The 57671-nt window shown below is 72.0% G+C and carries 50 protein-coding genes and 1 tRNA gene (2 of these 51 only partly in view); 31 read left to right on the top strand and 20 right to left on the bottom strand.

What is annotated here, in order from left to right:
• From proB to ASF75_RS10945, 12 genes are all read left to right on the top strand, one after another.
• Positions 1 to 600, top strand: partial view of a glutamate 5-kinase gene (gene proB, locus ASF75_RS11000; protein WP_056071350.1) — the 3' portion only. Its footprint begins 219 nt before the window's first position; the window shows 600 of its 819 coding nt (coding positions 220–819); the start codon falls outside the window, past its left edge; it ends in the stop codon at positions 598 to 600.
• A 797-nt stretch (positions 601 to 1397) separates the two neighbouring features.
• Positions 1398 to 2663 (top strand): glutamate-5-semialdehyde dehydrogenase, encoded by a 1266-nt coding sequence (locus ASF75_RS10995; protein ID WP_056071348.1) that lies wholly within the window; start codon positions 1398 to 1400, stop codon positions 2661 to 2663.
• A 40-nt stretch (positions 2664 to 2703) separates the two neighbouring features.
• Positions 2704 to 2904 (top strand): hypothetical protein, encoded by a 201-nt coding sequence (locus ASF75_RS10990; RefSeq protein ID WP_017885971.1) that lies wholly within the window; start codon positions 2704 to 2706, stop codon positions 2902 to 2904.
• 11 nt (positions 2905 to 2915) lie between these two features.
• Positions 2916 to 3515, top strand: a complete 600-nt coding sequence (gene nadD, locus ASF75_RS10985; protein WP_082046874.1) for a nicotinate-nucleotide adenylyltransferase — start codon at positions 2916 to 2918, stop codon at positions 3513 to 3515.
• Positions 3512 to 5044, top strand: a complete 1533-nt coding sequence (locus ASF75_RS10980) for a hypothetical protein (protein WP_056071345.1) — start codon at positions 3512 to 3514, stop codon at positions 5042 to 5044. The genes nadD and ASF75_RS10980 overlap by 4 nt, the downstream gene beginning before the upstream one ends.
• Positions 5045 to 5176: 132 nt before the next feature.
• Positions 5177 to 5551: a ribosome silencing factor gene (rsfS, locus tag ASF75_RS10975; RefSeq protein WP_017885969.1), complete on the top strand. Its 375-nt coding sequence runs from the start codon at positions 5177 to 5179 to the stop codon at positions 5549 to 5551.
• 108 nt (positions 5552 to 5659) lie between these two features.
• Positions 5660 to 5732, top strand: a tRNA-Ala gene (locus ASF75_RS10970).
• Positions 5733 to 5814: 82 nt separating this feature from the next.
• Positions 5815 to 6738 (top strand): aldose 1-epimerase family protein, encoded by a 924-nt coding sequence (locus tag ASF75_RS10965; protein ID WP_056071341.1) that lies wholly within the window; start codon positions 5815 to 5817, stop codon positions 6736 to 6738.
• Entirely contained in the window at positions 6717 to 8240 is a 1524-nt protein-coding gene (locus ASF75_RS10960) for an anthranilate synthase component I family protein (protein WP_056071338.1), read from the top strand. The genes ASF75_RS10965 and ASF75_RS10960 overlap by 22 nt, the downstream gene beginning before the upstream one ends.
• 43 nt (positions 8241 to 8283) lie before the next feature.
• On the top strand, positions 8284 to 9153 hold the full coding sequence (locus ASF75_RS10955) for a hypothetical protein (protein ID WP_235517631.1): 870 nt from the start codon (positions 8284 to 8286) through the stop codon (positions 9151 to 9153).
• Complete coding sequence (locus ASF75_RS10950; protein WP_082509671.1) at positions 9150 to 10778, top strand: DNA polymerase Y family protein; 1629 nt, start codon at positions 9150 to 9152, stop codon at positions 10776 to 10778. The genes ASF75_RS10955 and ASF75_RS10950 overlap by 4 nt, the downstream gene beginning before the upstream one ends.
• A gap of 37 nt (positions 10779 to 10815) precedes the next feature.
• Entirely contained in the window at positions 10816 to 14226 is a 3411-nt protein-coding gene (locus tag ASF75_RS10945; RefSeq protein ID WP_042538478.1) for an error-prone DNA polymerase, read from the top strand.
• Between the two features lie 82 nt (positions 14227 to 14308).
• Here ASF75_RS10945 and ASF75_RS10940 read toward each other — a convergent pair whose 3' ends face one another.
• The gene (locus ASF75_RS10940; RefSeq protein ID WP_017885963.1) at positions 14309 to 15820 is read right to left on the bottom strand and encodes a sensor histidine kinase; all 1512 of its coding nucleotides are present in this window, start codon (positions 15818 to 15820) and stop codon (positions 14309 to 14311) included.
• Positions 15817 to 16494, bottom strand: a complete 678-nt coding sequence (locus tag ASF75_RS10935) for a response regulator transcription factor (protein WP_017885962.1) — start codon at positions 16492 to 16494, stop codon at positions 15817 to 15819. The genes ASF75_RS10940 and ASF75_RS10935 overlap by 4 nt, the downstream gene beginning before the upstream one ends.
• Before the next feature lie 194 nt (positions 16495 to 16688).
• Here ASF75_RS10935 and ASF75_RS10930 point away from each other — a divergent pair, with 194 nt between their 5' ends.
• A complete protein-coding gene (locus tag ASF75_RS10930; protein WP_017885961.1) occupies positions 16689 to 16997 on the top strand; it encodes a hypothetical protein in 309 nt (102 codons plus the stop codon).
• 66 nt (positions 16998 to 17063) lie between these two features.
• Here the strand turns inward: ASF75_RS10930 and ASF75_RS10925 are convergent, their stop codons facing one another.
• The gene (locus ASF75_RS10925; protein ID WP_082509710.1) at positions 17064 to 18158 is read right to left on the bottom strand and encodes an FUSC family protein; all 1095 of its coding nucleotides are present in this window, start codon (positions 18156 to 18158) and stop codon (positions 17064 to 17066) included.
• 80 nt (positions 18159 to 18238) lie between these two features.
• Here ASF75_RS10925 and ASF75_RS10920 point away from each other — a divergent pair, with 80 nt between their 5' ends.
• Together ASF75_RS10920 and ASF75_RS10915 are read left to right on the top strand one after the other, a co-directional pair.
• Positions 18239 to 19483, top strand: coding sequence for a phosphotransferase enzyme family protein (locus tag ASF75_RS10920; RefSeq protein ID WP_017885959.1), 1245 nt, complete (start codon positions 18239 to 18241; stop codon positions 19481 to 19483).
• Between the two features lie 483 nt (positions 19484 to 19966).
• Positions 19967 to 22093 (top strand): DEAD/DEAH box helicase, encoded by a 2127-nt coding sequence (locus ASF75_RS10915; RefSeq protein ID WP_042538474.1) that lies wholly within the window; start codon positions 19967 to 19969, stop codon positions 22091 to 22093.
• Positions 22094 to 22194: 101 nt separating this feature from the next.
• Here ASF75_RS10915 and ASF75_RS10910 read toward each other — a convergent pair whose 3' ends face one another.
• On the bottom strand, positions 22195 to 22467 hold the full coding sequence (locus tag ASF75_RS10910; protein WP_027464730.1) for a mycoredoxin: 273 nt from the start codon (positions 22465 to 22467) through the stop codon (positions 22195 to 22197).
• A 58-nt stretch (positions 22468 to 22525) separates the two neighbouring features.
• Between ASF75_RS10910 and ASF75_RS10905 the strand changes: the two genes are divergently transcribed.
• Entirely contained in the window at positions 22526 to 24055 is a 1530-nt protein-coding gene (locus ASF75_RS10905) for a CYTH domain-containing protein (RefSeq protein WP_056071333.1), read from the top strand.
• A 105-nt stretch (positions 24056 to 24160) separates the two neighbouring features.
• Here the strand turns inward: ASF75_RS10905 and ASF75_RS10900 are convergent, their stop codons facing one another.
• Both ASF75_RS10900 and ASF75_RS10895 read right to left on the bottom strand, forming a co-directional pair.
• Complete coding sequence (locus tag ASF75_RS10900) at positions 24161 to 26332, bottom strand: S9 family peptidase (protein ID WP_056071331.1); 2172 nt, start codon at positions 26330 to 26332, stop codon at positions 24161 to 24163.
• A 29-nt stretch (positions 26333 to 26361) separates the two neighbouring features.
• A complete protein-coding gene (locus ASF75_RS10895; RefSeq protein WP_082509667.1) occupies positions 26362 to 27561 on the bottom strand; it encodes a Fic family protein in 1200 nt (399 codons plus the stop codon).
• A gap of 93 nt (positions 27562 to 27654) precedes the next feature.
• Here ASF75_RS10895 and ASF75_RS10890 point away from each other — a divergent pair, with 93 nt between their 5' ends.
• On the top strand, positions 27655 to 28854 hold the full coding sequence (locus tag ASF75_RS10890; RefSeq protein ID WP_056071325.1) for an amidohydrolase: 1200 nt from the start codon (positions 27655 to 27657) through the stop codon (positions 28852 to 28854).
• Between the two features lie 219 nt (positions 28855 to 29073).
• Here ASF75_RS10890 and ASF75_RS10885 read toward each other — a convergent pair whose 3' ends face one another.
• Positions 29074 to 29964 carry an aminodeoxychorismate lyase gene (locus tag ASF75_RS10885; RefSeq protein WP_056071322.1) on the bottom strand — a complete coding sequence of 297 codons (891 nt, stop codon included), beginning with the start codon at positions 29962 to 29964 and terminating at the stop codon, positions 29074 to 29076.
• A 19-nt stretch (positions 29965 to 29983) separates the two neighbouring features.
• Complete coding sequence (locus tag ASF75_RS10880; protein ID WP_027464736.1) at positions 29984 to 30334, bottom strand: tryptophan synthase subunit alpha; 351 nt, start codon at positions 30332 to 30334, stop codon at positions 29984 to 29986.
• Between the two features lie 64 nt (positions 30335 to 30398).
• On the opposite strand from ASF75_RS10880, the gene ASF75_RS10875 reads away from it, so the two are divergent.
• Entirely contained in the window at positions 30399 to 30923 is a 525-nt protein-coding gene (locus ASF75_RS10875; RefSeq protein ID WP_162243019.1) for an 8-oxo-dGTP diphosphatase, read from the top strand.
• Positions 30924 to 30933: 10 nt separating this feature from the next.
• Here ASF75_RS10875 and ASF75_RS10870 read toward each other — a convergent pair whose 3' ends face one another.
• The 3 genes from ASF75_RS10870 to ASF75_RS10860 are packed head-to-tail and all read right to left on the bottom strand — an operon-like array spanning position 30934 to position 34461.
• A complete protein-coding gene (locus ASF75_RS10870) occupies positions 30934 to 31221 on the bottom strand; it encodes a hypothetical protein (protein WP_017885949.1) in 288 nt (95 codons plus the stop codon).
• Between the two features lie 17 nt (positions 31222 to 31238).
• The gene (locus tag ASF75_RS10865) at positions 31239 to 32720 is read right to left on the bottom strand and encodes an ABC transporter permease (protein ID WP_056071316.1); all 1482 of its coding nucleotides are present in this window, start codon (positions 32718 to 32720) and stop codon (positions 31239 to 31241) included.
• Between the two features lie 52 nt (positions 32721 to 32772).
• Positions 32773 to 34461: a cation:proton antiporter gene (locus ASF75_RS10860; RefSeq protein WP_017885948.1), complete on the bottom strand. Its 1689-nt coding sequence runs from the start codon at positions 34459 to 34461 to the stop codon at positions 32773 to 32775.
• A gap of 115 nt (positions 34462 to 34576) precedes the next feature.
• Here ASF75_RS10860 and ASF75_RS10855 point away from each other — a divergent pair, with 115 nt between their 5' ends.
• The 3 genes from ASF75_RS10855 (at position 34577) to ASF75_RS10845 (ending at position 37970) form a co-directional block, all read left to right on the top strand.
• Positions 34577 to 35833, top strand: a complete 1257-nt coding sequence (locus ASF75_RS10855) for an inorganic phosphate transporter (protein WP_040418878.1) — start codon at positions 34577 to 34579, stop codon at positions 35831 to 35833.
• Positions 35833 to 36129, top strand: a complete 297-nt coding sequence (locus ASF75_RS10850) for a hypothetical protein (protein ID WP_017885946.1) — start codon at positions 35833 to 35835, stop codon at positions 36127 to 36129. The genes ASF75_RS10855 and ASF75_RS10850 overlap by 1 nt, the downstream gene beginning before the upstream one ends.
• Positions 36130 to 36488: 359 nt before the next feature.
• Entirely contained in the window at positions 36489 to 37970 is a 1482-nt protein-coding gene (locus ASF75_RS10845; RefSeq protein ID WP_056071313.1) for an aspartate ammonia-lyase, read from the top strand.
• Positions 37971 to 38010: 40 nt separating this feature from the next.
• Here the strand turns inward: ASF75_RS10845 and ASF75_RS10840 are convergent, their stop codons facing one another.
• Together ASF75_RS10840 and ASF75_RS10835 are read right to left on the bottom strand one after the other, a co-directional pair.
• The gene (locus ASF75_RS10840) at positions 38011 to 39096 is read right to left on the bottom strand and encodes a YihY/virulence factor BrkB family protein (RefSeq protein ID WP_056071311.1); all 1086 of its coding nucleotides are present in this window, start codon (positions 39094 to 39096) and stop codon (positions 38011 to 38013) included.
• A gap of 180 nt (positions 39097 to 39276) precedes the next feature.
• Positions 39277 to 40596, bottom strand: a complete 1320-nt coding sequence (locus ASF75_RS10835; protein ID WP_082509663.1) for an MFS transporter — start codon at positions 40594 to 40596, stop codon at positions 39277 to 39279.
• Between the two features lie 69 nt (positions 40597 to 40665).
• Here ASF75_RS10835 and ASF75_RS10830 point away from each other — a divergent pair, with 69 nt between their 5' ends.
• From ASF75_RS10830 to ASF75_RS10820, 3 genes are all read left to right on the top strand, one after another.
• Positions 40666 to 41037: an FKBP-type peptidyl-prolyl cis-trans isomerase gene (locus ASF75_RS10830; RefSeq protein ID WP_017885942.1), complete on the top strand. Its 372-nt coding sequence runs from the start codon at positions 40666 to 40668 to the stop codon at positions 41035 to 41037.
• Entirely contained in the window at positions 41037 to 41873 is an 837-nt protein-coding gene (locus ASF75_RS10825; protein ID WP_056071308.1) for an aldo/keto reductase, read from the top strand. Before ASF75_RS10830 ends, ASF75_RS10825 begins: the two co-directional genes overlap by 1 nt.
• A 155-nt stretch (positions 41874 to 42028) precedes the next feature.
• Positions 42029 to 44272 carry a HelD family protein gene (locus ASF75_RS10820; RefSeq protein WP_017885940.1) on the top strand — a complete coding sequence of 748 codons (2244 nt, stop codon included), beginning with the start codon at positions 42029 to 42031 and terminating at the stop codon, positions 44270 to 44272.
• 71 nt (positions 44273 to 44343) lie between these two features.
• On the opposite strand, the gene ASF75_RS10815 is transcribed toward ASF75_RS10820, so the two are convergent.
• From ASF75_RS10815 to ASF75_RS10805, 3 genes are read right to left on the bottom strand one after another with little or no spacing between them, the layout of a single operon-like run.
• Positions 44344 to 44613 (bottom strand): protealysin inhibitor emfourin, encoded by a 270-nt coding sequence (locus tag ASF75_RS10815; protein WP_056071306.1) that lies wholly within the window; start codon positions 44611 to 44613, stop codon positions 44344 to 44346.
• Between the two features lie 29 nt (positions 44614 to 44642).
• Positions 44643 to 45692 (bottom strand): M4 family metallopeptidase, encoded by a 1050-nt coding sequence (locus ASF75_RS10810; RefSeq protein ID WP_056071302.1) that lies wholly within the window; start codon positions 45690 to 45692, stop codon positions 44643 to 44645.
• Between the two features lie 60 nt (positions 45693 to 45752).
• Positions 45753 to 46829 (bottom strand): glycoside hydrolase family 6 protein, encoded by a 1077-nt coding sequence (locus tag ASF75_RS10805; RefSeq protein WP_056071299.1) that lies wholly within the window; start codon positions 46827 to 46829, stop codon positions 45753 to 45755.
• Positions 46830 to 47012: 183 nt separating this feature from the next.
• Between ASF75_RS10805 and ASF75_RS10800 the strand changes: the two genes are divergently transcribed.
• The 3 genes from ASF75_RS10800 to ASF75_RS10790 all read left to right on the top strand — a co-directional run bounded on the left by ASF75_RS10800 (position 47013) and on the right by ASF75_RS10790 (position 48772).
• On the top strand, positions 47013 to 47462 hold the full coding sequence (locus ASF75_RS10800; RefSeq protein WP_017885936.1) for a VanZ family protein: 450 nt from the start codon (positions 47013 to 47015) through the stop codon (positions 47460 to 47462).
• Between the two features lie 100 nt (positions 47463 to 47562).
• Entirely contained in the window at positions 47563 to 47832 is a 270-nt protein-coding gene (rpsO, locus tag ASF75_RS10795; protein ID WP_017885935.1) for a 30S ribosomal protein S15, read from the top strand.
• Between the two features lie 322 nt (positions 47833 to 48154).
• The gene (locus ASF75_RS10790; protein WP_056071296.1) at positions 48155 to 48772 is read left to right on the top strand and encodes a CE1759 family FMN reductase; all 618 of its coding nucleotides are present in this window, start codon (positions 48155 to 48157) and stop codon (positions 48770 to 48772) included.
• A gap of 160 nt (positions 48773 to 48932) precedes the next feature.
• Here the strand turns inward: ASF75_RS10790 and ASF75_RS10785 are convergent, their stop codons facing one another.
• Entirely contained in the window at positions 48933 to 50135 is a 1203-nt protein-coding gene (locus tag ASF75_RS10785) for a hypothetical protein (protein WP_031259200.1), read from the bottom strand.
• 281 nt (positions 50136 to 50416) lie between these two features.
• Here ASF75_RS10785 and ASF75_RS10780 point away from each other — a divergent pair, with 281 nt between their 5' ends.
• Entirely contained in the window at positions 50417 to 52696 is a 2280-nt protein-coding gene (locus ASF75_RS10780) for a polyribonucleotide nucleotidyltransferase (RefSeq protein ID WP_056071293.1), read from the top strand.
• Positions 52697 to 52835: 139 nt separating this feature from the next.
• Here ASF75_RS10780 and ASF75_RS10775 read toward each other — a convergent pair whose 3' ends face one another.
• A complete protein-coding gene (locus ASF75_RS10775) occupies positions 52836 to 53363 on the bottom strand; it encodes a YbhB/YbcL family Raf kinase inhibitor-like protein (RefSeq protein ID WP_056071290.1) in 528 nt (175 codons plus the stop codon).
• Between the two features lie 288 nt (positions 53364 to 53651).
• The gene (locus tag ASF75_RS10770; RefSeq protein ID WP_056071287.1) at positions 53652 to 54299 is read right to left on the bottom strand and encodes a TetR/AcrR family transcriptional regulator; all 648 of its coding nucleotides are present in this window, start codon (positions 54297 to 54299) and stop codon (positions 53652 to 53654) included.
• 251 nt (positions 54300 to 54550) lie between these two features.
• Between ASF75_RS10770 and ASF75_RS10765 the strand changes: the two genes are divergently transcribed.
• Together ASF75_RS10765 and ASF75_RS10760 are read left to right on the top strand one after the other, a co-directional pair.
• Positions 54551 to 55885, top strand: a complete 1335-nt coding sequence (locus ASF75_RS10765; protein ID WP_040418871.1) for a M16 family metallopeptidase — start codon at positions 54551 to 54553, stop codon at positions 55883 to 55885.
• An 8-nt stretch (positions 55886 to 55893) separates the two neighbouring features.
• Positions 55894 to 56496 carry a histidine phosphatase family protein gene (locus ASF75_RS10760; RefSeq protein ID WP_017885928.1) on the top strand — a complete coding sequence of 201 codons (603 nt, stop codon included), beginning with the start codon at positions 55894 to 55896 and terminating at the stop codon, positions 56494 to 56496.
• Between the two features lie 49 nt (positions 56497 to 56545).
• Here the strand turns inward: ASF75_RS10760 and ASF75_RS10755 are convergent, their stop codons facing one another.
• Entirely contained in the window at positions 56546 to 57067 is a 522-nt protein-coding gene (locus ASF75_RS10755; RefSeq protein ID WP_042538451.1) for a GNAT family N-acetyltransferase, read from the bottom strand.
• Between the two features lie 23 nt (positions 57068 to 57090).
• Between ASF75_RS10755 and ASF75_RS10750 the strand changes: the two genes are divergently transcribed.
• Positions 57091 to 57671, top strand: partial view of a 4-hydroxy-tetrahydrodipicolinate reductase gene (locus ASF75_RS10750; protein ID WP_031259197.1) — the 5' portion only. Its footprint extends 166 nt past the window's final position; only the first 581 of its 747 coding nucleotides appear in the window; its start codon is at positions 57091 to 57093; its stop codon lies off the right edge, out of view.

Here is a 57671-nt window from a genome sequence, read left to right as displayed (position 1 = left end):
CTCGGGCTCCAGGGGCGGCCGGACGACCTGGCCACGCAGCAGGCGGCGGCGGCCACCGGGCAGAACGTCCTGATGTTCCGGTACCAGAAGGAACTCGACCGGCACGGTGTCGTCGCGGCGCAGATCCTGCTCACGGCGGGCGACCTGCAGAACCCCACGCACCGGGTGAACGCCCAGCGCGCCATCGACCGGTTGCTCGCGCTGCGAGTGCTGCCGATCGTGAACGAGAACGACACCGTCGCCACCCACGAGATCCGCTTCGGCGACAACGACCGGCTCGCGGCCCTGGTGGCTCGGCTGCTCGGTGCCGATGCCCTGGTGCTGCTCTCCGACGTCGAGGCGCTCTACACGGCACCCCCGGAGCAGCCCGGTGCGACCCGCATCGACGAGGTGCCGTTCGGCGACGAGCTGGCCGGGGTCACCTTCGGGTCGATCGGCACGGCCGGCGTCGGTACCGGGGGAGCGGGGACCAAGGTCGCCGCCGCGCGACTCGCGGCCGAGGCGGGCACCGCGGTACTCGTGACCGACACGGCGCTGGTGGACCGCGCCCTGGCGGGCGAACACGTCGGCACCTGGTTCCACGCCGCGCCGCGCCGCTGAGGGCGGGCCGGTCCGCGCGACTGGCAGGGACTGGTCACGACTCCCCGTTGTGACGTCGTCGACTGGTCGGGGACCGTCGGCGCGGGCGTCGCGGAGCGACGGTCTGCGACCGCTCGGCGGGCGTGATGCGACGTGTCGTGACCGGCGGGTGCAGGCAGTCGACGGGGTGGACGCGACCGCCTGGAGGGCCGGTGCGGGTGTCGGGACCGGTGGCGGGCCTCCAGGCGGTCACGACTCTCTGTCGGGTCACCGGTGCGTGGTCGGGAATCGTCGCTTCGGTCGCCGCTGGGCGACGTTCTGTGACCACTCGGAGGGCGGGGGACGACGTGTCGTGACCGGTCGGCGGGGTGGACGCGACCGCCTGGAGGCCCGGTGCGGGTCCCGGGACCGGTGGCGGGCCTCCAGGCGGTCACGGCTCCCCGTCGGGACGGCGCTGACTGGTCGGGGACCGTCGGCGCGGGCGTCGCGGAGCGACGGTCTGCGACCGCTCGGCGGGCGTGACGCGACGTGTCGTGACCGGCGGGTCCAGGCAGTCGACGGGGTGGACGCGACCGCCTGGAGGGCCGGTGCGGGTGTCGGGACCGGTGGCGGGCCTCCGGGCGGTCACGACTCCCCGTCGGGTCACCGGCGCGTGGTCGGGAACCGTCGTTGCGGTCGCCGCTGGGCGACGGTCTGCGACCGCTCGGCGAACGGGGGACGACGTGTCGTGACCGACCGGAACGGCGGACCGGGCCTGGAGGCGCGGCGAGCATCCGGCACGCCCGTCACGACCCGGGTGGCGGACCTACAATCGGTCCATGTCGTCGATCGCGCCCGCCCCGACCCTGACCGACAAGCTCGTGGCGGCACGCGCCGCCTCGTCGGCGCTCGCGACCGCCACGACCGCGGTCAAGGACGCGGCCCTCGCGGCGATCGCCTCGGCGGTGCGTGCAGCGACGGACGAGATCGTCGCCGCCAACCACGACGACCTCGTCGCGGGTGAGGACGGCGGCCTGTCGTCGGGGCTGCTCGACCGGCTGCGGCTCGACCCGGTCCGGATCGAGACCCTGGCTGCCGCGGTCGAGCACGTCGTCGGGCTCACCGACCCCGTGGGGGAGCACGTGCGCGGGTCGCAGCTGCCGAACGGGCTCCAGCTCACCCAGGTGCGTGTGCCGTTCGGTGTCGTCGGGGCCATCTACGAGGCACGCCCGAACGTCACCGTCGACATCGCTTCGCTCGCACTCAAGTCGGGCAACGCCGTCGTGCTCCGCGGTGGATCGGCGGCCCAGCACACGAACGCCGTGCTCGTCGCCCGGATCCAGGACGCGGTCGAGTCGGTCGGACTGCCCCGCGACCTGGTGCAGACCATCGACGAGTTCGGCCGCGCCGGCGCCACCGAGCTCATGCGTGCCCGCGGGCTGGTCGACGTGCTGATCCCACGGGGGAGCGCCGCGCTCATCCAGACAGTCGTCACCGAGTCGCAGGTGCCCGTCATCGAGACCGGCGCGGGCGTCGTGCACGTGTTCCTCGACGCGTCCGCGCCGGAGCAGCGTGCGGTCGACATCGTGCTGAACAGCAAGGTGCAGCGACCGAGCGTGTGCAACGCCCTCGAGACCCTGCTGGTGCACGAGGCGGCGGCCGAGCGACTCCTGCCGGTGCTGGCGGACCGGCTGCGGGCATCCGGCGTCACGCTGCGCGGCGACGACGCCACCCGGGCGATCGTGCCCGGGGTGCTCCGAGCCACCGACGCCGACTGGGCGACCGAGTCGATGGACCTCGACTTGTCGATCCGCGTCGTGCCCGACGTCGACGCGGCGATGGCGCACATCGCCCGGTGGTCCACGCACCACACGGAGTCGATCGTCACGAACGACGTCGACACCGCCGAGCGGTTCCTGGCGAGCGTCGACTCGGCGGTGGTGATGGTGAACGCCTCGACCCGGTTCACCGACGGCGGTGCGTTCGGCTTCGGGGCCGAGGTCGGCATCTCGACGCAGAAGCTGCACGCGCGCGGTCCGATGGGGCTGCCGGAGCTCACGAGCACGAAGTGGATCGTGCGCGGCTCCGGGCAGATCCGCGGCTAGACTGAACGGCGTCTTTCCCCGACCGAACGGAGCACGAACGATGACCCTCCTCGCAGAAGCTGCTGAGCACGCCTCCGGGGCGCCCGCGTTCGTGTTCCCCATGGTCGGCGCCCTCTTCTTCATCTTCCTCGGCTTCGTGACCTGGAGCTTCCGCGACGTGGCGTACCGTCACTCCCAGAAGTTCGAGGCCACCCGCCACAACGAGTCGGGTGTCGACGAGTTCGGTCACACCAAGATCTGACCGACCACTCGATGCTCGAGACCACCGGACGGCCACGCATCGGCGTGATGGGTGGCACGTTCGACCCCATCCACCACGGGCACCTGGTCGCGGCGTCCGAGGTGGCGCGGGCGTTCGACCTCGACGAGGTCGTCTTCGTCCCCACCGGGCAGCCGTACATGAAGTCCGACGTCACCGACGCCGAGCACCGGTACCTGATGACCGTCATCGCCACCGCGTCGAACCCGATGTTCACCGTCAGCCGCGTGGACATCGACCGTCCGGGGCCGACGTACACCGTCGACACGCTGCAGGACCTGCACGAACAACGACCGGATGCCCAGCTCGTCTTCATCTCGGGCGCAGACGCCGTTCAGCAGATCGTCGACTGGAAAGACCATGATGGACTCTGGGACCTGGCACACTTCGTCGCCGTGACGCGTCCGGGACACGCCTTGAGCATCACCGGATTGCCCGAGCGGGACGTAAGCTTGCTCGAGGTCCCTGCACTGGCCATATCGTCGACGGATTGCCGTGACCGGGTTCGACGGGGTTCCCCCGTCTGGTACTTGGTTCCCGACGGTGTCGTCCAGTACATCTCCAAGCACCATCTGTATCGGAGCGTTGCATGAGTTCGTCCGACGCGCAGCCGCCCCTGTCGCGGCGCCAGGCGCGCGAGCGGGAGCGTGCCGCCGCGGCCGGTTCGCAGCCCGCGACGCCGCCCCCGACCGTCGCCACGCCCGCGGCCGAGACCCCCGAGTCCCGTCGTCGCCCCGGGTCGCACGTCGCCCCCGCACCAGGCGGCCCTGCCCAGTCGTCCACGCCGGGTTCGGCGCAGGATGCCCCGGGCTCCGCGCCGTCCGTCCCGGTGTCGGCGCCCGCGGCCGGTGTGCCGCCGTTCCCGCCGGCGTCCGCGACCGAGATCGTCCCCGGCAGCGGTGGACTCACCCGTCGGCAGATCCGGCAGCTCCGCGCCGCCGAGCGCCAGGCGGTCCTGCCGGTCCCGCTGCAGAACCCCACGCCGCAGTCCTCCGACCGCACCGTCGAGGACGTCATCGGCTCGGTCGACACGATCGACCCCGCCGCGGCGCAGCAGAGCATTCCGGATGCCGAGGCCGAGCGCGACGAGCAGTCCGCTGCGCCGACGGTCCTCGACCAGGCCGCGGTCGCGCAAGCCACCGAGGCCGACGGGTCCCCGGACGCGATCGAGGCCCTCGACGAGGCCGCTGCGCATGCCGAGGAGCCCCGCCGCCACCGCTCGACGTGGTCGCCGCCCGTCGACTCCGACTCGGACGGCACCCACTCGGACGGCACCCACTCGGACGGCACCGAATTGGACGCCACCGACTCGGACGCCACCGACCCGGACGCCACCGCACCCGAGGCGTCGGTCCTCGACGCCCCGGCGGACGACGCGACCGACGATGCCCAGGCCGACGAGACGCCCGCCGACGCTCCGGCCGGGTCGGCCGACACCGCGCCCGGGTCGCGGCCCGCCGTCACGCCCGTCCCGATCCCGACGAACGCCGCAGCAGGGACCCCCGCGGTGTTCCCGCTCTCGCTCGACGCCGAGGACGACGACACGAACGAGGTCCCGCTGCCCGGCGCCGTGACCGAGGCCCCGAAGGCCCCCGCCGCGTTCCAGCGGCCCACCGAGCCGAAGCCGGTGACCACGGCCTTCGCGCCGCCCGCCGGCCACTGGTCGCAGCAGGCGCACGACTCGAACGACTCCGAGGTGCACGATGCCGAGACCGGCACCCGCCGCGTCGCCGTGACGAACACCAACGCGATCATCCTGCCGAACTCGGCCCTGGCCGACCCGACGGGTGCCCTCAACGCGACGGGCGAGGTGATCCTCACCGGATCGATCGACCTGCCGGCGTCGCTGTCGTCGACCGGGTCGCACCGTCCGATCGACGGGGCCGAGGTCGACCGCCTGCTCGAGCAGCAGGACGAGCAGCCCGAGACCGACGCCAGTCCGGTGCGGGCGAGCCGTGCGGTGTCCAGTCACACCTCGACCCGTCAGGTCGTGCTCGCCGCCGCCAAGCCGAAGGAGTCGCGAACGCCGCTCATCCTCGGTGTCGCGCTCGGCTCGGTCGGCATCGCCGCAGCGGCGGTCATCGTCGTCGCCCTCGTCACCACCCATGCGTTCGGCGGCTGACCGCTGCCGTCCCCGACGACCGTTCTCCACCACCCCGCCGACCCCGGCCTGGCCGCTGTCGGCGGGGTGGCTTATGATCGTGACCCATCAAGCGAACCGGCTGTCCGTCGGTTCGACGACCGGAAGGAATCCGTGACCGCCTCCACTCGCGCACTGGAACTCGCGCAGGCCGCAGCACTCGCGGCTGACGCCAAGCAGGCCGAGGACCTCGTCGCTCTCGACGTGACCGGGCCGCTGCAGCTCACGGACGTGTTCCTGCTCGCAACCGGTCGGAACGAGCGCAACGTGCAGTCCATCGCCGATGCCGTCGAGGAGCGCCTCCTCGAGCTCGGTGCCAAGACGCTCCGCCGCGAAGGCCGTGCCGAGGGCCGCTGGGTCCTCATCGATTTCGGTGACGTCATCGTGCACGTCTTCCACGACGAAGACCGCCAGTACTACTCGCTCGAGCGTCTCTGGGCCGACTGCCCGACCATCCCGCTCGAGCTCCCGGTGGACCACACCGCCTGATCAGCGACGCGCCCGGGTGGCGGCTTCGATTTCGTTGCCCGGCGTTCGCATGGTGTACGCTTCTATGGTGCCTCCGGGGAACCGGTTGGTGCAGAAGCAACACGATCTGGGTCTGTGGCGCAGCTGGTAGCGCACCTGCATGGCATGCAGGGGGTCAGGGGTTCGAGTCCCCTCAGATCCACCCGAAACCCCCGTCGTTCCTCGGAACGGCGGGGGTTTTCTCGTGCGCCGATCGCCACCCGGTGGCCCGATACGCTGAGCGCATGAGCAACGACGCGCCGCTGTCCGGGTCCCCACTGACGATCGCCTCCGCCGGCTACACGGCCGACATCGCCACGGTCGGAGCGACGCTGCGGACCCTGCGGCACGAGGGTCGTGACCTGGTCGTGCCGTTCGACGCCGACCAGGTCCGTCCGGTCTTCCGCGGCGCCGTCCTGGCTCCGTGGCCGAACCGGATCGTCGACGGCGAGTACTCCTTCGGCGGCGTCGACCACGAGCTGGCCCTCACCGAGCCGGCACGGCACCACGCCCTGCACGGACTCGTCGCGTGGACCGACTTCCGGGTGCAGGAGCAGGCGGACGACCGGGTCGTGCTCGTCACGACCGTGCAGGCGCAGGAAGGCTACCCGTACCGCGTCGAGGTCACCGTGGAGTACCGGCTCGACGCCGAGGGGCTGCACACGACGATCACCGGGACGAACACCGGGGCCCAGGCCGCGCCGTGGGGCACCGGCCCGCACCCGTACCTCGTGGCGGGTGCCGGCACCGTCGACGACTGGACCCTGACGCTCCCCGCCGCCCAGGTGCTCGAGGTGACGCCGGACCGGCTCATCCCGACCGACCTGGTCCCCGTCCACGACGAGTTCGACCTGCGCACGCCCACGCTGATCGGCGACCGGTTCATCGACCACGCCTTCACCGGGTTCGACCGCGACGCCGGCGGACTCGCCACGATCGCCGTCACGGCGGCGGACGGTCACGGGGTCCGTGCGACCTTCGGGCCGGAGTGCGGATGGGCCCAGGTGCACACCGCTGACCACGTCGTGCCCGAGTACCACCGCGCGGGTCTCGCCGTCGAGCCGATGACGTGCGCGCCCGACGCCTTCAACGACGGCGAGGACCGCGGCCTCGTGGTGCTCGCCCCCGGTGCCTCGCACGCCGCCGCATGGACGATCGCCGCGGTCTGACCGACCCCGACCCCGACCCCGGCGTCCGCGTCGAGGTCCGCCGACTCGACCCCGTCCCCGACCTGGCGGCCCTGGCGGCGCGGGTCTCGGGGGACCTGGTGTGGCTCGACTCCGGGCTGCCGGACGGTGCCCCCGCCACGGCCCGGCCCCGGGCGCGCTGGTCCGTGCTGGCTTGGACGGACGGGCCGTTCGCCGCTCGGTTCCGACACCAGGACCGCCGTGCGCACCTGACGGTCGCCGCGCCGGCCGAGGGGTGGTTCGGGCGGGTTCGTTCCGAGGGCCGTCCGGCCTTCGCGGTGCTCGCGGACCTGCTCGGCCGCACGCCCCGTCTGCCCGAGCCGGTCGACGGGTGCGGGTTCGCGCTCGGGTGGGTCGGGTTCCTCGGGTACGAGCTCGGCCGCGAGTCCGACGGCCCGGACCGCACCGCCGACGGGCACGCCGACGCTGACCTGCGGTTCGTCGACCGTGCCCTCGTCGTCGACCACACCGGTGACGCGTGGGCGCTGGCGCTCGTCGCCGACGCCGAACCGGAGGCCAGTGCGCACAACCGTGCGTGGCTCGAGGACGCGACCGCCCGCATGCCGTCGGCCGACGTCGGCGACGCGGCCACGGGCCTCCCGGCCGGGGTGTCCGCGGCGACCGGACGCGTGTCGCGCGCCGCCTACGAGCAAGCGGTCGACGTGTGCCGTGCGGAGATCCGCGAGGGGAACGCGTTCCAGGTCTGCCTCACCACCGCCTTCGCGGTCGGCCAGGAGGCCCGTGGCGGCCCCGGTACGGACCCGCACCTGGACGAGTACCTGCGGATGCGGGCGTCGGACCCCGTGCCGTTCGGCGCGTACCTGCGGCTCGGCCCGCTGCGCGTGGCGAGCCGGTCGCCGGAACGGTTCCTGCGGATCGACGCGGCCGGAGCGGTGCTCGCGGAGCCGATCAAGGGCACCCGACGGCGACTCGCCGACGCGGCGGCGGACGCGGCTGCGCGGGACGACCTGGCGACGAGCCCGAAGGACCGCGCCGAGAACGTGATGATCGTCGACCTGCTGCGGAACGACCTGCTGCGGACGGCGGTGCCCGGGTCGGTGCACGTCGAGCGGTTGTGCGAGGTCGAGACGTACGCCAGCGTGCACCAGCTGGTGTCGACGATCGGGGCGGTGCTGCCGCCGGGGGCGTCACGGGCCGACGTGGTGCACGCGGCGTTCCCACCGGGGTCGATGACGGGTGCGCCGAAGCGCAGCGCCACGGCGATCGCGGACCGGCTCGAGGGGGCTCCGCGCGGGGTGTACTCCGGCGCGATCGGGTACTTCTCGGCGAGCGGGGCGGTCGACCTGTCGGTGGCGATCCGTAGCCTCGTGACCGTGCTCGACGCGTCGGGGGCGGTGTGTTCCCGGACGCTGGGAGCCGGGGGAGCGGTGACGTGGTCCTCGGTGGCAGCGGACGAGGCGGACGAGGTCGAGACGAAGACGCGGTCGGTGCTCGGTGCAGTGGGGGCGGCCGTCGGCTGGTGACCTGACGCGTTTCGAACACGTGTTCGACACGGACTGTCCACAGATGTCGGACGCGATTGACATCATCGAACACATGTTCGAATATGAGGGCATGCAGACGGCGGCGGCACTCCGGTCGCCCACCCCGGACCGGGGCGGGCGGAGCGGTGCTGCACGTGGCGGCAGCGGTGCGGCCGGTGGCGGTGTGCGTCGCGGGTCCGATCACCTGGGCGACGCGCGGGCCGCGCTCGACCGCATCACGTCCCTGCGGTCCCGGGTGGCCGACATGGAGTCCACCCGGGTCGACACCGCCGGGCTCCCCACCGCCCCGGCGCTCGAACCCCTGCTGCCCGGCGGCGCGATCCGGGTCGGTGGCACCTACGCCGTCCCCGAGTCGGTGCTGCTCGCGATCACGATGCTGCAGGCGGCCTCGGCGGCCGGCGCGTGGTGCGCGGTCGTCGGGGTGCCGTCCTTCGGGATCGAAGCCGCCGCAGCCGCGGGGATCGACCTGGAGCGGCTCGTGCTCGTCCCCGATCCGGGCGACCAGTGGCTCGCCGTGACGGCGGCGATGGCCGACGTCGCGCAGATCGTCCTCACCCGACCGCTCGGCCGGGTCGTGCCGGGCGACGTGGCACGGCTCTCGGCCCGACTGCGACAGCGTGGTGGGGCGCTCGTCGCGCTCGGGTCCTGGCCCGGAGCGGACGTCACGCTGCGGGTCACGTCGTCGACGTGGAGCGGCATCGGACAGGGCCACGGCCACCTGACGGAGCGCCGGGCCACCGTGACCGCGACCGGGCGTGCCGGTGCGGTGCGTCCGGCGACCGCAGAGCTCCTCCTGCCCGCGGCCGACGGCGCGGTCCGGGCCGCGACGCCCGTGCCGACGGTGGGCTCCGGGGACACCCGTGTGCTGCGGCCCGTGGCGGTGGCGTCGTGATCGCCCCGGGGCGCGTCCGGACCGACGCGATCACCCGTGGGGCAGCACTGCCCGAACCACCCCCGACCCGGACCATCGTGCTCTGGTGCCCGGACTGGCCGGTCATCGCGGCTGCTCGGGCCGGTGGGACCCCGCCGGAGCAGCCCCTCGCCCTGACCGCGAAGGGGCTCGTGTTCGCGAGTTCGGCGTCCGCGCGAGAACAGGGCGTCGTGCGGGGACTCCGCGTGCGGGAGGCGCAGGCGCGGTGCCCCGAGCTCCTCGTGCAGCCCTACGACGACGCCCTCGACCACCGCGCGTTCGAGCCCGTCATCCGTGCGGTCGAGGCAGCGGTCCCCGGGGTAGAGGTGCTGCGGCCGGGCACCCTCGCGCTCCGCGCCCGCGGGCCGGCCCGGTACTACGGCGGTGAGCGAGCGGCGGCGGCGACCCTGGCCGGCATCGCGGCCGACCACGGCGCCCCCGCGGTGCGGGCCGGGGTGGCCGACACCCCGTTCGCGGCGGACCAGGCAGCCCGGGCGCGCCCGGTGCGTCCCGGTGAACGCGTGCGGCTCGTGCCCGTCGGGGGATCGGCGGACTTCCTCGCGCACCTGCCGCTCGGCGTGCTCGGCGACCCCGACCTCGCGACGGTGCTCGACCGGCTCGGCATCACCACGCTCGGCGACTTCGCGGCACTCGGCGACGAGCAGGTCCGCGACCGCTTCGGTGTGGCCGGAGCGTTCCTGCACCGGTTGGCCGCGGGCCGAGACCCGCGCGAGATCGCGGCGCGGGAGATCCCACCGGAACTCCGGGTCGAGGCGTCGTTCGAACCCCCGCTGGACCGTGCCGACCAGATCGCGTTCGCGTTCCGACGCTCCGCCGACGACTTCGCCGAGCGACTCCGGGCCGCGGGGCTCGTGGCGACGACCATCCGGGTGGGGATCGTCGACGAGCGTGACATCCTGCTCGAACGGACCTGGGCACACCCGCGCTGGTTCGACGCCGCCGACGTGGTCGACCGGGTGCGGTGGCAGCTCGCCGGCGGGGTGGACCCCAGCGGGCTCGAGGCACCGGTCACCTCGGTCGTGCTCGAGCCGGTCGCCGTCGACGACATGGCGAACCACGAGCGCGGGCTGTGGGGCTCCGGCCCGGACGAGCGCGTGCACCACGGCCTCGCCCGGATCCAGGGCATGGTCGGCCACGACGGTGTGGTGAGTCCGCGCGTCGGCGGTGGCCGCACCCTGTCCGAGCGCGTGGTGCTCGTGCCGTGGGGCGACGCACCCGCGGGTGGTGAGCGCGCCCTGGCGACCGTCCGCGACCGTCCGTGGCCCGGCAAGCTCCCCGGTCCGCCGCCCGCCACCGTGCTCGAGCGCCCCCGACCGGTCGACGTGGTCGCTGCCGGTGGTGCGAGCGTCGACGTCGACGAGCGCGGCGTGCTGTCCGGCGCTCCCGAACGGTTCCGTGCCGAGGGCGACCGGGGCGGCGGCTTCTCGGCCGTGACGGCCTGGGCGGGTCCGTGGCCACTCGTCGTCCGGTGGTGGGAGTCCGGCGGCCGACGCCTGCACCGGCTGCAGCTCGTCGACGCCGAGGGGCGTGCCTGGTACCTGGTGCTCGCGGACCACCGCTGGTGGGCGGAGGCGATCGCGACGTGACCCCGACCCCCACCACCACCAACAGGAGCGTGTCCTGATGGGCTACAGCAACCCACCCGTCCCGTGGTCGCAGTTCGAGCGCGCGCTGTCCGACAAACGGAGCCCGGGCACCGCGCACGACGGCGACGGCGGCGACAGCCCGGCGTGGTCGCGGAAGCGCGAGCCGTACGTCCCGTCGCCGATCGACACCGACGGCGGCCCGGTCGTGCCGTACGCCGAACTGCACGCGCACTCGGCCTTCAGCTTCCTCGACGGCGCCAGTCAGCCCGAGCACCTGTTCGAAGAAGCCGCCCGGCTCCGGCTGCACGCCCTCGCGCTCACCGACCACGACGGCTTCTACGGGGCAGCCCGGATGGCCGAGGTCGCCGAGTCCTACCCGCAGGTGGGCACCGTCTTCGGCACCGAGCTGTCCCTGGGGCTGACCGAACCGCAGAACGGTGTGCCCGACCCCGAGGGCTCGCACCTGCTCCTGCTCGCCGACGGGCAGGACGGCTACCACCGCTTGGCCGGCGCGGTCACGAGCGCGCACCTGGCCGCCGGATCCGAGAAGGGCAGCCCGCAGTACGACCTCGACGACCTCGCCGCACGCGCGGACGGCCACTGGCGTGTCCTGACCGGGTGCCGGAAGGGCACCGTGCGGCAGGCCCTCGAGCAGGGTGGGGAATCCGCCGCCGACACCGCGCTCCGGGTGCTGCTCGACCGGTTCGGCAGCCGCAACGTCGTGGTGGAGCTGCTCGACCACGGCGACCCCCTCGACAGCGCCCGCAACGACGCCCTGGCCGCCCTGGCCACGAAGCACGCACTGCCCCTGGTCGCCACCGGCAACGTGCACTACGCCACCCCGGACCGGTTCCCGGTGGCCACCGCGCTCGCGGCGGTCCGTGCTCGCCGCAGCCTCGACGAGATCGACGGCTGGCTGCCCGCAGCCGACACCGCCCACCTGCGCTCCGGCGCCGAGATGGCCAGACGGTTCGGGCGCTACCCCGGCGCGGTCGAACGGACCGTGGAGCTCGCCGACGAACTCGGGTTCCGGCTGAAGACGGTCAAGCCCGGGCTGCCCGACCTCGACGTCCCGGACGGACACACCGCGATGTCGTGGCTGCGCGAGCTCACCTGGACCGGTGCCCGGCGGTTCTACCCGGGCAGCGCCGACGGCGTCGAGCCCCGCAAGCGGGAGCGCATCGAACGCGAGCTGTCCGTGATCGAGGAGAAGAACTTCCCCGGGTACTTCCTGATCGTGCGCGACATGGTGCAGTACGCCCGCGGCCGGGGCATCCTCTGTCAGGGGCGGGGTTCGGCGGCGAACTCGGCGGTCTGCTACCTGCTCGAGATCACCGCGGTGGACTCGATCCGCTACGGGCTGCCGTTCGAGCGGTTCCTGTCGGCGATGCGCGACGAGGAGCCCGACATCGACGTCGACTTCGACTCGGACCGCCGCGAAGAGGTGATCCAGTACGTCTACGCCAAGTACGGCCGGCACAACGCCGCCCAGGTCGCGAACGTGATCACCTACCGGCCCAAGGGCGCGGTGCGCGACATGGCGAAGGCGCTCGGCCACAGCCCCGGACAGCAGGACGCCTGGTCGAAGCAGGTCGAACGGTGGGGTTCGGTGACCGAGAGCCAGGACCACGACATCCCACCGGCGGTCGTCGGACTCGCGAGCGACGTCCTCGGGTTCCCGCGGCACCTCGGCATCCACTCCGGCGGCATGGTGCTGACCGACCGCCCGGTGGGCGAGGTCGTGCCGATCGAACACGCCCGGATGGACGGCCGCACCGTGCTCCAGTGGGACAAGGACGACTGCGCCTACATGGGACTCGTGAAGTTCGACATGCTCGGGCTCGGCATGCTCGCCGCGTTGCAGTACTCGTTCGACCTGGCGGCAGAGCACTGCGGTGAGCGCTGGGAGATGCACTCCATCCCGAAGGAGGAACAGGGTGTCTACGACCAGCTCTGCCGCGCGGACACGATCGGGGTGTTCCAGGTGGAGTCCCGCGCGCAGATGGGCACCCTGCCCCGACTGCTCCCACGGCGGTTCTACGACCTGGTGATCGAGGTCGCACTCGTCCGCCCCGGGCCGATCCAGGGCGGCGCAGTGCACCCGTACATCCGACGGCGCACCGGCGAGGAACCGATCACCTACATGCACCCGGCGCTCGAACCCGTGCTCGAACGCACCCTCGGGGTCCCGCTGTTCCAGGAACAACTCATGCAGATGGCGATCGCGGTCGGCAACTGCTCCGGGGACGACGCCGACCTGCTGCGGCGGGCGATGGGGTCGAAGCGCGGACACGAGAAGATCGACCGGCTGCGGGACAAGCTCTACGCGGGGATGGCGGACAACGGCATCCACGGCGCCGACGCCGACGCGATCTACGCGAAGATCCAGGCCTTCGCGAACTTCGGCTTCGCGGAGAGCCACTCGATCAGCTTCGCCCTCATCGTCTACGCGAGCGCGTGGATGCGGCTGCACTACCCGGGGGCGTTCCTGGCAGCGCTGCTCCGGGCGCAGCCGATGGGGTTCTACTCACCGCAGACCCTGGTCGCCGACGCCCGGCGGCACGGTGTCCGCGTGCTGCGACCGGACATCCTGCGGTCCGGGGTGGACGCCACGCTCGAACCGCTGCCGGACGGGGACGCCCCGGTCGGTGCCGACGCCTGCCTGGCCGCCGAGCAGCCCCCGGTACTGCCGTTCGACAAGGCGCTCCCCGACGACACAGCGAGCCACCGTCGCGACGGTGCCTTCGCCGTGCGGCTCGGGCTCGCCGAGGTCGCGTCGCTCAGCCGGAAGAGCGCCGAGAAGATCGTCGCCGAGCGGGACACCAACGGCCCCTTCCGCGACATGTCGGACCTGGCCCGCCGGGTCGGACTCACGACGCCGCAGCTCGAGGCCCTCGCTGCCGCCGACGCCTTCGCCCCGTTCGACATCGACCGCCGCGGTGCGATGTGGTCGGCTGCGCAGGCTGCGGCCGAGCGTCCGGACCAGCTGCCGGACACGCAGGTGTTCGTGCAGCCGCCGCTGTTCGGTCAGATGACAAGCGGGGACGTGCTCATCGCGGACATGTGGTCGACGGGCATGACGACCGACGACCACCCCGTCCGGCACGTGCGCGACCGGCTCGCAGCCCGCCGGGTGCTCAGCGTGCAGGACACCGCGACCGCCGAGACCGGACGACGGGTCGAGGTCGGCGGGATCGTGACGCACCGGCAGCGTCCGGCGACCGCGTCCGGCATCACGTTCCTGAACGTCGAGGACGAGACCGGGCTGGTCAACGTCATCTGCAGCGTCGGGGTGTGGGGACGCTACCGTCGGGTGGCACGGGAGTCCCCGGCGGTGATCGTCCGGGGCATCCTCGAGCGGTCACCCGACGGCGTGGTCAACCTGGTGGCGGACCGCATCGAGCACCTGTCGCTGTCCGTCCGCACCCGGTCGCGCGACTTCCAGTGAGCGGTCCTGCGCCGGTGATCGGTCGTGCTCGGGTGATCGGTCGTGCTCGGGTGAGCGGTCCTGCTCGGGTGAGCGGTCGTGCTCAGCGCACCTCGGGCAGGGTGATCGTGACCTCGAGCCCACCGGCAGGCACGTTGCGGAGCGACGCCGTGCCCCCGGCGCGTTCCGCCACCGCGCGGACGATCGCGAGTCCCAGACCGGAGCCGCCCGGCAGGGCGCCGGCGCCCGTGGAGGGGTCGGGGTTCGGGCGGGACGTCCGTGCCTCGTCCGGACGCGTGAACCGGTCGAAGGCCACGGGGATGAACGACTCGGGTACACCGGGGCCGTCGTCGGTGATCTGCAGCACGCCCTGGCCGCCGGTGCTCCGCCAGGACACGAAGATGCCGCCACCGCGGGGGAGTGCGGCCACGGCGTTGCCCGCGATGTTCGTGACGAGCTGGGCCATCCCACCCGTGTCGATCCGGTAGCGCGGTTCCACGGTGCCGCCGCCGATGCCCGGGCCGGACCCGCCGACGGCGACCGGCGGCTCCAGGTCGAAGTCGACGGTGACGTCCTTCGCCGACGCGATGAGCCGGACGCGGTCGACCGCTGCCATCACCTCATCGCCGAGGTCCGACCAGGCGGTCTCCGGCCGTCGGTCGCCGTCCTGTTCACGTTGCTCAGACTCCTCGATCCGCGACAGTGCGAGCAGGTCGTTGGCGAGCCGGGACAACCGCGCGACGCTGTGCTTGGCCCGTTCGATGTGGGCGGCGAGGGCGGCGGCGTCGTTGCCGTCGAGCGAGGCGAGGTCGAGCTGGGTCGTCAGGATGGCCAGGGGCGTCCGGAGCTCGTGGCTGGCGTCCGACACCATCTGGCGTTCACGCTCGGTCGCCTGCCGGGTCCGGGCCAGGAAGGCGTTGAGCGTCGTCGCCAGGGATGCCAGCTCGTCCCGGGCGGGGCCCACCGGCAGTTCGGCGCGCTCCGGGGCGACGGAGAGCCGTTCGGCCTCGCGGCGCATCCGGTTCACCGGACGCAACGCGGTGGTCGCGAGCACCCAGGACGCCACGCCGAAGGCGAGCAGGATCGCCAGGCCGGTCAACGACAGGGTCGTCGTGAGGTCGTCGACGACGATGGCCTCGGCCTGCGAGTTACGGGCGGCGACGACCGTCCACCGGCCGGCCTCGTTGACGGGGTGCTCCACGACGACGCGGTACTCCGAGCCGGATGCCGTGATGATCGAGGTGCCGGCAGGGGTGGACCGCAGACTGCCGAGCGCCTGCTCGACGCGGTCCGGCATCGTCGAGAGCACGATCTCGCCGGACGGGGACACGACGGCGACGAGCTGCGCGTTGCCCGGTGACGACAGGTCGGGGTCGCTGTCGACCTCGAGCGTGGCGACGTAGGGGTCGGCATCGGCGTCGAGCAGCGTGCGGGTCGCACTCGCGACGACGCTCACCACCTGGAACCGCATCACCAGGACGAGCAGCAGGATCACGATCGCCGCGATCGCCGTCGAACCGATCGTGATCCGGGCACGCAGCGACAGCAGACGCAGCGGCCGGATCGGACCACCGCGTCGGTGGTCCGATCGTGGGGCGTCGTCGGCCCCGCTCACGCCCCGAGCAGATCCAGGCGGTACCCGCGACCGCGGACCGTGGCGATGGCGACGGTGGCCTCGTGCGCGGTGAGCTTCTTGCGGAGGTACGAGATGTACTGCTCGACCACGTTCGGGTCGACGTGCTGCGAACCGTCCCAGACCTCTTCGAGGATCTTCGGGCGGTCGACGACACTGCCGGCGGACCGGGCGAGCAGGCGGAGCAGGGCGAACTCCGTGGGGCTCACGGCGACGCGCTGGCCCTTGATCGAGATGCGGCGTGCCTCGGAGTCGATGGAGACGTCGCCGACCTCGATCGTGCGGGGAGCCCCGGCGGACTCACGACGGCCGAGCGCACGCAGCCGAGCGGTGAGCTCGGCGAAGGCGAAGGGCTTGGTGAGGTAGTCGTCCGCACCGGCGTCGAGCCCGAACACACGGTCGTCCACGGCGTCGCGCGCCGTCACGAGCAGGATCCGCACGGGGTCCTCGCGCTCACGGATCCGCCGGGCGAGCTCGAAGCCGGACATGCCGGGCATCATCACGTCCACGACCGCAAGGTCGAACGCCTGCTCGCCGAGCGCGATGAGCGCCTCGACACCGTTCTCGACCGCCGTCACGCGGTACCCCTCGGCCGCGAGTCCGCGCTCCATCAGGGCCCGCATCTCGTCGTCGTCCTCGACCACCAACAGCCGCATAGTGGACCTCCTCGGACCCATCGTGGCATCGAACCGTCGCCGAGGGCCGTTCTCAGGCCGAACTCGCTGAATCTCGTCACAGGACAGGGCGGAACGGTCTGTCCCACGTTCTAGGGACGTGAGCGTCGCTTGCTTCGTTGCTAGGCTCCGGCAGCGGACAGCGCGACCCGATGCGCCGCCCGCACTGGGGGATCATGAACGACTCGATCGACCATCCGGCAATCGTGCGCCTGCGCGCCGAACTGGACGCCGCGTGGAAGGGGATCGGCACGCTCGCACAGCTGGAGGACGTACCGCGCGACCGCGTGGTCGCAGAGCTGCGGACGGCGGTGCCGGACGTGGCGAGCCGTGCCGCACGCGAGGTCGGCATCGAGGCCGTCGTCGCCGAGATCAACCGGTACGCCGACACCGGGGTCCCCGGTGCGACCGACGTCGTGCCGACCGAGGTGATCTGGTCCGACGTGGTGCGGACGGCGTCGGAGGCGGCCTGCGCGGCACGCTGAGGTGGACCCGGCACAACGTCTGCGCGGCACGCTGAGTAGACCCGGCACCGCGCAAACGCGACGCGCCTAGTCGTCCTCGCCGAGCAGTTCCCCGCGCACCCGTCGGATGTCCTCGAGCAGCGCCCCGATGAGCACCCAGTGCCGGGAGTTCGGACGCACCACCTCGAGCGGCGCGGTGAGTGCCGGCTCCGAGGCCTCCGCCCACGGCTCGGCGTCCGGTCCGAGCGCAGCAGCGTCCGCCCCACCGGCCCCGGGTGCCGGGTCGAGCCGCGTCGACTCGACCCGCGCACTGAGCGCCCGCACGTCCGCCCCGATCCGCGCCACCTCGGTCGCGATGCCGTGCACCACCGGATCGTCCCGCAGGTCCGGGGCGGTGTTGTCGCGGATCGCCCGGGTCATGCCGGTGACCCGGGTCACCAGGATGCGCAGGTGGTCGGTGACCACCACGTCGCGGTCGAGGATCGTCCGGTGCCGGCCGCTGCGCGGGTTCATCGTCAGGGACTCGCGGGCCGCCCCCAGGGACGCCTCGGCCTTGGCGTGCTGCTGCCGGAGGGCCCGGGCCGCGACGAGGGCCTCGTCCCAGCGTGCGCGGTCCCACCCCTCGGTCAGGCCGATCGCGATCCGCTCGAACGCCACCGCGGTGTCGCGGGCGAGCCGGGCGACGGCGAGGTGCGCCGGCTCGAGCAGGACGGGCGGCACGATGAGCGCGTTCACGACCAGGGCGACGATCGCACCGATCACGGTCTCGAGGATCCGGTCGGCGGAGTAGTTCGGCGTCACGACCCCGGCGGTGAGCACGAGCATCCCGCTGATCCCCACCTGGGTGGCCGACGTCGGGGTGAGCCGGAGCGCCCACGCGATCAGGATCGCGAGCACGATGACGAGCAGCACCACGAACACGCCGTCGCCGAGCAGCAGGTGGAACCCGGTGGCCAGCACGACGCCGATGACGACGCCCGCGCTCCGCTCGAGCCCCTTCACGAACGACTGGTTGATGCTCGGCTGCACCACGAGCAGGGCCGCGATGGCCGCGAAGGTGGGGAACGGCCCCTGGATCACCAGACGGCAGAGGAGCACGGCGGCCACCACCGCGACGGCGGTCTTCACGACCTGCAGGAACGGCGTGCGACTGGAGCTGCGGAGACGCGCGACCGGGTTCACACCGACCACGGTAGCCACCGGCCGCGCGCCGAGCCGTGCACGAACGCGACGAAACCCGTGCGACGCGGTTGACTGATGTCGTGTGGCCCAACCATGAGCGCGTCATCCCGCAGGCCTTCGCCGGCTCCGGGACCTCCGTGGTGGCCGCGCGGGCGCACTCCGTCGAACCGTCGGGCAACGGCTACCTGTACGGCTACGAGGTCGACACACTGGACCGCAACGGCCAACGCGCCACGGTCCTGACCTACGTCGACACCGGCGGCACCCACGACCAGAACAGCGCCATCGTCACGGACCCGGCGACGGGCGAACCGGTGTCGGTCTGGGCGTACCCGAACGATCCAGGCCTGCCGGTGCTGCCGCAGGTCACCTACCGCGACGCCGTCGCCGAGCTGCTGACCACCCTCGGCATGCCCGTCACCGACCCGGTGCTCACCGTCGCCGCGTACCGGCCCGGCAAACGTGCGGTGGTGCGCGTCGACGCCCCCGAGCGCACCCTGTTCCTGAAGATCGTCCGTCCGCACCGGGTCGCGCCGATCGTGCAGTCGCACGAGCAGTTCGTCGCGGCCGGCCTGCCGGTGCCGCGCGTGCTGTCCAGTCGTGGTGACGGCCTGCTCGTGCTTGAGCGCATCCGCGGCGTGCCGGCCGGCAGCCGCATCCTCGACATCGCCGACGACCCGCGCTTCGTGGCGTCGCTCGCGGCGTTGAGCGGCCGCGTCGCCACCGTGCCGATGACCCAGCAGGCCCGTGCGGACGCGATGGACCATGCCGACTGGCACCGTCGCACGCTCATCGCCGCCCTGCCGCGCGACGCCGAGGAGATCGACCGCCTGTACGACGCCATCGGCCGCCGTTCCATCGGTTGGTCGAGCTCGACCAAGCAGGTCGTGCACGGCGACCTGCACCTGGAGCAGGTGTTCGTCGACGAGGACGAGCCGTGGCGCATCTCGGGCCTGCTCGACATCGACACCGCGGGCTGGGGGTTCCCGGTCCGTGACGTCGGAGCCGTCGTCGCCCACCTCGTGGTGACCGGGCTGTGGCACCGGTCCCGAGGCGACGCGGAGCGCGGCGCCGCCGCCGAGCGCCTCGCCGACGCGATCGCCCGCGACTGGGTCGCGCGCAACCCGCGCGAGACCGACCGCATCGGGCCCGCCATCGGCGCGCAGCTGCTCGCCCACGCCGGCGGCCAGGCGACCACCGGTTCCGCCAACGGGATCCAGACCGCCCAGCAGCTCCTCGCAGCGACGCAGGCCGCCCTGGCGGACGCGGCCCCGAGCCTCCCGACCGGCGCGTCGACCCGCCCGCGGTCCGCACCGCAGGCCTGACGGCTCGCAGCCCCGTCGCTTCGGCGGTATGGACGCGACTGCAGGACGGACGGGAGGCGCGGGTCGGGCCCGCAACGGGCCTCCCGTCCGCCGTCGCGACGCGCGCGGGCAACGCGGCGGTCGCCTCCGTCGGCGGTCCGGGAGTAAACTGAGCGCGCACGCACCGTGTTCCCGCGTGCCGCGTCGATTCCGGACGCAGCCGTCGATCACTTGATCGACGCGGGGACCGGGCCGTGAGTGCCCCGAGGGGGCACCACGTGCGTGTGACGACGCCGGATCCCGGCGCGGACCGTCCGAACCTGCTCCCGGCAGGTGCTCGTGTGGAACGGCTCGCGGGAGTCCACCGGACGTCCCGATGCGGGGACCGGCGATGCGGTGGGCCACGGTGGCCCGCGGCCGAACCGGAGCCGCGCCAGGCCCCGGTGCAGGACTTCCCGCCCCACGGGCGGATCGCCCCGACGTGTGGGCGGAACAGGAGGAGCGTTGGCTCGATCAGGCACCCGGCGTGCTGCCGGCGGGACGCGGACCGCGTCACGTCGCACCAGGCCGCTGGACAACGACGGCGTCATCCCCGTCCTCGCCCGCGCTGTGCGCGAGGTCGAGGCCGCGGCGCAGCGCGGACCACTCAAGGCGTCGAACCGGACGAAGTTCCAGGCGGTCGCCCTGCTGATGCGCGAAGAGCGCGCGCGGGTGAAGGCCGACACGGAGCTCACCGACGCGCAGCGCGCCGAACAGCTGAAGCGGCTCGACGGCGTGGCCACGATCCTGGCGAAGACGGCGGCGCGGGACACCAGCGTCATCCAGCTCCTCGCCGAAGAGGTGCAGGTGCCCGAGGCGACGCGCGCGGTCAAGCGCGACATGATGATCGCCGGTGGCGTCGAGCTCCAGCCGGAGGACCTCGTCATCGCGTCCGAGCCCGCCGCGGTGGTCGAGACCCCGGTGCGTGCCGTCGTGCCGCAGTCCGTCGTCCAGCGCCAGCTCGCGAACCCGTTCATGCCGCCGGACTTCGCCCTCGCCGACCAGCCCGTCGCGCACCCGCGCCGCCTGGCGAACTGGGAACTGTTCGGACCGCTGTTCAAGTCGTTCGAGTACGGCGCGGGCGGGGGAGCGGCGACGATGCCGCTGCCGGAGCCCCCGACGCTGCACTCGCGCTCGGGCACCACGCTCATGAAGCACCAGGCGGAGCTCATCACCGCCGCAGCGCAGGGGCACCGTACCTTCCTGCTCGCCGACGAGCCCGGCCTCGGCAAGACCGCGCAGTCGCTGCTCGCCGCCGACGCCGCGAACGCGTTCCCGCTGCTCGTCGTCGTGCCGAACGTCGTCAAGACGAACTGGGCACGTGAGGCCGAGCGCTGGGTGCCGAACCGTCGCGCCACGGTGATCCACGGGGACGGCAACGACCTCGACGGGTTCGCCGACATCGTCATCGTGAACTACGAGATCCTCGACCGGCACGCCGGGTGGCTCGGCAACTTCGGGTTCAAGGGGATGGTCGTCGACGAGGCGCACTTCATCAAGAACAAGGACTCGCAGCGCGCCCGGTTCGTGCTGCAGATCGCCGAGCGCATCCGGCAGCGCACCGCCACCCCGCTGCTCATGGCGCTGACCGGTACCCCGCTCATCAACTCGGTCGAGGACTTCCGCACCATCTGGGAGTACCTCGGATGGATCGACGACAAGAAGCCGCGCGCCAAGCTCATGAACGAGCTCGAGGAGATCGGCCTGACCCCGGCCGACCCCGGGTTCTTCGTCGAGGCCCGCCGTGCCGTCATCGACCAGGGCATCGTCCGACGCCGCAAGGTCGACGTCGCCGCGGACATCCCCGCACGCCGGATCGCCGACATCCCCGTCGAGCTCGACGGCGACGAGGGCCGCTCCATCCGCGACGCCGAGCGCGAGCTCACCGCGAAGCTCGTCCGCCGGTACCACCAGGCGCTCGACGCCCGCACCGGGCAGGACCCGGTCGTCGGCATCGACCACAAGCTGGTCCGCCAGGTCGCGCGCTGGGAGCTCGAGGACCAGGACGCCTCGTCGACCGGCGAGAACGTGTTCTCGATGGTCCGCCGCATCGGCCGGGCCAAGGCCCAGCTCGCGGCCGACTACGCCGCGCAGCTCGCCTCGAACGTCGGCAAGGTCGTGTTCTTCGCGAAGCACCTCGACGTGATGGACCAGGCGGAAGAGGTGTTCGCCCGTCGTGGGCTGCGCACCGCCACGATCCGCGGCGACCAGACCCCGACGCAGCGCACGGCCGAGATCGACTCGTTCGTGAACGACCCCGACGTCGCCGTCATCGTCTGCTCGCTGACCGCGGCCGGCGTCGGCCTGAACCTGCAGGTGTCGTCGAACGTCGTGCTCGCCGAGCTGTCGTGGACGAGCGCCGAGCAGACCCAGGCGATCGACCGTGTGCACCGCATCGGGCAGGAAGAGCCCGTCACCGCGTGGCGCATCATCGCCGCGCAGACGATCGACACCAAGATCGCCGAGCTCATCGACTCGAAGGCGTCCCTGGCCGCCCGTGCGCTCGACGGCTCGGACGAAGCGGTCGTCGACTCCGGCGACATCCAGCTCGACGCGATGGCCGCGCTGCTGACCGAGGCGCTCGGCGGCTAGCGCAGGCGCGTCCGGACAGCAGAACACCGGTGTTCGCACTCTGAACCGCGTCATGCGCGTGTTCGGAGCGTGAACACCGGTGTTTTGCGAAGCGCCGCCGCTCAGATGCGGGACTGCACCTCGGCCAGGGACGGGTTCGTCGCCGTCGTCCCGTCGGGGAACACCAGCGTCGGCACCGTCTGGTTGCCGCCGTTGACCTCGGCGACGAGTTCCGCGGTACCGGGGGTCTGCTCGATGTCGACCTCGGTGAAGGGGACCCCGGCCTTCGACATCTGGTTCTTCAGCCGGGCGCAGTAGCCGCACCACGTGGTGGTGAACATCGTGACGCCGCCGGCTTCGGGCGTGAACTGCTCGCGGGTGATCGTGTCGCTCATCCCTGCAGGCTAACCCCGGGTGCGGGGAATCCGCGCAGTGCCTGGTAGACAAGACCGTGTGAGCCACACGCACCTCGAGATCGAGCGCACCTACGACCTGCCCGAGGGCGGTGCCCTGCCCGACCTCGTCGGCGCGGGCGGCATCCTCCGCACCGAGCACCAGGAGCCGTTCGAACTGGACGCGACCTACTGGGACACCGAGCGGTACGACCTGGTGGCCGCGCGGGTGACGGTCCGCCGTCGCACCGGTGGCCCCGACGCCGGTTGGCACATCAAGCGCTCCGAGTCGGACACGGTCCGCCACGAGCAGCAGTTCCCCCTGACCGACGACGCCGACACGGTGCCCGACGAGGTCCTCGCCGCACTCTTCACCGAGCGTCGCGGCCGCGGGCTGCGTCCGGTCGTCCGGATCACCACCACCCGGACCGTCACTCGACTGCTCGACGAGGACGGCGACCAGATCGCCGAGCTCGCCGACGACCAGGTCACCGCCCAGCGCCTCGACGACGACGCCCCGGAGACCCCGCGCACCTGGCGTGAGGTCGAGGTCGAGACCGTCGACGGCGTCGACCCGCAGATCGCCCACGAGCTGTTCGCGGCCCTCGACGGACGCTTCGCGGCCGTCGGCGCCGGCCCCGCCGCAGTCGCGTCCAAGCTGGCACGCGGGCTGGCAGGAGCACCGGCACCGCGCCTCCAGACCGAGGAGAAGCCGGCCAAGGGCACGACCGCACGCATCCTGGCGAAGCGGGTGCGCAAGCTGCGCATCGCGCTGCTCGGCCAGGAGGCCCGGCTCCGCTCCGGCGACACGGCCGACCTCCGGCAAGCGGCCGACACCACCCTCGAGATCGCCGCGATCCTGGGCGCCTACCGCCCGGCGTTCCGCGACGGCGAGGCCGTCGACCGCGCCGCCGAGGCGGCGGACGGCCTGGCGGGCGTCACCGCCCGTGCGGCGCTGGCCGAGTACCTGATCGACCGGCTGCCGCGGGCGTCGTCGCCGGCGCAGGACGACCTGGTCGACGCGTTGACCCGTGAGCGGATCCTGGCCTCGACCCGTGAGCGTCGCGACCAGGCGGTGCGCGACGTCGTCGCGTTCCTGCACGGCGAGCCGTTCCTCGAGCTGCTCGACGCCCTCGACGACGCAGCCGAGCGTCCGGTGCCGACCGCGTGGTCGCTCCGCTCGCCGAAGCAGGTCGCCCAGGACGTCGGCGCCGACGTGAAGCCGCGCGTGCGCGAGCTCGTCCGGGCCGCCGTCGCCGACGACACCTCGGACACCGCCGCCGAGCGGGAGGCCGCCGACCGGAGCACCACCGAGGCCGCGTGGCAGGAGACGATGCGGGCCCGGATGGCGATGGACGTGCTCGGCGACGACGCGTTCCCACACGCGCTGTGGAAGCGGATCGGTACCGCCGCCGACGTGCTGACGGAGCGGGTGCGGTCGCTGCGCGCCCTCGACATCCTGCGGGCGAACGCGGCGATCGCGGAGCGTGGCGGTGAGGGCACGTTCGGGTACGGGGTGCTCGCGGGGGACCGGGTGCGCCTGGCCGAGGAGTCCTACGACGAGGCGGTGCACGCGCTCAACCGCGTGTGAGCGGAGTGCGCGCGTTGCGTGCGCCGCTGTTCGCTTGGTGAGCAGAAGAGGTCGGGTCCCGCGTTCGGACCCGACCTCTTCTGCTCACGAAGTGCGCGGCGCTGCTCAGCCCGCGGCGATCGGGGTGGCGGTCGCCGCGGCGGGCGTCTCGTCGGCGAGCCCGAGCACGTCGAGCAGCCAGGCGAGTTCGAACGCCCGCTCCTTCCACGACGCGTACCGACCGCTGACACCACCGTGGCCGGCGGACATCTCGGTCTTCAGCAGCACGGGCGCGCCGACCTCGCGGAGCTTCGCGGTCCACTTCGCGGGCTCGACGTAGAGCACGCGGGTGTCGTTGATCGAGGTCACGGCGAGGATCTGCGGGTACTGGACGTCGTCGCGGACGTTCTCGTAGGGCGTGTACTCGCTCATGTAGCGGTAGACCTCGGCGTCGTGCAGCGGGTCGCCCCACTCGTCCCACTCGATGACGGTGAGGGGCAGGTCCGGGTCGAGGATGCTCGTCAGCGCGTCGACGAACGGCACGGCCGCCAGGATGCCGGCGAACCGTTCGGGTGCGAGGTTCGCGACGGCGCCCATCAGGAGCCCACCCGCACTGCCGCCCTCGGCCACGAGCCGGTCGGCGCTCGTCCGGCCGGACTCGATCAGGTGCTCGGCGACCGCGACGAAGTCGGTGAAGGTGTTCTTCTTCGTCAGGGTCTTGCCGTTCTCGTACCAGTGCCGGCCGAGTTCACCGCCACCACGGACGTGCGCGACCGCGAAGACGACACCGCGGTCGAGCATCGACAGGCGCATGACGCTGAAGCCGGGGTCGATCGAGTGTTCGTACGAGCCGTAGCCGTACAGGTGCAGCGGCGACGGCGAGTCCTGGTCGACGGCGTCACGGCGCCAGACGAGCGAGATCGGCACGCGGGTGCCGTCGGCCGCGGTGGCCCAGTCGCGTTCCTGCACGTAGTCGGCCGGGTCGTAGCCACCGAGCACGGGCTGGCGCTTCAGGACGGTGACCTCGCCGGTGGCCAGGTCGAGGTCGCTGACCTCGGAGGGGGTGACGAACGACGTGTACCCGATGCGGAGTGTCGGCTGCTCCCACTCCGGGTTGCCGCCGAGCCCCGCGGAGAACAGGGCTTCGTCGAAGGGGACCTCGTGCGCGTCGCCGTAGCCGTCGCCCTCGATCGGGATGATCGCGACGCGGGGGAGCGCCTCGGACCGGTACTCCAGCGCGAGGTGCCCGGCGAAGGCGTCGACCGACTCGATGCGGCGCTCGGTGTGGTGTGCCACGACGACGCGGCGGTCACGCTCGGACGTCGGGTCGTCGGCGGGGACGTCGACGAGCTCGAAGTTCTCGGCGCCGTCGTTGTGCAGCACCAGGAACCGGTCGCTGCCACCGACGATGGCGTGCTCGATCTCGTACTCGACGCCCTCGCGGCGGGGCCAGACGACCTGGAACTCACCGGTCGGGTCCGCAGCATCGAGGACGTGCGCCTCGGACGTGATCTTCGAGCCGAGCTCGATGACGATGTACTGCGACGAGCGGGTGACGCCGACGCCGATCCAGTAGCGGTCGTCGGGTTCCTCGAACACCAGGACGTCCTCGGACGCCGCGGTGCCGACCGTGTGCCGCCAGATCTTGTCCGGACGCCAGGACTCGTCGACCGTGGGGTAGAAGACGTAGCGGCCCGCCGGGTCGAACGTGGCGCCGGCCCCGGTGTTCGGGATGGCGTCGCCGAGGTCGGTCCCCGAAGCCAGGTCGCGCACGTGCAGGGTGTACCGCTCGTCGCCCTCGACGTCGATGCCGTACACCAGGCGGGTGCCGTCGTCGCTGATGTCGTAGGTGCCGAGGGAGAAGAACTCGTGGCCGTCGGCCAGGGCGTTGCCGTCCAGCACCACCTGCTCACCGGGCAGGGTCGACTCGCCCTCGACCACGGCGGGCGGCGTCCAGTCGTCCGGGCCGGCGACGGGCACGCGGCAGTGCACGCCGTACTGGCTGCCCTCGGCGGTGCGGGTGAAGTACCACCAGTCGCCCATGCGCACCGGCACCGAGAGGTCGGTCTCCTGCACGCGGCTCTTCACCTCGGCGAAGATGCGGTCCCGCAGCGGCGCGAGGTGCGCGGTCGCGGCGTCGGTGTGGGCGTTCTCGGCTTCGAGGTACGCCAGGGTGTCGGGGGATTCCTTGTCCCGCAGCCACTCGTAGTCGTCGACGAAGTCGATGCCGTGGTGGGTCCGTGTCACGGGCCGCTTGGCGGCGCTGGGCGGGGTGGATGCGGTGTGCTCGTTGCTCACCGTCCCACCCTATTCGCCCGCACCCCCGGTCAGGCCGCGGTCCGCTCGTGGCCGCCCACAGCGGCGTGCACCCGCTGCTCGAACGCCTCGAGCTCGGCGACCACGGCGGGTGCCACCCAGGCGCGGTCACGGCGGCGACGGGTGACCGGACGGAGCACGCCCGCCAGCACCAGGTCGAGCGTGACGCGCTCGACCTGGTCGGCGGTGAGCAGGGTTCCCAGGTGCGCTTCGGTCAGGACGGGGTCGTCGGCGAGCGCACGGCCGACGACGGCGTGCGGGCCCGTGGCGCAGGGACCGGCGGACCGGTCGGCGTCGTGCTCGGCGAGCAGCAGGGCGCCGAGCGTCGCCTCGTCGCACACCGTCCCGATCGCCAGGGCCAGGTCGGCCACGAACCCGGTGACCTGGCCGTCGCGGTACCGCTCCAGGTGCCGGAAGTACCGCCGTCGGTCCGCCGCGAGTGCGGTGGCCACGGGTGCGGTCACCGTCGTCGTGACCCCGCGGCGCCGCAGCACGGCACCGATCAGCGCCCGCCCGATCCGACCGTTGCCGTCGGTGAAGGGGTGGATCGACTCGAACTGCGCGTGCGCGATGGCCGCCTGGGCGATCGGGTGCAGGTCCACACGGTGCACGAACGCGAGCAGGTCGGCCATCAGCGGTGCCACGAGCTCCGGCGGCGGTGGGACGTACCGGGCGTCGCGGGGTGTGGCGCCGCCACCGATCCAGTTCTGCACGTCGCGGTACCGGCCTGCGGACCGTCCGTCGACCGGGTCGTCGCGCATCAGCAGACGGTGCGCCTCGAGCAGGGACGACTCCGTGACGATGCCCGAGTCCGCCGCGGAGACCAGGTGCTCGACGGCGCCGCCGGCCCGGACCACCGCGGTGGCACCCGGGTTCGCCCGGATGCCGACGAGCGCGCGCGCCAGGTCGTCGATCGAGGCGGGCTCGTCCTCGATCCGCGACGACGCCACGGCTTCGGTCCGGCCGAGCACGGACCCGAGCGGTGCGAGCCGGGAGCCGTGGTGGACGTCGAGGGTGCGCAGGGCCGTGGCGCTCCGGTCGAGCAGTGCGACGGTGTCGTCGTCGGGTGTCCACCGAGCCCCGGCGATGGACGGGGGCACCGACACCCGCACGGTGGTCACCAGCCGGTCGTCACGGCACCCGCGGACTGCGCTGCGCCAGGGTCGTTCGGCGCTGTGGTGCGTGGGCCAGGTCTCGCTCCGGTGTGCCATCCCGCGACGGTAGGGCCGCCGGGACGTCCGGCGCCAGGAATCGGTATTTCGCCCGCACGCCCCGCCCGCACGCCCCCGCGTACCGTTGGTGCCATGAGCAACTCCTTCGCGATCACCGGTGCCCACGTCGTCCCCGTCTCCGCCCCCGCCTTCGACGGCGGCGCGGTCATCGTCGAGGACGGCCGGATCACCGCGGTCGGGCCCGACGTCACCCCGCCCGACGGCATGACGGTCATCGACGCCGCGGGTTCGTGGCTCGTCCCCGGGTTCGTCGAGGCGCACGGCCACGTCGGCATCCACGAAGAAGCCAACGGCGAGGCCGGCAACGACACGAACGAGATGACCGCCCCGAACATGGCGGGCGTCCGCGCGATCGACGCGATCGACATCGACGACGAGGGCTTCCGGGACGCGCTCGCCGGCGGGATCACGAGCATCGTCGTCAAGCCCGGCTCGGGCAACCCGATCGGCGGCCAGAGCGTCGCCATCAAGACCTGGGGCGGCCGGACGATCGACGAGCAGCTCATCTCCGACTCGGTGAGCGTGAAGAGCGCCCTCGGCGAGAACCCGAAGCGGGTCTACGGCGGCAAGGGCCAGACCCCCTCCACCCGGCTCGGTGTCGCCAAGATCATCCGTGACGCCTTCGTCGACGCGCAGAACTACAAGGCCGCCCGCGATGCCGCCGCCGCGAAGGACGAGCCGTTCGCCCGCGACCTGACGAAGGAGACGCTCGTCCGGGTGCTCGACGGCGAACTCGTCTGGGACCAGCACACCCACCGCCACGACGACATCGCCACCGCCATCCGCCTGTCCGAGGAGTTCGGCTACCGGCTCGTCGTGAACCACGGCACCGAGGCGCACAAGATCGCCGACGTGCTCGCCGCGAAGGACATCCCGGTCATCTACGGCCCGCTCTTCACCAGCCGCTCGAAGGTCGAACTCCGCGACCGCGGCATCCCGAACCTCGCCACCATCGCGGCGGCCGGGGTCCGGGTCGCCATCACGACGGACGCGCCGGTCGTGCCGATCAACATGCTCGTCGACCAGGCGACCGCCGCCGTGAAGGAGGGCCTGCCCGCCCAGACCGCACTCGAGGCGCTCACGGTCAACCCGGCCGAGTTCCTGGGCTTCGGCGACCGTGTCGGTCGCCTGGCCGAGGGCTACGACGCCGACCTCGTGCTCTGGGACGGCGACCCGCTCGACGCGACCAGCCGCGCGACGCGCGTCTGGATCGACGGCAAGACCGTCTTCGCGTGGGCCGACGGGGCCGGCGTCACCACGCCGCGCTGGTAGCGGCCACGAGACGCCGGCGTCTCGCGTGACGCGGTGGGCTCAGCCACAGGCGGACGGGAGGCCCGTGGCGAGCCCGCCACGGGCCTCCCGTCCGTCAGGTGTCCGGTCGCGAGACGCCGTCGTTTCGGCACGACGCCGTCACACCCGCGAGACGCCGCCCAATTCCGCGGCGTCTCGCGGACACGACGGCGTCTTCCGGGTCGAGCGGTCAGACCGTGCTCAGACCTCGCGCGCCAGCAGGAAGTCGTTGATGCGCGTCGTCAGGTCCGCGTCGATCGCGCGGGCGTCGCCGTTCACCGAACGGATCGGCGCCGCCTGCCGCACGCTCGACACGAGCCAGAGCGCGTCCGCGGCTGCAAGATCGGCGAGGGTGACGAGCTCGTAGGCGGTCTCGATGCCCTCCTGCTCAGCGAAGCGGAACACGTCGGCCTGCGTCGTGCCCGCCAGGATCCCGATGTCGGTGCGGGGCGTGACCAGCCGGTCGCCGACCTTCATGATCAGGTTCGCGCGCGTGCCCTCGAGCACGTAGCCGTCGCTCGAGACGAACAGGGCGTCGTCGGCGCCGCGGCGGACGGCCTCGCGCAGGGCGGCCATGTTGACGCCGTACGACAGCGTCTTCGCGCCCTGCAGCAGCCAGGGCGAGGTGCGCTCGACGTCGTGCCGGTAGCCGCGGTCGAGGACGACGACGGAGATCCCCTCGGTGCGGGCGGCCGTGGAGTCGCCAGACGGCGCGGCGTAGACCCAGCCGGTCGGACGGTCGGTGCCCTCGACGCCGCGGGTCAGGACGGTCTTGGCGAAGGCCTCCCGTACCGGGTCGAGGCGCGCGCAGACGGCCTCGATGGCCTGGCGCCACGCCTCGGGGTCGGGGGCGGGCAGGTCGAGCATCGCGGCGGAGCGACCGAAGCGGGCGAGGTGCGCCTCGAGGGCCTGGGGTCGGCCGTCGATCACCGTGATCGTCTCGAACACGCCGTCACCGCGCGTGACGCCGAGGTCCTGCACCTGGACGTGCTCCTCGAGCGGCTTCGCCCACGTGAAGGCGTCGGCCGCGGGGTCGTGCGGCGCGGCGTCGCGGGAGGGCTGGTTGAGGACGGCGAGCACGGTTTCGGTCATGCGTCCATCCAACCGCAGCTCAGCCCGCTTCGGGCAGGGCGCCGAGCAGCTTCCACACGGCGGGCGTCAGCTCGGGGTGCTGCAGCGCGATCCGGCGCAGCCGGTGGTACTCCTCACCCAGCCGGGTGCCCTGCCCGGACGCCGGGTGGCTCGACCACTGCGCGTGCCGCTTGCCGATCGCCTCGTCCAGGTCGACGGCGTCCGCGCGCAGGATCAGCACGACCTGCTCGTCGACGGTCGGGAGCGTCGGCATGAACTCCCACGGGTCCTCGCCCTGACGGCTCCGGTGCTCGACGAGCATCGAGATCTCCTCGGCGGCCTCGGCGCGCAGCACTTCGAGGCTGCGCCCGGTCCTGCGGGGCTCAGCCATGGTGCCCCCGCAGCACGCCTGCCATGGGAAGAGCGTACGACACTCCATCGGCCACACTGGACGCGTGAGCCTTCGCGACGAGAGCAAGTCCCAGCATCCCCGGGTGGTGGTCGTGTACCTGCTGCGCGACGGCCAGGCAGGGCCCGAGGTGCTGCTGGGGGAGAAGCGCCGCGGCCTCGGCACCGGCCGTCTGGTCGGCCCCGGCGGCAAGCGCGAGTCCGGCGAGACGGCGGTCGAGACCGCCGTGCGCGAGGTGCGTGAAGAGGTCGGCCTGCGGCTCGACGCGGTCGACCTGGAGGCCCGTGGCACGTTGGACTACCGGTTCCCGTACCGACCGTCCTGGTCCCAGGTCTCGGACGTCTTCGTCTGCCGCCGCTGGCAGGGAGACCCGTCGGGCTCGGACGAACTGGAGCCGCTGTGGATCCCGGTCGACGCCGTGCCCTACGACGCGATGTGGGACGACGCCCGGTACTGGTTGCCGGGGGTGCTCGCTGGCGGCAACGTCCGGGCGCGGTTCACGTTCGCCGAGGACGACGCGACGGTGTCCGGGTTCACCGGGACGGGTGTCGGCGTCGGCTTGGGTGAGTAGCTGCTGGCTGCTAGCGCGTCTGCTGCGTGCGGGTGCTGCCGGTCCGGGCCTCTTCGGCGGCGGCCATGACGTCGGCGTCGCCGCTCCGGCCGCCCAGGGGTCGCACGAAGAAGTCGATGACACCGACGACGATCGCACCGATCATCGAGAACATCGCCCACCCGACGAACAGCCCGGCGGTGCCGCGCCCGTCGGCTGGGGCGAGCAGGACGCTCGCGGCGTAGAAGCCCAGCGTCAGCACGAGGAACACGACGACGACGCTGACGAGGACGCGGTGCCAGGTGATTCGGGGGTTCATGCCCCTCAGGATACGCGTCAGCGGTCGGCGTGCTTGCCGTGCGGAGCCGCCGCCGGTCGCGGCTCCTTCCGGTTCGCGGGGCGCTGCACGGCGATGCGACCGGTCGGGGTCGCGCCCGGTTCGAGGCCGTCGCGCGCGCCGGTGAAGACGTCGCCACCGGTGCGTTCGTCCTCCCAGTCGTCGTCCCGCAGCACGCTCAGGGTGCCGGTCTCGGTGGAGGTCAGCCCGTGGCGCTCCAGCTCGGCGTCGCGCTGCCCGCCGAGGAACTCGCGGTTGGCCGTGTTCGCGTCCTGGAACATCGTCGTGCGGCCGGTGACGATCGCGCGGATCCGTTTGCGCTCCCACCACTGCTTGCCGAAGTACATGAGCACGAGGCCGGCCGCCGCGTAGCACGCCATCGTGATCAGGCCTCGGGCCGGACCGGGGCCGACGCCGTAGACCTGGTGCTTGATCATGTCGACCATGCTCGAGCCGACCACGACGTTGTTGAGCCACGCGAACGGCTCGGGCATGAACCACTTCGGGTAGGCGCCGCCGGACGACGGCATGGACAGGAAGACGAAGCAGATCATCGCCGGGGCGGCGATGAAGCGGCCGACGAAGTAGCTCAGACCGTTCACCGCCAGGCCGATCGCCACGATCCAGCCCCAGGCGATGAGCACCAGCTGGATCCAGTGGCCGTGGATGGCACCGAGCACCGGGCCGGCGAGCGTGTTCGTGATGAGCGAGATGACCAGGCCGCCGACCGCGATGACCGTCATGCGGGTGCGGTGCCGGAGCGGGCCGCCCATGATGCCGATGAACATCGCGACCATGTAGCCGCCGATGCACCACGCGAGCATCACGTACATCGCCACGGTGCCGTACTCGTCCCACGCCGGCAGGGGCGCGAGCTCGGTCACCTTCGGGGTCGCGACGCCCAGGCCGGTGAGCACCGCGCTGAGGGTGGCCGGCACGAGGCTCGCGACCTGGAACTGGTGCGCGCTCGCCTTGAAGAACTCGTTCGCGGCCGGGTCGTACGCGACCGCCATCGAGCCGTCGACCACGTCGCGCTTCGCCTGGGCGAGCGAGTCGTAGGAGTGGAACACGAACTCGCCCGGCAACGCCCGCTGCACGGCCTGCACGAAGGACGGGTCGCTGCCGATCAGGGCGATCGGCACGTCGTGCGGGTGCGGGGCGTGGAACGCGAACACGTAGCACAGGCAGAACCCGACGATGAAGAACAGCGGCATCCACAGCTGCAGGCCGATGAGCTGGAGCGACGGGTGCAGTGTCGAGTACCAGCGGCGGTACGCGCTGTACTGCTGCGGGGCGGGGACGGGGGCCTGCCGCCGGGGTGCTGACCGGCTGGCGTGTCCCGCGACCTTGGCACCGCGACGCGGCTTCGTCCCCTGGGCGGACGGCCGGCTCCCGCGCGACTTCGAGGGCGTCGGACGCGAACCGCCGGGGCGCTCCGGTCCGTCGTCGTTCCTGGGGACGTCGTTCCGCGGCGTGCTCACTCGGCGCTCTGCTCCTGCTCTCGATCGGAGCGCCAGGATACGCCCGAGGTGCTCAGGAGCGACTGCGCGATGCCTGCGCCGAGTCCATTGCGAGCTCCTCGGCGTCGAGGGTCACGAGCACGCGGCGCATGACCTCCTCGTCGAGGTTCCCCTTCTCCCGCTCCTCGAGCACGATCTCGCGGCGGCGGTCGAGCAGCTCGCGCCGGATGTCCTGGATCTGCGAGCCACGCAGGCGCAGTGCGACGTTCCGCTCCTCGTCCTCTTCTTCCTCGGCGTCCTGGCGGAAGGTCTCGGCCTGACGCTCGAGTCGTGCCTTCAGCCGGTTCACCACCGAGTCGACGGCGTCCGAGCCGTACTGCTTCGCCCACGCCGGACGTCGCTTCTCGAGCAGCTCGATCGCGGCCTCGGTGGTGCGCTGGTTGAGTCGCATCTCGCTGCGCACGTCCTCTTCGCCCTCGGCCGGGTCCTGCACCTTGAGCGCGCGGATGACGAAGGGCAGCGTGAGCCCCTGCAACAGCAGGGTGCCGACGGTGACGAAGAAGGCGATGATGAAGATCGTGTCCTGCGCCGGGATCTGCGTCGGGCTCGCGACGACGGAGACCGCTGCCGCCAGGGTCACCACGCCACGCATGCCCGTCCACGAGATGACGGTGAGCTCCCGCCAGTTGAGCTTCGGCTCCGCGGAACCGCGCATCCACCGCAGTGAGGGGTGCCCGCGGGACAGCTTGATCCGCAGCGGCCGGAGCCACTTCCCGTTGAACCGGTTGCGCACGTACGACTCGAACACGAACAGCGGCCGCACCAGGATCACCACCGCGAGCACGACGGCCGCCGCGGTGAGCGTCTGCCCGAGGCTGCGCTCGCTCTCCACCAGGTCCTGCACGACGGTGTTGAGCTGCAGGCCGATGAGCGCGAACACGAAGCCCTCCAGGATGACGTCGATGCTCGTCCAGAGCGGACGCTCCTGCAGGCGGGTGGCGTAGCCCTCCTTCGGTGAGTTGTAGCCGATGTACAGGCCGGCCGTGACGACCGCGATCACGCCGGAGCCGGACAGGTCCTCGGCGAGGATGTACGCGACGAACGGCAGCAGGATGCTCATGATCGTCTCGACCACGGGGTCGTTGATGCGCATCCGGATCCAGTGCACGACGACGCCGAGCACGATGCCGACGACCAGGCCGACGCCGATCGCGAGCCCGAAGATGCCGAGGTCCTGCCAGACCGTCAGCGACGTGCCGGCGATGATGAGCGTGAACACGCGCACCAGGGTCAGCGAGGCCGCGTCGTTGATGAGGCTCTCGCCGGACAGCACGGTCATGACACGCCGGGGGAGTCCGAGCTTCCGGCCGATCGCGGCGGCGGACACCGCGTCCGGCGGGGCGACGATCGCGCCGAGCAGGATCGCCGCAGGCAGCGTCATGTCCGGGATGAGCAGGTACGCCACTCCGCCGACGACCAGGGCCGTCACGATCACCAGGAAGATGCCGAGTCGTCGGATCTGTTTGATCGAGCCGCGGAAGCTCTGCCACGACACGTCGAGCGCGGCGGAGTAGAGCAGCGGCGGCAGGATCACCGTGAGGATGACCTCGGAGTCGATCTCCATCGGGGGCAGCCCGGGCAGGAACGAGGCCGCCAGGGCGACCGCTGTGACGAGCAGGGGAGCGGGGAGCCCCTTGGCGCGGGCGAACCCGGTCACCGCGAGCGATCCGATCAACAGGATGAGGAGCTCAGCGGTGTCCATGGACCCATTCTTCCATCGGCATGGTTCCGAACCTGAACGAGTGTGAAGCGACGGTGAACAACAGGTTGCCGATCAGGTTTGCTCGAAGGGCCGACGCCTGGGACACTTGCCCGCGGTGGACATCACACTCATAGTCGTCCTGGTCATCGCGTTGGCCCTCTTCTTCGACTTCACAAACGGTTTTCACGACACCGCCAACGCGATGGCGACCCCGATCGCGACCGGCGCCATGAAGCCCAAGGTGGCGGTCACCGTCGCTGCGGTGCTCAACCTGGTCGGTGCGTTCCTCAGCACCGCCGTGGCGACGTCGATCTCGCACGGGCTGATCAACGAGGGCCCCGGTGGCGTCGCGATCAGCCCCGAGATGATCTTCGCGGGCTTGATCGGGGCAGTCGTCTGGAACATGATCACGTGGCTCCGCGGGCTGCCGTCGTCGTCCTCGCACGCGTTGTTCGGCGGGCTCATCGGTGCCGCGATCGTCGGTGCCGGGTTCCAGTCGGTCAACTACGTCGCGCTGCTGACGGTCGTGATCATCCCGGCGTTCGCCTCGCCCGTGATCGCGGCGCTCGTGTCGTTCCTGTCGACGCGCATCGCGTACCGGATCACCAAGCGGCCGGTGTTCCCGAACGAGCGCGGCGGGTTCCGGATCGGGCAGGTCTTCACCAGCTCGATGGTGTCCCTGGCGCACGGCACCAACGACGCGCAGAAGACGATGGGCGTCATCACGCTGACCCTCATCGCCTCGGGCGCGCAGTCGTCCAACCAGGGCGTGCAGTTCTGGGTCGTCGTGGCCTGTGCCCTCGCGATCGCGCTCGGTACCTACACGGGTGGCTGGCGCATCATCCGCACGCTCGGCTCGGGCATCACCGAGATCCGGGCGACCCAGGGCTTCGCGGCCGAGGCCTCGACCGCGGCGACGATCCTCGCCTCCAGCCACCTCGGCTTCGCGCTGTCCACCACGCAGGTGTCCTCGGGTTCCATCATCGGTGCCGGTCTCGGCCGCCGGGGCTCGAAGATCCAGTGGTCGACCGCCGGCAAGATCGTCATCGCCTGGTTCATCACCCTGCCTGCCGCTGCTGCGGTCGGTGCCGTCGCTTCCGGGATCGCCCGTCTCGGCGTCATCGGGCTCGTGATCGACGCCGTGGTCGGTGCCGCCGTCATCCTCGGCCTGTACCTCTGGTCGCTCCGCAAGCCGCACGAGCAGGCCTCGGCCATCGAGGTCGACGTCGCCGCGAACGCGGTCCTGACCCGCAAGGAGCTGCGCGACATGCAGCGCAAGAAGCGCGCCGACGCGGTCGCCGAGCGTCGCGCCGAACTGAGCCGCGAGCGGACGCTCCGTCGCATGGCGGCCCGCAAGGGAGGCCGTCGCTGATGGGCATCGACTGGTTTGCATTCCTCACCGTGGCGCTCGTCGCCGTGGTCTCGTCGTGCTTCGTCGTCGCCGTGTACTCGGTCGGCCTCCGTCTCTGGAGCGCCGCCGACACCCGCGCCGGCAAGTTCACCGTGAAGGACGACGGCACGATCGGTCCGGCCACCGCGGGCTTCCCGAACCCGGCCGGCGCCTCGACGGCTACACGTGCACTCCGTGCCGCTGCCGTCGCGTGCTTCGTCGTGTGCGGCGCCGTCGTGCTCTACGGCATCTATCTCATCGTTCCGCAGTTCCACTGACGGGCGCGCTCACCGAGTGAGCAGAAAACGCCGGGTCGCCCTTCGCGACCCGGCGTCTTCTGCTCACTCGTCGTGTGTTCGCCGCGCTCGCCGCGCGAGCGGGCGAAATGCCCGCGTCCGCGCTCGCGCCCACCCCGCCATTTCGCCCGCTCGCGGTCCGGGTCGCGACCGGGGGGCGGACGGGAGGCCCGTGGCGGCCTGGCGCCGCGCCTCCCGTCCGTCCCGGGCGAGCGGGCGGAATGCCGGCGTGCGATACCGAGGCGACCGCGGCATTCCGCCCGCTCGCGCAGGAACGCGCCGCTCTGCACCGTCCCGGCGCGTTCCCGGACCGGCTGGACGGACCGGACTAGCCTCGACGTGTGACCGGCAACGAGGAGGCACCTGTGACGACGACGCGGACCGAGAGCGACTCGCTGGGATCACGGGAGGTCCCGAACGACGCCTACTGGGGCATCAACACGTTGCGGGCGCTGGAGAACTTCCCGATCACCTCCGTGCCGATCGCCGTGTACCCGGACCTCATCGAGGCGCTCGTCACCGTGAAGCAGGCGGCGGCGCGGGCGAACCGGGCGATCGGTGTCCTCGACGAGGAGCGCGCCGACGCGATCGACCGCGCGGCGCAGGAAGTGCGCGACGGGGCGCTCCGCGAGCAGTTCGTCGTCGACGTCGTGCAGGGCGGCGCGGGCACGAGCACGAACATGAACACGAACGAGGTGCTCGCCAACCGGGCACTCGAACTCCTGGGCCGTGCGCGGGGCGACTACGCGTACCTGCACCCGATCGACCACGTGAACCGCAGCCAGTCGACGAACGACACGTACCCGACGAGCATCAAGATCGCGATGATCTTCGGCGTCCGGCGGCTGATCGTGCAGCTCGAGGAACTCTCCGCGGCGTTCGCCGAGCGGGGCCGCGCCTTCGCCGACGTGCTCAAGGTCGGCCGGACGCAGCTGCAGGACGCGGTGCCGATGACCCTCGGGCAGGAGTTCACCGGCTTCTCGCACACCATCCAGGAGGACGCGGAGATGCTCCGCAAGGTGATGCCGTTGCTCGCCGAGATGAATCTCGGCGCGACGGCCATCGGCACCGGGATCACCGCGGACCCGCTCTACCGCGACGAGGTCCGCCGGCAGCTGCAGGAGGCGAGCGGGATCGACGTCGTCACCGCCCCCGACCTCATCGAGGCGACGAGCGACGCCGGCGCCTTCATGACCCTGTCCGGCACGGTCAAGCGCAGCGCCGCGAAGCTCTCGAAGATCTGCAACGACCTGCGGCTGCTGTCGTCCGGCCCGCAGGCGGGCCTCGGCGAGATCACCCTGCCCGCTCGCCAGGCCGGTTCGTCGATCATGCCGGGCAAGGTGAACCCGGTGATCCCCGAGGTCGTGAACCAGATCGCCTACGCGGTCGCCGGAGCCGACACCACGGTGACCATGGCGGCGGAGAGCGGCCAGCTCCAGCTCAACGCCTTCGAGCCGATCATCGCCCACTCGATCCTGCAGTCCCTGCAGTGGATGTCCCGCGGCTGTGCGACCCTGCGCGAGCACTGCATCGTCGGCATCGAGGCGAACGAGGCGAAGCTCGCCGCCCAGGTCGACACGAACGTCGGCGTCGTCACGGCGCTGACGCCGTACATCGGGTACGCGGCCGCGGCGTCGATCGCGCACACGGCGTTGACCACTTCGACGCCGATCTCGACGCTCGTCGTGGCCGCGGGCCTGATGGACGAGAACCAGGTCATGCGGGTGCTCAGCCCGGCACGGCTGTCGGGGATCGAGCTGGCGACCGGCGCCATCCCGATCGTCACCGAGGAGATGCTGGACGCCGAGGCGCGCAAGCGCTGACGCGGGGCGTCCGCGGCAACGAGCGCGCGCACGCCACCCGTCAGGGCAGCGGCCGCTCGCCCACCCGCACCTGCTGCGCCATCGCCCGCAGCTGCTCCTCGCCCGGGGTCAGCTCGGCGTCCTCGTCCTCGGCCACCCGAGCGGCCTCGGCCCTGACGTGCTGCGCTGCAGCGATGTCCTGGTCCCGCCAGCGCGCGAGCGTGAAGTTCCGGGTGACGTCCCGCAGCGGCAGCCGGATCGACTCGTCCGCTTCGATGCCGGCCATCAGCTGCCGCATCCGGATCACCTCGGAGTCGAGCTCCCCGCCGACCACGAGCACGAAGTTCGAGATGTAGAGGTACACGAGCAGCAGGATCGCGCCGCCGAGCCACCCGTAGGCACGGTTCCCGCCGCCGAGGGTCTCCACGTAGAGCGCGAACCCGAGGGTGGCGATGGCCCAGGTCACGATCGCGAACGCGGCACCGGCCGACACCCACCGCAGCTGCGGGGTCTTCACGTTCGGCGTCGCGTAGTACAGCACCGCCACCATCACGACCAGGTCGACCGCGAGCACCGGCCACTTCGCCACGTTCCACACGTCGTCGATCCAGGGCGCCCACCCGAGCTGCCGGATGACGGCCTCGGAGATCGTCGGGGTGCCGAGCAGGATGACGATCGCGACGGCACCGCCGACCATGACGAGGAGCGTGACGAGGAGCATCATGCTGCGGAACTTCCAGATCCGCCGACCCTCCTCGACCTCGTACGCGGTGTTCATCGCCCGCCCGAACGCCGTCGCGTAGCCGGACAGCGACCAGAGCGTCAGCACGACGCCGATCGTGAACCCGAGCCACGGGTTGTCCAGGGTCAGCAGCTGCCGGAGCGGGCCCTCGAGGTGCGACGCGGTCTCGGGCCGGACGATGAACCCGAGGACCTCGACGATGTCGGTCAGGCTGTCGCCCTTGCGGTCCACGATGGACAGGGCCGACACCACCGCCAGCGCGGTCGGGAAGACGGTCAGCAGGGCGAAGAACGTCAGCGACGCGGCCGCGTCGACGACGCGGTGCCGGATGACGGAGTGGTAGGTGCGCCGGACGACGGCGCGGACTCCCGTCCGCTGGAGATCGCGCGATGCGCTGTCCGGCATGCGTCGTACGGTACCCGACACGTGACTGCCTGGAGGCCCGTGGCGGGCCCGCCCCGCGCCTCCCGACCGCCTGTTGGTCGCGCTGGTGCGCCTGCAAGACACCGGTGTTCACGCTCCGCACCGCGGAACGCGGGTGTTCGACGTGCGAACACCGGTGTTATGCGCACCAGGACCGACCGGTCAGTTGGCGTGGGGGTGCAGGGCGTCGTAGCGGCGGAACGACGGGACCATCCGGACGAGGAGCGCGACGAGGCCGATGATCAGCACGCCGCCGATGACCGGCGGGTACGCGATGCCGGCCGCGACGACCAGGCCGGCGTACAGGTCGCCGAGCCTCGGACCGCCCGTGACCACCACGATGAAGATGCCCTGCAGCCGACCACGCATGCCGTCCGGCGACGCTGCCTGCAGGATCGTGTTCCGGAACACCGAGCTGACGTTGTCCGCGCCGCCGGCCATCGCCAGGAACAGCGCCGCGAGCCCGAGCGCGGGCAGGATCTCGACCCCGAACGCCTCACCCGAGCGGCCGCCCAGGACGTGTGCCAGCGCGATGACCACACCGAACGCCGCGATCGCCCCGCCGTACGCCGTGATGGCCCAGCCGACGGCCTCACCCTGGCGTCGGACGTGCCCGAGCGGCCCGGAGAACACGCTCGACAGCAGCGCTCCGATCGCGTACGCGGCGGTCAGGGTGCCGACCGTGATCGACCCGCCGCCGATGACGAGCGCCCCGATCGCGGGGAACAGCACGCGCGGCTGCCCGAACGTCATCGCGACGATGTCGAGCACGAAGGTCATCGTGATGTTGCGCGACCGCCGCAGGAACCTCGCACCCTCGATGAGCGAGCCGAGCCCCGGCCGCAGCGCGTCGTGGTCGGCAGCCATCCGCGGCAGCGTGAACACCCCGAGGAACGCGAACGTGAACAGCACGACGTCGATCGTGTACGTCGGCGCGAACCCGACGGTCGCGATGAGCACGCCGGCGATCGCCGGGCCCACCGTGACCTGGAACCCCGACGCGATCCCGCCCAGGGCGCTCGCCGCGGGCAGCAGGTCGGTGCCGACGAGCCGCGGGACGATGGCCGAGCGGGACGCGTTGCTGACGGTGGCGGCGACGGCGTTCACCGTGGCGAGCACGTAGAGCAAGAGGACGCTGTGCAGGTCGAGCCAGGCGTGGGTGGCGATGAGCGCCACCGCGACCCACGCGATGATCGAGGACACGAGCGCGACGAGGCGCCGGTCGAAGGCGTCCGCGAGCATCCCGCCGTACAGACCCGCGACGATCATCGGCACGAGCGCGATGACACCCACCAGGGCCACGGCGAAGGTCGAGCGGGTGATCTCGTAGACCTCGAGCCCGACGGCCACGGTCGTCATCTGGGTGCCGATGCCGGCGATCGCGGTGCCCGCCCAGAGCCGGGCGAAGGCGGGGGAGCGGCGGAGCGGGGTCAGGTCGGCGAGCAGACGGCGGCGCGGCGGTGCGGGAGTCGATGGTGTCACGGTGGAACCATTCTGCGGGCTGGACGCTCGTTGCGCGTGCCCGGTGCGCCCTCTGGTTGACTGATCGGCATGACTGACCTGAACAGCAAGCCCGAGTTCGACGCCCCCGAGGGCCCCGCCCCCACCGAGCTCGTCGTCACCGACATCGTCGAGGGCTCCGGCGAAGAAGCGTCCGCCGGCTCGACCGTCAAGGTCCACTACGCCGGCGTCGAGTACGAGACCGGCGAGGAGTTCGACAGCTCCTGGAACCGCGGCGAGCCCATCGACTTCCCGCTCGCGGCGCTGGTGCGCGGCTGGCAGGAGGGCATCCCCGGCATGAAGGTCGGCGGCCGCCGCAAGCTCGTCGTCCCGCCGGAGCTCGCCTACGGCCCCGCCGGTGGCGGCCACTTCCTGTCCGGCAAGACCCTCATCTTCGTGATCGACCTGCTCGGGGTCCGCTGATGCAGGTCGGTGCCCCGACGATCGAGCTGAACGACGGCCACCGGTTCCCGGAGCTCGGCCTCGGCACCTACGGGCTGAACGGCGACGAGGGTGCGGCCGCGGTCGGCAACGCGATCGCGGGCGGCTACCGGCTGCTCGACACGGCGCTGAACTACGGCAACGAGGACGCCGTCGGCAGGGCCGTCCGCGAGTCCGAGGTGGCGCGCGAGGACCTCGTCGTCACCTCGAAGCTCCCCGGCCGCCACCACGGCTACGACGAGGCGCACCGCTCGATCGACGAGACCCTCGGCAACCTGGGGCTCGACCACGTCGACCTGTACCTGATCCACTGGCCGAACCCGTCGGTGGACAAGTTCGTCGACACCTGGAAGGCGTTCGTCGACCTGCGCGACAGCGGCAAGGTGCGCTCGATCGGCGTCTCGAACTTCACGCCGGAGCACCTCCGCCGCATCGTCGACGCCACCGGGGTCGCCCCGGCCGTCAACCAGGTCGAGCTGCACCCGTACTTCCCCCAGGCGGAACTGCGGAAGGTGCACCAGGAGCTCGGCATCGTGACCGAGAGCTGGAGCCCGCTCGCGAAGCGGTCGGAACTGCTCACCGAGCAGCCGATCGTCGACGCTGCCGCCGCACACGGGGTGGCCCCCGGCCAGGTCGTCCTGCGCTGGCACGTCCAGCTCGGTGCCGTGCCGGTGCCGAAGTCGGGCGACGCCACCCGCCAGAAGGAGAACCTCGACGTCTTCGGCTTCGAGCTGACCGACGACGAGGTGCAGGCGATCTCCGCGCTCGAGCGCGGCCGCCTGTGGGACGGCGACCCGGACACACACGAAGAGATGTAGACGGGTCGCGGACGCGCGGACGCGCGGACGCACGGACGCACGGACGCGCTGCCGTCCGGAGCGGAGGCGCGGTGCCAGCTGGCACCGCGCCTCCAGTCATCCGTGTCGGTGCGCCGGGACTACACTGGACACCCCTCTTTCCCGAAGGGTTGTGTGTGTCCGAACCGACCGAGATCGACCGTGAGCGCGGCTACGTCGACGGCCTCTTCCGTCGTCTCGACGAGCTGACCGCCGAGGCCGAACAGCGCCTCGCCGAGACCCGCCGACAGGCGGTCGGCGGGAACCACCAGAGCCGCAGCGAGCGCGACGCGTACGCCCGGCTCTACGAGGACACCGTCGCGACGCTCGAGCGGGTGGGGGACCGTCTGGTCTTCGGCCGGCTCGAGGTCGCCGAGCCCGACAACCCCGACGACACCTTCCGGTACATCGGCCGCGTGGGGCTGCGCGACGCCGAGCACCGGCCGCTCCTGCTCGACTGGCGCGTCCCCGGTGCCAGTGCCTTCTACCAGGCCACCGCGGCGCACCCGATGGGCATGCGCTCCCGCCGGCACCTGTCCCTGCAGGGTCGTCGGGTGGTCGGCGTCGAGGACGAGGTGTTCGACGCCTCGCTCTACGACGACGAGCGCACCCACCTGCAGGGCGAGGGCGCGCTGCTCGCCGCGGTCACCGCCGAGCGCACGGGCCGGATGACCGACATCGTCGCGACGATCCAGGGCGAGCAGGACCGCATCATCCGCTCGCCGCTCGAGGGCGTGCTCATCGTGCAGGGCGGTCCCGGCACCGGCAAGACCGCCGTGGCGCTGCACCGCGCCGCCTACCTGCTCTACTCGTACCGCGAGCGGCTACGGGGCTCCGGCGTGCTCATGGTCGGACCGTCCCCGGCCTTCCTGACGTACATCGAGCAGGTGCTCCCGTCGCTCGGCGAGACCGGCGTCGTGATGGCCTCACTCGGCTCGCTCTACCCGGGCGTGCACGCGACGACGCACGACACCCGCGACGTCGCCGCCGTGAAGGGCGCCGCCCAGATGGCGTCGCTGCTGCGCCGGGCGGTGCGCTCGCGCCAGGTCGTACCGACCGAGTCGGTCACGCTTGACATCGAGGGCGAGCGGCTCGTCGTGTCGCCGCAGCTCGTCGCCGACGCCATGAAGCGCGCGCAGGACCGCGGCAAGCCGCACAACGCCGCCCGTGTCACGTTCAACAAGATCGCCCTCGACGCGATGACGCGCCTGCTCGCCGAGCAGCTGCGGGAGCGCGGCACCACGGTGGACGAAGCCGACGAGAAGGTCCTGCGCGAGGACATCCGGAGCTCGTACGACGCCCGTGTCCTGCTCAACACCGCGTGGCTACCGCTGCCGCCGGAGAAGTTCCTCGAGGACCTCTACGCCCGGCCGAACTGGCTCGCCTCGCTCACCCCCGACTGGACACCGGAGCGCCGCGCCCTGCTGCAGCGTGCCCGCGGGACGGCCTGGACCGTCGAGGACGTCCCCCTGCTCGACGAGGCCGCCGAACTGCTCGGCCCGTTCGACCCGACCGGCGGCGCCGCCAAGCGCGCCGCGAAGGCCAGCCGGAACCGCGACATCGAGAACGCCCGCCAGGCGATCGAGAACATGGGCGTCGAGGGCATCGTCAGCGCCGAGCAGGTCGCCGGCTCGTTCGCCGAGGGCGGCGACCCCCGCTCCACCGCAGAGCGCGCCGCGGACGACCGCGAGTGGACCTACGGCCACATCGTCGTCGACGAGGCGCAGGAGCTCTCTCCGATGCAGTGGCGCGTGCTCGCCCGCCGCAACCCGCTGCGCTCGTTCACGATCGTCGGCGACATGGCGCAGGGTTCCTCGCCGGGTGCCGCGCGCACGTGGGACGACGTCATCGGGGCGCTCGCGCGTCGCCGACGCGGCCGTGCGCCGCAGGTGCCGCTCGACCACCGCATCGAGCAGCTGACGGTCAACTACCGCACCCCGCGCTCCATCGTCGAGGCCGCCGGGGCCTTCGCGGACAGTGCCGGGCTGACGGTCACGCGCAACGAGGCCGTGCGCGACGGCGACCCCGTCGAGCGTGTCCGCGTCGCGCGGGCCGACCTGCTCGACACCGTCGTCGCCGTCGCCGACGCCGAGCGTGTCCGGATCGGGTCCGGCACCATCGGTGTCATCGTCCCCGAGTCCCAGGTCGACACCGTCCGGCAGCGGCTCGCCCGCACCGAGGCGGACGTCCGGGGGCTCGCCTCGCCGACCGCCGGGTCGCTCACGGTGCTGACCGGCGCGGACGCCAAGGGCCTGGAGTTCGACGGCGTGCTGCTCGTCGACCCGGACGGCGTGGGTGCCGACGCGGCCCGTGCCGCCGCAGCGGTCTACGTCGCGATGACGCGCCCGACGCGTCGCCTGACGGTCATCGACGTCGACTGACGCGGCCGGGCGGTGGCGTCCCCGCGGGGCGGACAGGAGGCGCGGTGCGGGTCCGCCACGCGCCTCCCGGCTCAGGTCGGGTCGCCCTCGGACCGCACCCGCTCGACCAGGTCGGCCCACGGTCCGTCCAGGCGGCGGCCGGGGATGGTCACAGTGGTGCGCTCGACGGTGATCGTCCAGCTGAAGTCGTCGGGGACGGGCGCAGCGGTCGGCACCGGGGTGCGCCGCAGCGCGTCGACCACGTCGGACCACGCCGCGGGGTCGCTGCTCGCGTCGGTGTCGACCCGCCAGCGCCGCACGGTACCGGCGAAGCCCCCGGAGCGGCGGACCTCGATGCGCATGTCCCCGACGCTACGCCCGGGACGGGTGCTCAGTCGAGCACGCCCACCCGCTGCCAGGCCTGACGGACCGCGATGTGCTCGGCGGAGCCGTCCCCGAACCGTCGTACAGCAGCGTCGACGGTGACGGTGGCGAAGCCCGCGAAGTCGATCGAGGCGGTCACCTCCGGCGAGGTCAGGGCGTCCCACCAGACGGCGCCGGCTCCCTGCCACGCGGGCCCACCGATGGCGGTGGCCGCCAGGAAGAACGCGTGGTTCGGGATGCCCGAGTTGGTGTGCACCCCGCCGGCGTCGTCGGTGGTGACGACGAACCCGGCCATGGTCGCCGGTTGCGGGTCCTTGCCGAGCACCGGGTCGTCGTAGGCGGTTCCTGGCGCCCGCATCGAGCGGAGCGCGTCGCCCTGCACGGCGTCGGTGAACAGCCCCTCGCCGATGAGCCAGCTGGCCTGCTCGGCCGTCTGACCTGCCGCGTACTGGGCGACGAGGGAACCGAACACGTCGCTGATCGACTCGTTCAGGGCCCCCGATTGCCCCTGGTAGGTCAGGTCGGCGGTGTACTGCGTGACACCGTGCGCGAGCTCGTGGCCGATGACGTCGAGGGCGATGGTGAAGCGGCGGAACACCTCGTCGTCGCCGTCGCCGAACACCATCCTGCTGCCGTCCCAGTAGGCGTTGTCGTAGTCCTGGCCGTAGTGCACGGTGGCGTCGAGGGGGAGCCCGGCGCCGTCGATGGACACCCGGTCGAACACCTCGAGCCAGAAGGCGTGCGTGGCGCCGAGGCCCGCGTACGCCTCGTCGACCGCGGTGTCGCCGGTGTCGGCGTCGCCCTCGTGCCGGACGAGGGTGCCGGGCAGCGTCGTGGTGCCGTGCGCGTCGGTGATGGTGCGCTGCGGGGAGCGGTCGACGGTGCCGCTGAGGCTGCGCGGCGCCACCAGGTGCTCGTGCTTCGGCGCCTGCACGGTGTCGAGCGAGGCCAGCGCGGTGCGTGCCGCCGAGGCCGCACGGGGGAACGCGTCGGCGTCGGCGACGGCGCGGAGCAGGTAGGGCGGGACGACGGAGCGGATGCGGTCGGTCGCGGTCATGCGCTCATGCAACCACCGGGCACCGACAGCCCTGCGCTGCCGGTTGCCGGGTGGTGGCCGTCAGTCGCGCTTGCGGTGCTCGACGAGGGCGAGCGCGTACGACTCCCACCACTGGCCGGCGGCGGGGCCACCGTTGCAGGTGCCGTCGCTGAGCCCCGGCGTCTTGACCCAGAGCAGCGCGTCGAGCCGGGTGCTCCCGCCGGTGACGTGCGGCTCCTGGCCGAGGCCCGCGCCCTCGGGGTTGCACCAGGTGCCCCGCCACCCCTGCCCGTTGCGGGAGACGTCGATGACGAAGTGCGGGTCGCCACCGACCGCGTCGGCGAGCTCGTCGGCGTACGCGCGCTCCTGGTCGACCCGGTAGAAGTTCGACACGTTCGTGAAGAAGCCCTGCACCTCGTCGATGCCGGCCTGCCGCAGCCAGTCCGCCATGGTCGCGGTCGGCACGCGGTTCTCGTTGCCGCCGTCCAGGTACACGGTGAGCCCGTGACCGGTCAGTGCGTCGACGGCCTTCCGCAGCAGGGGCAGACGTTCGTCGCGCAGCCGTTCGCAGTTCTGGATCTGCGCGATCGAGTCGGGTTCGACGAGCACGACGGCGTGCGAGCCGGCCATCGCACGGACGGCGGACCGGACCCACGGCAGGTAGGCGTCGTCCTCGGTGCCGCCCTTCGAGTAGCTGCCGCAGTCGCGGTCGGGGATGCTGTACAGGACGAACACCGGGGTGCCGCCACGTTCCTTCGCGGTGGCGACCACGGACCGGATGGTCGACCGGGTCTCGGAGCGCGAGGTGTTCGTCAGCCAGGTCGCGATCGGCTGGTCGGCGATGACCGCGATCTGCTCGGCGGTCTCGGCGTCGCCCTCGGCCCGGGCCTGGCGCTCGCGGATGCCGGCCTGGTTCACCGCGGTCGGCTGGCGCGCGAGTCCGCCGCGGAACGCCTCGGCCGCGGACTTCCGCTCGGACACGGCTCGCCCGCTCGGGGTTCGGTCGCCGTCCGGCGGGCCACCGTTCCAGGGGCCGACGACCACGAGCGTCGTCACGACCGCGGCGACGACGACGGCCGCCGCGGCGATCCACCCCCACTGCCGCAGGCCGCCGGTGCGGTTGCGGCGGGGGGTGCTGGGTGCCTCGTGCTCCGGCATGCTGCGGTGCTCCCTGATCTGCCCGTGCGGTGTCGGTGGTGCGGGCAGCGGTCGTGCCCGGACCCATGCTGACAGGTGCGGGGGAGTCCTGACCAGGGCCGAGCCGCGATCGCCCAGGAGTCGCACCGCCCGCTGACAGGAGCGCTCCAGCGACCGTGCAGGACCGTGCCGCACACTGTGCGGATGTTCCGTCGACTCCTCCTCCTCGCCCTGACCGCGGGCTACGCCTGGGTGATCTGGCGGATGACGCTGACCCCGCAGGTCTTCACCTCGGCCCAGAACTCGCTCGTGCTGCACGCGATCGCGTGGGTGCAGCAGCTGCCGCACGGTGCCTGGTTCACGTACGAGCGCACCGAGTTCCTCGCCAACATCGCGATGTTCGTGCCGGTCGGCATGCTCGCCGCGCTGTGGCTGCCCCGTCGCTGGTGGATCCTCGGCGCGCTCGTCGCGGTGGCACTGTCCACGGGCATCGAGTTCGCCCAGGCCACGTACCTGCCGTACCGCGTCGCGGACCCGCGTGACGTGCTGTCGAACGGCCTCGGCGGGCTGCTCGGCGCGACCCTGGTCGGACTCGTCCGCAGCCTGTTGCCGGACCGTCGGCGCCGACGTCGCCTGCAGCCCAGGACCGCGTAGGACTCTGGTAGTCTTGGGCGGTTGCCGTCGAACGGCCGCGGACAAAGAGCGCTCGTGCATCAGGCACGGGCACCGCGCAACGGACAGGAAGGGGATCACCATGGCACTTGACGCACAGGTCAAGCAGGAGATCATCGAAGAGTACGCGACCCACCCGGGCGACACCGGATCCCCCGAGGTCCAGGTCGCCGTTCTGACGCGTCGTATCAACGACCTGAACGAGCACCTCAAGGAGCACAAGCACGACCACCACTCGCGTCGTGGCCTGCTGCTCATGGTCGGTCAGCGTCGTCGTCTCCTCGGTTACCTCTCCGACGTCGACATCGCCCGCTACCGCACGCTCATCGAGCGCCTCGGCCTGCGTCGCTAGTCGACCGGACACACGCTTGACCGAACGCCCCGGTCCTCTCCACGAGGACCGGGGCGTTCTTCGTCTCCGGGGTGGGCGTCGCGTGCCGGGGTTCGCTCCGTCGGCGCTCCCGCTCGGACCGGTCACGACACGTCGCACGCGCTCGTCCCGCGGTCACGACTCGTCGTATCCCGCGGTCTGACTCGACACTTCGTGACCGATCGGCGGTCAGCGCGCGGGGAGTCGTGACCGACCAGCCGCCGGTCGGACGACGGGAATGGTTGCGAGGGGAGCTCGGTTGGATGCTATGTTCATGCAAACGCATCGAAAGTCGGGAAGCATCATGACCACCATCGCCGTCGTCTCCGCCGGACTCTCCGAGCCCAGCGCCACACGCCTGCTCGCCGACCGTCTGGGCGAGGCGGCCGTGTCCTCGCTCGTCGCCGAGGGCACCCCCGCACACGTCGTGCACGTGGAGCTCCGGCCGCTCGCGCACGAGATCACCGACGCGATGCTGACCGGGTTCGCCGCACCCGCACTCTCCGCCGCGATGGCCGCCGTGGTCGAGGCCGATGCCGTCGTGTTCGTCACGCCGATCTTCACCGCGGGCGTCAGTGGACTCGCCAAGTCCTTCCTCGACGTGCTCGACAAGGACTCGATGGCCGACATGCCCGTCCTGCTCGGTGCCACCGGCGGGACCTCGCGGCACTCCCTGGCGATCGACCACGCGCTGCGACCCGTCTTCGCGTACCTGCGTGCGGCGATCGTCCCCACCGGGGTGTTCGCCGCGACCGACGACTGGGGGACCGACGGCGACTCGGCCGCCCTGGACGGTCGCATCCGCCGGGCCGGAGCCGACCTGGCCTGGGCGATCCGGGCCTCCAGGCGGGCGCCGCAGGAAGCCGACGCGCTCCCCGCGACCCCGGACTTCGCGAGCCTGCTCGGCGGCCTCGGCCACTGAACAGGTGCCGAGACGCCGTCGTGTCCGCGAGACGCCGCCGAATCCGGCGGCGTCTCGTGCGTTCGCCGGCGTCTCAGCAAGACGACGGCGTCTCAGTGAGACTGCGGCGTCTCAGCAAGACGACGGCGTCAAGCAGCGCTGCAACCGACCTGCCCGGCGATCAGTACCAGTGCGGGTTGACACTCATCTCGTGCCCCCACGCCCCGCACGGCGACCCGTAGGCGCTCTTGATGTAGGCGAGGCCCCAGTTGATCTGCGTCGCGGCGTTCGTCCGCCAATCGGCACCGGCCACCGCCATCTTCTCGGCAGGGAGTGACTGGGGGATGCCGTAGGCGCCGCTCGAGGCGTTCAGGGCGTTCGCCCGCCACCCGGACTCCTGCGTCCACAGGGACACCAGGCACGAGAACTGGTCGTCGCCCCATCCGTAGGACGCCAGGGCCCCGCGCGCGTAGGCCTGGGCGCCGGCCGGGTCGACGACGACGCCGCCGGTGCTCGGGTACGACGTGCCGGAACCGCCGCCGGGGGCGCTGCCGCCACTGCTGCCTGGGGTCGGCGTGTTCGCTGCCTCGGCCGCCGCCGCTGCTGCCCGCTTGCGCTGCTGCTCCGCCTTCTGTGCGGCGACCCGCTGGCCGAGCTCGTACCCGGCTTCCTGCTTCGCGGTGCTGTCCTTGAGTGACGCGAGCTGCGCGTACAGCTCGTCGCTGTGCTGTTCCGTCGACTCGACGGCGGCGTCCGCCACCTGTTCCGCCGACTTCGCCGCGGCCGATCGTTCCTCGGCTGCCTGCGCACGCGTCGCACGTTCCGTCTCGGCTCGCTCGGCCTGCTCGTGCAGCGACGAGGCGGTGCCGGCCGCGACGGACGCGTCGTCCATCACGCCGGACCAGGTCTCCGACAGCTGGTCGAGCGCACCGAGCTGGTAGAGCAGCTGGTCCGGGTTCTTCGCGGTCGCGATCCGGGTGGTCATCTGGTTCGTGCTGCCGTCGCGGTACAGGTTCGCGGCCAGCTGGCCGGCCCGCTGCTGGGCCCGCTCCGCCGTCTGGCTCGCGTGCTGCGCCTGGGCCTGGAGGCTCGTGGCGGCCTGGGTGGCCGACGCCAGCTCCGTCTCGGCCGCGTCCGCCTTCGACGAGGCCACCAGGGCGGCCTGCGACTTCGCGGCCGCTTCGTCCTGCGCCGACTGCAGCGCGGCCTGCACCTTCTGCACCTCGGCCCGCTTCGCGGTCTCGTTGCCCTTGGCGCGCTGGACGTCCTGCCAGGTGGGGTACTCGGTGGCGTTGGCGGGCACAGCGGTCAGGGTCGGGGCGACGAGCGCGCCGACGACCACGGCGGCCGCGACGAGCACGCCCCGTGAGGGGGTGAGACGCATGTCGGCAGGCTACCGATGTTCACCAGGAGTCCAGCGAGCCGCGCCGCCGACAGCCTGAGGACTGGTAAAGTCCATCGTGTCCGAGGACTCATTCCCCGGACGTCACACACAACACTGCGCAGGCCGGGCACGGAGCTGGTCATCGGTGGTGGCTCGCGGGCCGGAACGGTTTCCCGAGTGCTTCTACTGCTGGCCAGACATGCGTCCGGAACGATCGGCGCGCACGCACCATCGAGTGCCGTCGCCACGGCCTGCCGGAAACACATCAAGGAGGCGCCCTTTTGGAGGGTCCCGAGATCAAGTTCGCCGAAGCCGTCATCGACAACGGCAAGTACGGCAAGCGCACCGTCCGGTTCGAGACCGGTCGGCTCGCTCAGCAGGCCCAGGGCGCGGTCGCCGCGTACCTGGACGAGGAAACGATGCTCCTCTCGGCCACCAGCGCCGGCAAGCACCCGCGTGAAGGATTCGACTTCTTCCCGCTGACCGTCGACGTCGAGGAGCGTTCCTACGCCGCCGGCAAGATCCCCGGTTCGTTCTTCCGTCGCGAAGGCCGTCCGTCGACCGAGGCCATCCTCGTCTGCCGTCTGATCGACCGGCCGCTGCGTCCGTCGTTCGTCGACGGCCTGCGCAACGAGGTCCAGATCGTCATCACCGTCCTGAGCATCGCTCCGGACGAGTTCTACGACGCGCTGGCCATCAACGCCGCGTCCGCGTCGACGCAGATCTCCGGTCTGCCGTTCTCCGGCCCGATCGCCGGTGTGCGCCTCGCGCTCATCGGTGACCAGTGGGTCGCGTTCCCGAAGGCCTCGCAGCTCGCCGACGCCGTGTTCGACCTGACCGTCGCCGGCCGTGTCGTCACGGACGAGGCGGGCAACGAGGACGTCGCGATCATGATGGTCGAGGCGGAAGCCACCGAGCACGCCTGGGACCTCATCCAGGGCGGCGCCACCAAGCCCGACGAGGCCATCGTCGCCCAGGGTCTCGAGGCGGCCAAGCCGTTCCTCAAGTCCCTCGTCGACGCCCAGGCCAAGCTCGCCGCGCAGTCGGCCAAGGAGATCCAGGACTTCCCGGTCTTCCCGCCGTACGCGCCCGAGGTCTACTCGGCCGTTGAGGCCCTCGCGCTCTCCGAGCTCGGTGACGTCTACAAGATCGCCGCCAAGACCGAGCGCCAGGACGCCGATGACGCGCTCAAGTCGCGCGTCAAGGAGGCCATCGCGTCGAAGGTGTCCGCGGGTGAGCTGCCCGAGGTCGCCAACTCGCAGGTCAGCGCGGCCTACAAGTCGGTCACGAAGAAGGTCGTCCGCGGCCGCATCCTGACCGAGCAGATCCGCATGGACGGCCGCGGCCTCGCCGACATCCGTCCGCTCGACGCCGAGGTCGCCGTGATCCCGCGCGTCCACGGTTCGGCGATCTTCCAGCGCGGCGAGACGCAGATCCTCGGCGTCACCACGCTGAACATGCTCAAGATGGAGCAGCAGATCGACTCGCTGTCGCCCGTCACGAAGAAGCGCTACCTGCACCACTACAACTTCCCGCCCTACTCGACCGGTGAGACCGGCCGTGTGGGTTCGCCGAAGCGTCGCGAGATCGGGCACGGCTTCCTCGCCGAGCGCGCACTCGTGCCGGTGCTGCCGTCGCGTGACGAGTTCCCCTACGCCATCCGCCAGGTCTCCGAGGCGCTCAGCTCCAACGGCTCGACCTCGATGGGTTCCGTCTGCGCCTCGACCCTGTCGCTGCTCAACGCCGGTGTGCCCCTCAAGGCCCCGGTCGCCGGCATCGCGATGGGCCTGGTCTCCGACACCGTCGACGGCCAGACCCGCTACGCGGCCCTGACCGACATCCTCGGTGCCGAAGACGCGCTCGGCGACATGGACTTCAAGGTCGCCGGTACCTCGGAGTTCGTCACCGCGATCCAGCTCGACACCAAGCTCGACGGCATCCCGTCGACGGTGCTCGACGCGGCGCTCAAGCAGGCCAAGGAGGCCCGCTCGGCCATCCTCGGTGTGCTGAACGAGGCGATCGACGCCCCCGACGAGATGGCGGACACCGCTCCTCGCGTGATCTCGGTGCAGATCCCCGTCGACAAGATCGGCGAGCTGATCGGCCCGAAGGGCAAGACGATCAACGGGATCCAGGACACCACCGGTGCCGACATCTCGATCGAGGACAACGGCACCGTCTACATCGGCGCCGTCGACGGTCCGTCGGCCGAGGCCGCTCGTGCCCAGGTCAACGCGATCGCGAACCCGACCAACCCGGAGATCGGGGACCAGTTCCTCGGCACCGTCGTGAAGATCGCCACCTTCGGCGCCTTCGTGTCGCTGCTCCCGGGCCGTGACGGTCTGCTCCACGTCTCCGAGGTGCGCAAGCTCGCCGGTGGCAAGCGTGTGGAGAACGTCGAAGACGTGCTCGGCGTCGGCCAGAAGGTCCTGGTCGAGGTCACCAAGGTGGACGACCGCGGCAAGCTGTCGCTCGCGCCGGTCGTGGCCGACGAGACCGAGGGTGACTCCACCTCGGCCGAGACGGTCCGCGCCCACGCCGAGGACCCGGCCGAGGGCTGATCCTCTCTCGCGTCCTGACGCACGAACGGCCGCCGTCCCTTCCGGGGCGGCGGCCGTTCGCCGTTGCGGGGCGTGCGTGCGGTGGGCGCGAAAGCTCGCGGCGCGGTGCGCGGTGCGCGGTGCGCGGTGCGCGTGCGCGTCAGGCGGCGGGGGTCTCCTGCGTGCCCATGAGCTGCGCGCGACCGAGCAGGTGCCCACGGAGCATGAAGCCGACGACCGCGGGGGTCGCGTCGGCCGGCGCCTCGAGCACGGGGACGTCGAGGGCACTCAACGTGAAGAAGTACCGGTGCGCGCCGTGACCCGCGGGCGGTGCAGCGCCGAGGAACGTGTCCGTGCCGAACTCGTTGCGGCGGCGGAGTGCCTCGGCGGGCAGCAGGGCGTCGTCGGTGCCGGCACCGGCGGGGAGCGAGGTCGCCGAGCCCGGGATGTCGGTCAGGCTCCAGTGCCAGAAGCCGGAGCCGGTCGGGGCGTCGGGGTCGTACACGGTCAGGACGAAGCTCTTCGTGCCCTCGGGTGCGTCCGACCACTCGAGCGCGGGGGAGCGGTCCTCGCCACCGGCGTCGGAGCCGCGCGCCGAGGTGGGCAGCGCACCGCCGTCGGCGAAGTCGGGGCTCGTCAGGGTGAAGGACGGGACGTCGGGCAGGTTCCAGTTGGGGTCGTTGGCCATGCCCCCAGCCAACACCCGCCGGCCGGGCCTGCGCTCGGGACGCGCGTGGGGCTGTGGGAGTTCGCACAGGACGGCCTGGAGGCGCGGTGCGGGGCCGCCACGGGCCTCCCGTCCGCCCCGCGGTCGCCTCGACCGCGCTGCGGAAGCGACAGATCTGCGTCGCGCGGGTGCGTCCGTGCCGCGAAGCCGACAGATCGCCGCGAACTGTTCGGGGTGATCTGTCGCTTTCGCGAAAGCGACAGTGACAGCCGACAGCCGACAGCGACAGCGCTGGCGACGAGTCGGGTGTCAGACCGCGAGCACCCGGTCGACCACGCGGTTCAGCGCCGCGGTGGCAGCGATCGCGTCGCCGGCGTAGGCCCCGGCCATCGCACCGTCACGCGCGAGCATGAGCTCGTCGGCGCCGTCGCCGGGCAGGGGGTGCCCGGCGTCGTGCAGCAGGGTCGCGAGGCGCTCGGTGTACCAGTCGCGGTGCACGGCGACGACCTGGCGGACCGGGTCGCGCGGGTCGTGGTACTCGGCGGCGGCGTGCAGGAACGCACAGCCGCGGAAGGCCGGGTCGTTGACGTCGTCGGCCAGCGCGGCGACCCACGCTCGGACAGCCCGCTCGGGGGAGCCGGCGTCGGTGATGAGCTGCTCCATCCGCTCCTGCACGCGCTCGTGCTGGGTCCGGATGTAGGCGAGGATCAGGTTGTCCTTCGACCCGTAGTGCTTGTAGAACGTCGCCTTCGTGACGCTCGCCTCGGAGATGAGGCGGTCGACGCCGACGCTGTGGATGCCCTCTTCGTAGAACAACCGCGTGGCGGTCTCGAGGACACGGACCTTCGCGCCGCCGGAGCGGGGAGTCGGGGGGACGCTCGACCCGTCCGGCGACGCGAGGTTCGTGCTCGGGCCGGGGAGACGCTGGACGGCCGGTTGGGGGGAATCGACCGTCACAGCGTGTACTCCTCGGACTCATCGGCTCCGCGACCGGAGTGGGGGGACTCGGTGGTCGCGCAGGACTGATGTCCCGAGCCGCCGGATCGGAACTTAGGGGGGCTTTCGATCCGGCGTGGCCAACTGTAGCACAAGGAGGACAGACAGACGAGTCGGTCTGTCCGCACTTCCTGTACCCCACTTCGAGTGGCACGTGGCCCGGACCGGGAAACTGGGCGGCACGCGTCGGCGGATCAGTAGGCTCGTCTGCGATGAACCAGCCAGTGCCACTGCCGCTCGGGGCCCCGGACACGTCGTTCCTGACGTCCGGTGGGGCCTTCGTCCGTCGCACCGTGTTGCCGTCGGGCGTCCGTGTGCTCACCGAGGCGGTGCCGGGCGCCGCGTCGACGAGCATCGGGTTCTGGGTCGGCGTCGGTTCACGTGACGAGCGCGACGGTCAGTTCGGCTCGACGCACTTCCTCGAACACCTGCTCTTCAAGGGCACCGAGACGCGGTCGGCGCTCGACATCGCCATCGCGTTCGACTCGGTCGGCGGTGAGCACAACGCCGCGACGGCCAAGGAGTACACCTGCTACTACGCACGGGTCCGGGACACCGACGTCCCGATGGCCGTGAACGTCATCGGTGACATGGTCACCGGGTCGGTGCTCGAGCACGAGGCCTTCGCCGTGGAGCGCGGTGTCATCCTCGAAGAACTCGCGATGGCCGCCGACGACCCGGCCGACGTCGCGGGCGAAGCGTTCTTCGCCGCGGCGTTCGGCGGGCACCCCCTCGGCCGTCCGATCGGCGGCACCCCGGACAGCATCCGTGCGGTCCAGCGCGACGAGGTGCTGGCGCACTACCGCGAGCACTACGCGCCCAACGGCATCGTCGTCACCGCCGCCGGTGCCGTCGACCACGACCGGTTCTGCGAGCTCGTCGCCGGCGTCTTCCACGACGCTCCCGACGCCGCGCCGCTGCCGCGCCGCACGCCCCAGACGGTTGCCGACCCGGTCGAGCCGAAGCTGTCCGTGGTTCACCGCCCGACCGAGCAGGTCAGCATGCTCCGCGGTTCGCAGGGTCTCGACCTGCGCGACGACCGCCGGCCCTCGCTCAGCGTCCTGAACGCCGTGCTCGGCGGCGGCATGAGCTCGCGCCTGTTCCAAGAGGTCCGCGAGCGCCGCGGTCTGGCCTACGCGGTGTCGTCGTTCGCTCCCGCCTACCTGGACAACGGTGCCTTCGGCGTCTACGCCGGCTGCGCGCCAGACAACGTCGCCGGTGTCGTCGACATCGTCGACGCGGAGTTCCGCCGGATGGTCGACCACGGCATCACCGACGACGAACTGCGGCGGGCGAAGGGGCAGATCGAGGGTGCGCTGACGCTCTCGCTCGAGGACTCCGACGCACGCATGACGCGTCTCGGCCGTTCCGAGCTCGGCACGGGGGAGTACACCGACCTGTCGACCGCGCTCGAACGCGTGGACGGCGTCACCACCGGCGGCGTGCTCGAACTCGCGCGCGACCTGCTCACCCGACCGACGATCACCTCGGTGGTCGGCGCCGTGCAGCAGGACGAACTCGCCGCGGCCATCGGGATCGGCAGCTGAACACGGACATGTCGCACTACCTGTACCTCGTCCGCCACGGCGAACACCAGGACGCCGAACACGGCCTGCGGGACGGCAAGCTCTCCGAACGCGGCAAGCGTCAGGCGACCCTGGTCGCCGACCGTCTCGGCGGCGTGCCCTTCGACGGCGTGTACCACTCGCCGCTCGAGGCCCCGAGCGAGACCGCCGCGTTCCTGTCGCAGCGACTGCCGTCGATCCAGCCGGAACCCTCGACGCTGCTGTTCGACTGCATCCCCTCGGGCCCGACGCCGGACATGCCGCACGCCTACCAGGGCTGGTACGGCGGCATCACCGAAGAGGAGATCGTCGCCGGACAAGCCCAGATGGGCGACGCCGTGTCGGAGTGGTTCACCCCGGCGCGCGAAGACCGGCACGACCTGCTCATCACGCACAACGCCGTGATCGGCTGGTTCGTCCGTGAAGCGTTCCAGGCGCCCGAGTGGCGCTGGATGGGCACCAACGTCGCGCACACCGCGCTCACGATCATCCGGATCCGCTCGGCGAAGCCGGCCGAGGTCGTCACGCTGAACGACCTGGCCCACCTGCCGGTGGAGCTGCGCACCGGGCTGCCGGTCGACCAGCCCGTCTAGCGGCCGCCGGTCCGGTTCGCGGTGGCGCGGCCGGGAGGCCCGTGGCGGCTCAGGCGTCCGGCCCGCGGCCCGTCCGGGTCGGGGCCACCGCCTTGCGGTACCAGGCGGTCGCGTTCGGGTTGTCGTTGAACGGCTCGACGCGTTCGTAGCCGCGGCTGCGGTACAGGGCGGCCGCGGCGACGAGTGAGTCGTTCGTGTCGAGGACGATGCTCGTCGCGCCGAGGTCGGCACCGGCCCGTTCGAGCAGGTCCATCACGGCCGTCGCGACCCCCTTGCCGCGCCCGGCCGGTGTCACGAAGACGTGCTTGACCTCGAACCGGACGTCGACGGCGCCGGCTGCGTCCACCCCGTCCGCGATCCGCCGGAGCCCCCCGCACCCGATCGCGACGCCGTCGTCGTCCGCCAGTGCGAAGACACCGTTCGGCGGCGTGAACTCGGCCGCGGGGGTGCGCTTCCGTGCGTACGTGCCCTGCGCGCTCGGGAACGTCGCCTCGCGCTCGTCCAGGTACGCGTCGAGCAGGACGTCGACCTCGGGCAGATCGGCCGGCACGGTCCTGACCTCGACTGACATGCGTCGATCCTAGGATGGACCGCATGGTCACTCCCGTCGCCGTCGTCGGCGCCACCGGTCGTCTCGGGGGCCTCGTGGCCGCCGTCGTCGAGGAACTCCCGGAGTTCGAGCTCGTCGCCCGTCTGTCCTCGAAGGACGGCGCCCACCAGGCACCCCCGTCCGTCTTCGGCGGCGCGGCCCTGGTGGTCGACGTGACGGTGCCGTCGCTCAGCCCGGCGATCGTGGAGAATGCGCTGTCGAGCGGCGCGAACGTGCTCGTCGGTACCTCCGGCTGGTCGCTCGACCGCCTCGCGAAGCTCCGCACCGGGCTGCAGGAACGCCCGGAGCAGGGGGTGCTCGTCGTCCCGAACTTCTCGATCGGCTCGGTGCTCGGCACCCACCTGGCCACGATCGCGGCGCCGTGGTTCCCGGCTGCCGAGATCGTCGAGACCCACCACGCCGGCAAGATCGACTCACCCTCGGGCACCGCGGTGCGCACGGCGGAGCTGATGGCCGACGCCCGGCGCGATGTCGGGCCGGTGGACGCTCCACACGTCGACCAGCGCGCCCGTGGTCAGCAGGTCGCCAGTGTGCCCATCCACTCGCTTCGGCTGCCCGGGGTGAA

It is taken from the genome of Curtobacterium sp. Leaf154 (genome assembly GCF_001424595.1).
GTDB lineage: Bacteria > Actinomycetota > Actinomycetes > Actinomycetales > Microbacteriaceae > Curtobacterium > Curtobacterium poinsettiae.
Note: the sequence above shows the minus strand (reverse complement) of the source record. Positions and strands in the feature narration are given on the sequence as shown.

What these genes read in the sequence shown, in the direction of transcription:
- ASF75_RS10995 (WP_056071348.1), top strand. Translation starts at nt 1,398, where the DNA reads ATGTCGTCGATCGCGCCCGCCCCGACCCTGACCGACAAGCTCGTGGCG.
- ASF75_RS10990 (WP_017885971.1), top strand. Translation starts at nt 2,704, where the DNA reads ATGACCCTCCTCGCAGAAGCTGCTGAGCACGCCTCCGGGGCGCCCGCG.
- nadD (WP_082046874.1), top strand. Translation starts at nt 2,916, where the DNA reads ATGCTCGAGACCACCGGACGGCCACGCATCGGCGTGATGGGTGGCACG.
- ASF75_RS10980 (WP_056071345.1), top strand. Translation starts at nt 3,512, where the DNA reads ATGAGTTCGTCCGACGCGCAGCCGCCCCTGTCGCGGCGCCAGGCGCGC.
- ASF75_RS10965 (WP_056071341.1), top strand. Translation starts at nt 5,815, where the DNA reads ATGAGCAACGACGCGCCGCTGTCCGGGTCCCCACTGACGATCGCCTCC.
- ASF75_RS10960 (WP_056071338.1), top strand. Translation starts at nt 6,717, where the DNA reads ATGGACGATCGCCGCGGTCTGACCGACCCCGACCCCGACCCCGGCGTC.
- ASF75_RS10955 (WP_235517631.1), top strand. Translation starts at nt 8,284, where the DNA reads ATGTCGGACGCGATTGACATCATCGAACACATGTTCGAATATGAGGGC.
- ASF75_RS10945 (WP_042538478.1), top strand. Translation starts at nt 10,816, where the DNA reads ATGGGCTACAGCAACCCACCCGTCCCGTGGTCGCAGTTCGAGCGCGCG.
- ASF75_RS10935 (WP_017885962.1), bottom strand. Translation starts at nt 16,494, where the DNA reads ATGCGGCTGTTGGTGGTCGAGGACGACGACGAGATGCGGGCCCTGATG.
- ASF75_RS10930 (WP_017885961.1), top strand. Translation starts at nt 16,689, where the DNA reads ATGAACGACTCGATCGACCATCCGGCAATCGTGCGCCTGCGCGCCGAA.
- ASF75_RS10910 (WP_027464730.1), bottom strand. Translation starts at nt 22,467, where the DNA reads ATGAGCGACACGATCACCCGCGAGCAGTTCACGCCCGAAGCCGGCGGC.
- ASF75_RS10895 (WP_082509667.1), bottom strand. Translation starts at nt 27,561, where the DNA reads ATGGCACACCGGAGCGAGACCTGGCCCACGCACCACAGCGCCGAACGA.
- ASF75_RS10890 (WP_056071325.1), top strand. Translation starts at nt 27,655, where the DNA reads ATGAGCAACTCCTTCGCGATCACCGGTGCCCACGTCGTCCCCGTCTCC.
- ASF75_RS10885 (WP_056071322.1), bottom strand. Translation starts at nt 29,964, where the DNA reads ATGACCGAAACCGTGCTCGCCGTCCTCAACCAGCCCTCCCGCGACGCC.
- ASF75_RS10880 (WP_027464736.1), bottom strand. Translation starts at nt 30,334, where the DNA reads ATGGCTGAGCCCCGCAGGACCGGGCGCAGCCTCGAAGTGCTGCGCGCC.
- ASF75_RS10870 (WP_017885949.1), bottom strand. Translation starts at nt 31,221, where the DNA reads ATGAACCCCCGAATCACCTGGCACCGCGTCCTCGTCAGCGTCGTCGTC.
- ASF75_RS10860 (WP_017885948.1), bottom strand. Translation starts at nt 34,461, where the DNA reads ATGGACACCGCTGAGCTCCTCATCCTGTTGATCGGATCGCTCGCGGTG.
- ASF75_RS10850 (WP_017885946.1), top strand. Translation starts at nt 35,833, where the DNA reads ATGGGCATCGACTGGTTTGCATTCCTCACCGTGGCGCTCGTCGCCGTG.
- ASF75_RS10840 (WP_056071311.1), bottom strand. Translation starts at nt 39,096, where the DNA reads ATGCCGGACAGCGCATCGCGCGATCTCCAGCGGACGGGAGTCCGCGCC.
- ASF75_RS10830 (WP_017885942.1), top strand. Translation starts at nt 40,666, where the DNA reads ATGACTGACCTGAACAGCAAGCCCGAGTTCGACGCCCCCGAGGGCCCC.
- ASF75_RS10825 (WP_056071308.1), top strand. Translation starts at nt 41,037, where the DNA reads ATGCAGGTCGGTGCCCCGACGATCGAGCTGAACGACGGCCACCGGTTC.
- ASF75_RS10815 (WP_056071306.1), bottom strand. Translation starts at nt 44,613, where the DNA reads ATGCGCATCGAGGTCCGCCGCTCCGGGGGCTTCGCCGGTACCGTGCGG.
- ASF75_RS10810 (WP_056071302.1), bottom strand. Translation starts at nt 45,692, where the DNA reads ATGACCGCGACCGACCGCATCCGCTCCGTCGTCCCGCCCTACCTGCTC.
- ASF75_RS10805 (WP_056071299.1), bottom strand. Translation starts at nt 46,829, where the DNA reads ATGCCGGAGCACGAGGCACCCAGCACCCCCCGCCGCAACCGCACCGGC.
- ASF75_RS10800 (WP_017885936.1), top strand. Translation starts at nt 47,013, where the DNA reads ATGTTCCGTCGACTCCTCCTCCTCGCCCTGACCGCGGGCTACGCCTGG.
- rpsO (WP_017885935.1), top strand. Translation starts at nt 47,563, where the DNA reads ATGGCACTTGACGCACAGGTCAAGCAGGAGATCATCGAAGAGTACGCG.
- ASF75_RS10790 (WP_056071296.1), top strand. Translation starts at nt 48,155, where the DNA reads ATGACCACCATCGCCGTCGTCTCCGCCGGACTCTCCGAGCCCAGCGCC.
- ASF75_RS10785 (WP_031259200.1), bottom strand. Translation starts at nt 50,135, where the DNA reads ATGCGTCTCACCCCCTCACGGGGCGTGCTCGTCGCGGCCGCCGTGGTC.
- ASF75_RS10775 (WP_056071290.1), bottom strand. Translation starts at nt 53,363, where the DNA reads ATGGCCAACGACCCCAACTGGAACCTGCCCGACGTCCCGTCCTTCACC.
- ASF75_RS10765 (WP_040418871.1), top strand. Translation starts at nt 54,551, where the DNA reads ATGAACCAGCCAGTGCCACTGCCGCTCGGGGCCCCGGACACGTCGTTC.
- ASF75_RS10760 (WP_017885928.1), top strand. Translation starts at nt 55,894, where the DNA reads ATGTCGCACTACCTGTACCTCGTCCGCCACGGCGAACACCAGGACGCC.
- ASF75_RS10755 (WP_042538451.1), bottom strand. Translation starts at nt 57,067, where the DNA reads ATGTCAGTCGAGGTCAGGACCGTGCCGGCCGATCTGCCCGAGGTCGAC.